Below are 57,671 nucleotides of genomic sequence, written 5' to 3'. Positions count from 1 at the left end.
GTTTTTCGATCGAAGCCGTTCCTTCTCCGTCCATCTCCACCACCAGATAGCCTTTATTGTGATGCTCCTCGGAGATTGAATATTTGAGCGGAGAACCCGCATAACGGATTTTTTCGCTTCCGACAAAATGCGCCTGATGCAGATGCCCCAGCGCCGTATAATGAAATGGCGCAAAATATTCCGCCCGAACATGCTCGGCTCCGCCAATGGATAAAGGGCGCTCCGAGTCGCTTGTGTTCGGCTCCGCCGCGCCTGTTGCCGTAACAAAAGCATGTCCGACAACAATATGCCTTGCGGACCGGTCCATCCGCGCGGCAATACGTCCCGTAATGGCCCGCATTGCCTCATCATGCGTCCGGATCGTTTCATCTTCGTACGTTAGCCGCACCTGGGCAGGATCGGCATAAGGCACCAGATGAACATGCACCTCGCCATGGGCATCCCGAAGCACAACGGGCTTCAGCTCCGCTCTTAGCCTTCCGGCAATATGAAGCCCCCGGCTCTCCATCATGGCCGTGCCAAAGTCAATCCGGTCCGGACTGTCATGGTTACCCGATATCGCGAGCACCGGCGTATCCAGCCCAACAACGATTCTTTCCAGCAATTCATCCAGCAGATCAACCGCTTCCGTTGGCGGAACCGCCCGGTCATACAAATCGCCTGCAATAATAACCGCATCCGGCCGCTCTTCCTCTACGGCCCTTACAAATTGCTCCAGCACATAACGCTGGTCTCCTGTCATATATACACCCTGCACAAGCTTGCCTAGATGCCAGTCTGCAGTATGAAAAAATTTCACTCTATGAACATCCCTTTCCGCTGCTCTAAGTACCTTAAATACCCGTAACCGTACATATATTCGCTTTTCGCCTTCGTTTTCCTTCCTGAAAATATTTCCGAAGGCCCGAACAATGGTACATTAGTAGACAGACTTCAGAGAGAGCATAGATAATAGGTGAACTCTTCAAGGATGGGGAGCGGATGAGGTATTTCTAGCGGGTATATCTTCATCATCGGGGCATGTGCTTGGTTATGCTCGGCTGTTTCGGTAATCCCGTATCGGCATCTGAAGCAGCGTAACGCTTTGCTGTAATGACAAGAGGCTGCGCCCGTCATCTTTTTCGGATGACAGGCGCAGCCTCTATTGTATTTATTCTTTCTCGGATGTCAGCGTGAAACGTTCCTTCACATGCTGCGCATTTTCAACCTCATCAACTACCGCAATCGCAAAGTCTTCATAGCTGACATAGCTCTTGCCTTTCGAGTTAACGAGCAAATGGTCTTTTCCTTCTGTATAGGTGCCCGTGCGTTTGCCTTCCGGATCAAAGAAAGCGGATGGGCTAATGAAGGTCCATTTCAGGCCAGTCGACTTCTGAAGATCCTCCAGGTTCTGCCCCTGATTCTTTGCTGTGGCAAGGAACATCTCCGGAAACTCCGGTGTCTCAAAAAGGCGAACCGTCTTCGCTTCATCCACATACAGGCTTCCTGCTCCGCCAATGACAATTAGGCGCGTGTCCGATCCCGATAGTGCATCGATCAAAGCCTTGCCGGCAGTCACGTGAAGATGCTCTTGGCCCATTGGCGCGCCAAAAGCGTTAACGACAACGTCAAAGCCTTGCAGATCAGCAGTCTTCAGATCAAAAACTTCTTTCTCAAGCACTTGCACGCCTTCCGTCGTTACTTTGGCGCGGTTCCGTACAACCGCCGTTACTTCATGCCCTCTGCTGAGCGCTTCTTTGACAACCAATTGACCTGCTTTACCTGTAGCACCTATAACTGCAATTTTCATGTTTTTGTTCCTCCTCAAAAGAATTGTGAAGCAATTCTTGCTTCGTAAGCATTCACTCAAAAGAATTGTGTTAGTGAAGTAAGCCTTATTCAGGCGTGGATGATGCTGCTTGGTTCCGGTTGTTCCTTATTAGATCCGCAACCAGATCCTCCAGCGTAATTTCCGAAAGGACGCCCTCCATCGCATGCTGTGCCTTCTTCAATACAAGCTCCAGTACAACCTGTATGCTCGCTCCTACCGGACATTCGGGATTTGGTTCCTCATGGATATGGAACAGCTGTCCCTCTTCAACCACATCTACGGCCCGGAAAATATCGAGCAGCGTAATCTCGCTCATTTCCTTCGTGAGATAAGCACCGCCGGTGCCGGCCCGCACCTGAACAAGTCCTGCTTTCTTGAGCTGACCTAATAGTCTGCGGATAATAACGGGGTTCGTATTTACGCTGCCGGCGATCCATTCGGAGGTGTTATGGGCATCCTTCGAAATCTCAAGCAGCGATAAAATATGGACCGCTATAGAGAAGCGGCTGCTGATTTTCATTTATTGTCACCCTTTCTTTGGCTCCGGTTGTTTCGGTTGCTTGCTCCTTGTAGTTTGTTCCTCGATTAGGTTTCTAGAGGCTGGAACAAACATACAATAGTCTCACTCAACTCGAAACAACCTTCGCTGTCCGTCGCGGTAGGAGGCTAGCCGCCTCCTCCATTACACTTCGGTTGATTGCTCCTTGTAGTTTGTTCCTCGATTAGGTTTTTTTGAGGTTGAAACAAACGTACAATAGTCTCACTCAACTCGAAACAACCTTCGCTGTCCGTCGCGGACGGAGGATCAACCTTCTCTTCCATCTAAAATAACATCGCTGTAACCATTGTAGTTACAACTGTGACAGAAGTCAATGCTCCGGTTTCTCGATCCCCAACCGAAACAACCTTTGCTAGCTAGTAAGGATGAATATCAATAAAATCCCGAACCCGTTGTAACTAGTTTAGTTACAACAAAAACAAAAGTCAAGGACAAAGAAAAACAAAATCATTATGCCCGATCTAACCAGAAATAGTATATTGACAAAAATATTTAATTGTGTTATAATAAAATATTTTACTGTTTACATGTTTGTGTGAAATCTTTACAATAGGCACATGACCTCGGCCGGGTCCATTCATTTTGTACGAGGAGCGTGACCTTTATGCAAGCGAATATCGCCATACTCTCCATCAGCGCACCAGTCATGGGACAGGTGGATACTGTACACCCGGTTCTTTTATGGGACGAACAACATCAAGTTTTGCTGGATACCGGTTATCCCGCCCAGCTCTCTCAGCTTCATACCGCAATAGAAGCTGCCGGCGGGAACCCAAATAAGCTTACTCATATAATCATTACCCATCAGGACATCGATCATATCGGCAATTTGCCGGAATTGACTTCGCCTACGGGAATTGGAGTATCGGCGCATCCTCTCGAGAAGCCTTATATTCAAGGCGATAAACGGCTTATTCGGTTCACCGACGAAGCGATTGCCAGTATCGGCAAGATGCCGGACTCGGTGCCCGAAGCCTTCCGCAACGGATTAAGACGAATGATGCTTAACCCGCCAAAAGCAAAAATCGACCGTGAGATTGTTGGCGGAGAATGGCTTCCGTTATGCGGAGGCATCACGGTTATCGATACCCCGGGCCATACGCCGGGACATATTAGTCTTTATCATGAACCCACCCGGACTCTTATCGCAGGTGATGCGCTGGTTGTAAGGGATGGCGAGCTCTGCGGGGCCGATCCTTCGACAACGCTGGATCCGGAAGCCGCGCAGGCCTCCATCGTTAAATTGCTTGACTTCGATATTCGGGCTATTGTCTGTTATCACGGGGGATTGTACAACAACCGGGTTATGGAAAGGCTGGCTGAACTCGCTTCCGTTAACTAAACTTCAAACAGGCTGTTATCCTGTCGCTTGGAGCGGCATGATGGCAGCCTGTTTTTTATAAGATAGAAGAGGAACTAAACGGATAAATGGAGAATATTCCCTTGTTGCATGGCCACACTTTGCAAAGGAGAAAGCTCTACATGAATCATCGGTTCCTTATCGGACAATACGGGCAATTCGATTACAGCAAATACGACAGAGATTACAGAGCTGACTTCTACGGGATTGAAGCCTGTCTTTTTCGGAATGAACAGGATATTTCGAATTTACTGAAAGAATCCCGCGATGCGGGCTTTAGGATCGGCATCCACTTCCCGCTTCGTTCCGGCATTTCCCCGCTCAGGGATGCATTGTTTCTCGCGAAGGATGCTGCCGTCAGGTCGGAGGCATACTCCCTTGTTCTGCAAGAGCTGGACTATATCCGCTCTTTCCTGAAGCCGGACTATATACTGTTCCATTATCCTAAGCCCGTCATTCTTGACGAGCGGGCGAATTGGACAAGCTGGCGGTTCGACGACCAAGCGGAGTATGACTTCGAAAGCGAGTACAGCTTCGAGGAGTTTAAGAAGCATAGCGATGCCTTATTCGAATGGCTTGCTCATAGGGGCGAAGAGTATGGGTTTACGCCCGTGTTAGAGTTTGACGCTCTAAACAGATACGTCTATGAGGATGATTATTTGCGGAGCAGACTGGAGAAATACAGCAGTATTAAGCTTTGTCTCGATACGGCGAGGCTGTACATCCAGGATCGTATCGACCCGCATTTCGACGCGGCGGCCATCCTCCGGCAATATGCGAGGTATGCCGCAACCGTTCATCTGTCCAATATTCTCATTACGGACGGCCTTATCGCGCAAAGCCGCATGCCCGTCTTGCCCGGCCAAAGTCCAAGCGAGGGCTGGGCACCGATCGAGCTATATTTGCGCATCATCCTGCGAGAGAATCCCGATGTAAAAATCATGTTCGAGCATCGCTCGGAAAAAGTAACCGATGATCAGCTGGAGCAGTGCTACCGCTGGGTTTCCCGGATTCTCGAAGATACGAATACTAATCTTTAGCTGGAGGCTGGATAATATGGAGAACCTGAAATTTCGTGATGACGGCACCTTTACGATCGTACAGTTTACCGATTTGCATTGGCAGAACGGAGTACCGGAGGATCTGCAAACGCATGCTTTAATCAAATCGATTCTTCGGGAAGAAGCTCCCGATCTCGTAATTTTCACGGGGGATGTGATCCAGGGCGAGTTCTGTAAGGATCCCGTAGCCTCGTACTCGAACGCCATAAGCGTGATGGAAGAGTACCCTATTCCCTGGGCTGCGGTATTCGGCAATCATGATGCGGAGAAGGACTGCACAAAGGAAGAATTGATTGCGGTGCAGCAAGCCAGCGGCCCTTATTGCCTGACCGAAAACGGCCCTTCACTTGGCGATGACCGCCTGGGCAATTTTGTTCTTGAGATTCACTCTTCACAAACGGCTGACCAGACGGCTGCCGCCTTGTACTTGCTTGATTCCGGCAGCAATCTTCAGCATCCGATTGGCGGTTATGAACGTATTACCCATAGCCAGATCGGCTGGTATAAGGAGCAATCCAAGCGGCTTGCCGAAGCCCATAACGGACGCCCTCTTCCCGCCTTGGCTTTTTTCCATATTCCCGTCCCGGAATTTAAAGAGGTGTGGGCCAACCATACCTGCTATGGTCATAAATACGAAGATGTATGCTGCTCCAAGCTGAACTCCGGCATGTTTGCAGCCTTTGCGGAGAACCGGGACGTACATGGAATTTTCGTCGGCCACGATCACGTGAATGATTTCCAAGGCGAGCTGCATGGCATAAAGCTCTGTTACGGCCGGGCAAGCGGCTATAATACTTACGGTAAAGACGGCTTTGCCCGCGGAGCTCGAGTCATTCAATTAACGGAAGGAGAGTCCGGATTCCGCACCTGGCTTCGGTTAGAGGACGGCTCCGTTATTGCCGATCAGCCGGAGCATTCACTGGAGCAAGAATGGCAGAGAATCTAATGATTAGGGCAAAGGGGAAAGAATTCCGTCCGGATTCTTTCCCCTTTGCAGGTTAACTATATTGGATTTGTTCGCCGTTCTTGCGCGCTTCGGCTTGGCCGGTCCCCGTAACGTTCAGCTCGAGAATATCCGGGTTGCTGATTCCCCTATAAGTCAGCCTGCCCGTTTGCCGCGTATCCGACTCCAGCACCAAGCTTGCCGACCGGAACCGTTCAACTAACGCAGACAAGCTGTTAATTCCAAGCTTGCTCGCTTCTTCCGGACCCAACACCTCCACCGCTGCTGCAGCAGGCTCTCCCAAGAGCCGGATTTCCTGGTAGCCTTCACGCGAATCCATCGTATAGCGGCCCTTTACGAGAATGGCAACGTAGCTGTTCTGCACCTGGCCAAACAAACCTAACTCCCCGGTTACCCATTCCGCGAGTGGCAGCACGCCGATCACTTCCTGATGCGGATTGTCAGCCGGAACGGGGAAGATGGTCAGGATCCGGTTCTTATCGTACAGCACCCCGGCGTATTCGCTCTGATGTCTGGGATCGCCCTTGCGGCACCCTTCTCCCGGATGGAAAAAGTACAGTTGATTGACGCTTGGTCCTGCCGTAACCGGGAATGAAACCATCCACCGGATTTGCTCATTATCAAACTCCTTGACCCGCTCCCAAATACCCCCTGCCGCGTAATCCTTTGTTACATACACGTAGGAATGAAGCGGTATTTCTTCGACGGTATCCGTCTTGATTATTTGCTTGCGAACTTCGGCAGGCATCTCCCGCTCCATCGCTCTTTGACGGGCATCCTCGGGAGCCGGATAACATAGGAGACCCGCATACTCCGTGCGAGGCATGACCTTCCCCAGCGGAAAATCCCCGAATTGCACATAATCATGCAGCACGTTGCGGTCAGCAGGCGCGTCGTGCGGCCAGCCGCGGGAATGAGCGCCGATCCAGGCGCCTTTTAGATAAAACAACGCTCTCTCCCGCCACAAGTCATCCAGCAGATCAGCGAGCTGCCGCTTGATCGCCGGTTCACTCGTCAGCTCCCATGCGGAGGTGAACGCCTGCACCCAATGCCAGAACCAAGGGAGGGCGCCGTACTCCGGCATTCCTTGTGTCGTTACCCGCTCCATTGTTAGCTTCAAGGAATAAATGCCGTCTTCGAGCAGCTTCCGATCCTCGTACCGCTGTCCAAAGATGATTTTGGCCGCCGTATATTTCGCTTCATGATGGTTAAACAGCTGCAACGGCTTCCGGTAAAAGCCTCCCCGGTAAATATGCCCTAGCGCTGACTCGAAACCTTCTTGCAGTCCCGGATTTAATTGACTTTCGTAACGCGAATAGAAATAGGCCATCAAGCTGCCCATCAGCTCCACCGGAAGCTCATGCGGATGAGCCTGATCGGGCGAGGGATTCAAGTTAAGCGGAAAATGGCCGTACAACGGCTGCTCCGGATCCGTTTGCTGAAGCTTCAATACTACGGCAAGCACGGCTTCCGCTCTCTTTTTCGCATCTGCCGGATGATCGAGAACCGCTTGCAGCTTAGCATCCGCCGCTGCCGCGAATAAATACGATGCGTAGTAGAAATTATCCCGGATATCGTTATGGAACCATAACCCGCTGGCAAGCAAAGGCAGATTCTGCGCTTGTAACGCGATGATTCTTATAATCTCCTCTTGGCGTTGTGGTTGCCCGTTCATTGTGACACTCCTCTCGTCTGGACTCCAAAAGTTCATTTATGTTTATTTTAGTTCATATATAGGGAATACGCATTAATTAATTTGGATATAAACCTATATAAACCTTGTTAGAGAGATAGACGAGACTAAACGCCTGACGTTACAATACGGGTAATACCCTACGAGAACGGATGAACAAGGACATGAATCACTTACGCCGATACGAGAGCATTATGGAGGTTCTGCTGACGCAGAAGGAAGTGACGGTTGCCGAGCTCAGCGAGAGACTGAACGTAACCGGCAAGACAATTCGCGAAGATCTGACCAAGCTGGAGGAGCAGGGGCTCGTGAAACGGGTGCATGGCGGAGCCGTGCTCGCCAATAGCGACCAATTCGGTATTCTACCCGTGAAGGAGCCGCTTGTTAAGCATGCGGGCGAGAAAACCGATATTGCGGAGACCGCGATGCGGTTTATCGCAAGCCATGACATCATTGCTTTGGACGGAGGCAGCACAACGCTCGAAATCGCAAAACGGCTTGACGACATTCCGGTAACCGTCATTACAAACGATGTGTACATTATCAGCGAGCTGGCCACGAAGGAAAATGTCCGGCTTGTCGTCCCCGGCGGCTACCGGGTCCGCAATGTGCTGGCTGGCCCGGAGGCGGTTGCGTATGTGCGAAGCCTGAATATTAATAAAGCGTTTATCTCCGCTACCGGCGTCCATCTCGAATACGGCTTGTCCGTCTACACCGGGGACCTGATTGACTTCAAGCAGGCGCTGATGGCCACCGCCCGGGAATGCTACGGCGTGGCCGATCATCATAAGTTCGGGCAGAGCGCGCTGCGCACATTCGCGAGGCTCTCCGAGCTGACGGCAATTCTGACGGATAAAGGACTCTCGGAAGAAACGGCTTCCGCGTTCCGCAAAGCGGGAGTACGGGTGGAACAGTAGAAAAAAAGATCGCCATACACCTGTTCTAACAGGCGCGGGCGATCTTTTTCATTAGTTAAATCCGCCGTTCACGCGAATCGTCTGGCCGGTAATCCAGCGGGCCTTGTCGCTTACAAGCAGCTCGACGGCATTGGCGATATCTTCAGGCTCTCCGAGGCGTCCAAACGCGTTCATCCGGCGGAACGAATCCACTAGCTCCTCGGATTTGCCGTTCAGGAATAATTCGGTCGATACCTGACCCGGCGCAATGCAATTGATTGTAATATCCTTTGGAGCGAATTCCTTGGCCAGCTGGCGGGTAAGCTGCTCAACCGCGCCTTTCGTTGCGGCATAAACGCTGTAGGTCGGAAGCATGGCGCCTGACACGGAAGTCGAGAAGTTGATGATCGTCCCTCCGCCCGCCATATGTCTCATCGCTTGCTGGCAAGCAAAGTAGGTTCCTTTGACATTAATGTTGAACTGCCGGTCAAACCTCTCCTCGGTCATTTCCGCAATAGGCAGCGTATCCATAATGCCTGCGTTATTCACCAGGATATCCACGCGTCCAAATTGTCCAATCGTCTCCGAGAACAACGCTTCTACCTCGCTTACCTTGCTGATGTCGCCGCGAATGGCAGCCGCGTCACCGCCTGCTTGCTCAATGATCTTCACTACCTCATTGGCTTTATCCTGATTGGAGGAATAGTTAATGACTACCTTTGCGCCGGCTTGCCCCAATTGAATGGCGATTTGACGACCAATTCCTCTCGAAGCTCCGGTGACGATCGCGACTTTTCCTTGTACACTCATCTTTCATTCTCTCCTTTTATGTTCAATATCATGTTCTTCCGGGTTATGCAAAGCGTTTGACTACAACACCGATTATATAAAGGATGGGATTACGACCGTTAGAACAGAACCGTTCGTTCCTTGCCTATTTCTCTTTCATCCCGCTACAATAACAATAACCACCTTTTCGGAAAGGAATTCATGAGCCATGGAAGAAACTTTGCGCATGGAGCAGGCTTTGCGGCAAATGGCGGATTTGATTCAACGCCACGCGCCAACAAGCGGCACGTTTCCCACCCCTGTTCCTAACTTGTCGCTGATGCATGCCACACAATTGTCGGAGCCGCTGGAATCCGTGTATAAGCCCTCCCTCTGCCTGGTGGCGCAAGGGGCGAAGACGGCAACATTAGGAGATGAAACGTACCGATACGACCCGATGACTTACGTAGTGATTGCTGCCGAATTGCCGATCATCAGCCATATTGTAGAGGCTTCGCCGGAAGTTCCGTATTTAAGCCTGAAGCTGAGCTTTGACCCCGACGTTATTCTCGATATTGTAAAAGAGAGCAGCCGCCCGGCTTCCGCGGAAGCTTCGCGCGGGATAACGATGAACCGGACATCGCCGGAATTGCTCGAAGCCTCCGTAAGGCTTCTGCAATTGCTGAACAAGCCGGATGACATTCCGGTGCTGGCACCCCTGATCATCCGCGAGATTTTGTACCGCGTGCTTCAAGGCGAGCATGGCGCCTTCATCCATCCGTTTGCGGTTATCGGCAGCCATTCGCATAGCATTGCTCAAGCGATACAGATGATTAACCGACAATACGACCATCCGCTCGCGGTTGAGCAGCTGGCAAAGTCAGTGAACCTTAGCACGTCGGCTTTTCACAAGCATTTCAAGCGCGTCACGGCCATGAGTCCGCTTCAATATCAGAAAACGCTGCGCCTGCAGGAAGCCAGACGCTTAATGCTGACCGAAACGGTTCAAGCCTCCGAAGCCGCCTTCCGCGTGGGCTATGAAAGCCCCTCCCAGTTCAGCCGGGAGTATACCCGGATGTATGGACGATCGCCAAAGCTGGATGTTCAGGAGCAGCGCGCAACAACGGCAACAGGGCCGTGACGACGAATCGTCAAGGCCCTGTTTTTGTTTCTGCTTTTAGGTTGGAATAACGGTAAAGCTCCAATTCTGATTCAGGGAGCCTGTTGCCGTCCACTGGATATTTACGCCGCCATCTGCCGTATTGCCTGCGCTAATCCCCAGCAATTTTCCGCTATTGCGATTTTTCAAGGTGTAATACCCCCCGCCCGCATCAACCAATTGCCACTGCTGGCTTGTGGAGCTGCCTGCCGTCGCAATGATGTTATTGGCGCCATCTGCCGTTGAAGCACCGGCAATATCCATATATTTGCCGCTGTTCACATTCTTGATCTTATAGTAGCCGCCCGCATATTCGAACTGCCAGGCTTGGCTGACTGCGCCTGAATACGTACGCTGCTCCACTTGCGTGCCGTCCGCCGAAGCGTCGCCTGCCGTGCCAAGGGATTTACTGCTGTTGCGGTTTGTGATCGAGTAGGTCTTGGTCAGATCAAGCTGGGCAACCGAGTCAAATCGCCAGGTTTGGTTGGTCGAGCCGCTCTCCGCCCATTGAATGACGGGTGCCCCGTTTGCCGTGGAGCCTTGACTCATGCAGAGCATTTTGCCGCTTTTCGCGTTTTTGATTTTGAAATATCCGCCACCGGCATCGATGAGCTGCCACAGCTGATTCGCTTCGCTGCTCGCCGTCCATTGAACGCCTGCCGCGCCGTCTGAAGTTGAGGCGCTCGCAACATCCAAATAGAATCCGCTGTTCGCGTTCTGAAGCTTGTAATTGCCCGAGCCCCCATTAACCAATTTCCAAGCTTGGCTGACAGCTCCGGTGTACGGCTGCTGCTCGAGCGTTGCGCCCGAGGACAGCGAATTACCCGCTACGCCTAATGCTTTGCCGGAGTTGCCGTTCACAACCGCATACATTTGCAACGTGCCCGCAAGCGGCGGTGCGCTCCAGGTGCCGGCCGACGCGTCCAGCTGCCATTGCGCATACCCGTTAATGGTTGGTTTGCCCGCGCTGTCGAAAGAAACCGGATAAAACTGATTGCGTCCTACCCCCGTACTGCCTCCAAAGTTAAGCCAACGGTCACCGATATAAATGTACGCCGTCCCTTCCGAGCCATGAAGCGGGAATACCTGGTCAACCTGCGTATCAAACGAATTCGCAGAGCTTGGGCTCGTTGCGCATGACTCGGAGGACCAGCTTCCCGTCAAGCTCGTTGACTTGAAGCAAAACGTCTGGCTGGATCCCCATCCGTTCGTTTGAGAAGCAAAGAGATAATAAGTAGAGCCGATCTTGATTAAGGACGTTGCTTCCTTCTCGTAATCATAGGCGATAAAGGTTTTGGTCGGGGCTCCGTCCAGATCCATATAATCCGACGTAAGCTTGCTGATTTGAAGGGCATGGTTGGTATCGTTATTATAATCCGTGGTGTATGTAATATAAGTGCTGCCGTCGCTGTCCGTGAAGATGGACCCCAGATCCCCCATGGTCCAGCCGCCAGGCGTCAGAATCACCTTCTCGAACGTGAATGGACCGTCAGCCGCGGCGCTTGTGAAGATGGCGAGCTTATTGCGAGTGTTATTGTTGTTCCATTCCGCAAGAAGCACGTACTTGCCCAGCTCGCTATTATACTGGACGAGAGGTCTTCCAACCCATTGCGAATGCGCAAATCGGACGGAAGGATCAAATTGGATCGAATCCAGCTTCGGATTAATGGTCGAGAAATCCACAATGTTGGCATGCTTCGTCCAATTCTTGAAATCCGTTGACGTGTACAGACTAACCTTCTTCACGCCTGCAGTCGAGAAATCCATCCCGTACCAATAAAACGTATTTCCTTCCTGCATCATCCAGCCGCCTTGCGCGTAGATCAGATTGCCGTCCGTGTCATACCCGTTCGAGTTATTCACGATCGATTGACTTGCGGCGCTTGCCGGTTGCACAAAAACCAAGGTCGAAGCAAACAAGAGGACGGCGAGCATAGCTGACAGAAATGTTCTCGGTAACAAGTTGGCCATATGAATTCCCACTCTCCTAAACGGTTTAATGAGGCTCGTGATGAAGCGCTTTCAAACTCATCATCACATAAGCGGGCCATTAATTAAACCGAGAGAAACAACGAACTCTAGTATATAATCAACGAAGTTCTTGCCAAAAAAAGATCGCCATGCCCCTATTAAACGGGTGCAGGCGATCTTTTTCTAAGTTATGGCGTAACCGGCAGCCCTTTGCTCTCGCGCATGAGCTGGAAGTATACATCCGGCCGGACAAACACCACGTCCTTGTTATCTTTATACAGATTCATGGCATTGACGAAATTCTGATAATTAACCTGCCAAGGGTTAGCCTGAATCGAGACGAAGGCCGGAGACTTGCCGTCCCATCGCTTGAGGCCGTCCGCGATCCCATTCGTCAGGTCGGACTCCGCGCTGCCGTAAGCCACGTTTAATTCCTGTCCGGGAAGCGAATTCCCGTAGACGCCGATTGAACCGGTACCAAACTGCGAAGTAAAACCAAGCAGCGAAGGCGCATGCTCCGCAAGCTTCTCGCCAACCTCCGGCTTAATCTCGCCCTTCACATAATTCCACACCGTCAGAACGTTCAAGCCGGAACGCTTCATATAATCGTCCGTGCGATCAATAAACCGCTCAAGGCCTTCCTCGTTCTCCCAGAAGTTCGGGTACGTATAACCAACGCCGGATGGTCCGGAGACGAACGCATCGTTAGGCGTGGCGTTCTTGTACAGATAGTTTAATATACCCGGCATGGTGTCGATCATGAGAGGCGAGACCGTCCAGCCAAGCGGCACTTCTCCCCGGTTCGGCGAATCCCAGACCTTCTTGAAGAAATGCTCCATGTATTGAAGGTTATCTCCGTCACTCAAGATAAAGGATACATACACCTTATTGTCCAGAGCCGGCTTCTCCGGAGCCTTCGGCATCTCAATCGTCCGAGAGGTGCCGCTGAACACGCTTAGGTTCGAGGAATAATCGCTCGCTACCGTAGCAAGACCGAAGTCCGATGTTTTCTTCACGCCCATGCCTTCATCCGGCCACCAGCCGAGATAAAGGCCCGTTCCATACGGCATATCCTTCAGGAACGTATCCAGCAGGGCATCCTCGTCGGGATTCGCCGGATTCAGCCAGACAACCGCGGCATCGATGCCAATCGCATAGTCCCGCAAATAGGACTGGAGCGCGGGATCTAGACCTATGATCGCTTTATGCGTCGTCTGCTCCCAGTATTGATCGTGAAGATAGCTGTAGACCTCCAGCTTGGATTGGAATTTGCCGCGCAAATCCTCCAGAACCGGCAGCTTGTACGGGGCGCCGGTCAGCCTATCCAGAAGCGACGGCGGAACAACAAGACCGCCTTTTAAGCCCGCAATCGTTGTTGCCAGATTAATCGTATCCGGCTGCTGATCGTCGTACACAATAAGCCCTTTAATCTCGGATTTGTATTTGCCGAGCAGCTCCCAGTTATCCTTGACTTCAGTATAGTTCAGCCCTACCGCGTCCAGCCAGGAGGTGCCCGTGGAGCCCCTCACATTGTCCGTATACGAATAAATGCGCGGCTGCTTCTGATTGACTACGCCTTTGAGCGAGGTGAACAACAGGTTCTCGTCCTTCCGCTGCGGCCAAATGACGCCAACATCAAACAGCTTCAGCGTGGATTTGCCCGTCCATACGACATTGAATGCCAGCTCATGTCCCTCGCCGGGTCCTTCGAAAGCAAGCTCGAAGGTCTGCAGCGCATTAGGCAGCGTAAAATCCCAGTTGCGGATCTCCATGGAAGCCAGCGCTTTGTCCGCCGTCTGATCTCGGATCTCCAGCTTGGCGACTACGCCATCCTCATCCGCAAAGCTGTCAACCTGCATATTAAATACGGCTTTGTTCTGTCCTGCCGGTATTTCCTTGCGGCCTTCCACCTTGAAGATCGCTTGATCTCCCTCATCTTCACCCGCTTTGGCTAACCAGCCGTCCCCGTCCGCTTTGCCCGTAGCATGGCCAAAGGCCGTATCTTCCGCCTGATAATAGTAGTAGTCCGTCGTGTAGATCAAATCAAGCGTATCCGCCGGTTTATTAAAGGAAGGCAAGGCCTGCTTTTCCGGCCAATTGACCCCTCCCGCCTCTTTTTCCGGCCATGCAAGATAAGAGGACACCGCTGCCACAAGGATAACGGCTAGCGAGATAAATACCATTTTGCGCTTCAAACGGACTTCCTCCCCTATTTCGTATTCAAGGCGTTACCAGATCACCCTCACCGTGACGCCCGAAGGATGATTGGCATATCGAAGGAGCACCGTTGAGCTCTCCACATCCCAATCGAATTCCAGCGGTATCCGGATCGAATCCCCTTCCTGGCCAATCGATACGGTCTTGGGCTTATGAGGACAGAGGAATCTTGCTGCCCCTTGAATCCCCTCCGGACCGGAAGCCGTAAAGACAAAGCCGCCCGCTCCCTCTTCTACTTGATCAATCCGGGATGCGGCTGCAATAAGCTGCACGCCTTCTCCTGCCCGGCTGAGATCATATAACAAGACTTGCTCCCCGCCTGCTACCGACACCTGATCAAGCACGGGCAGATTCGCGTCCAGCAAATCCACAAACTTGCCGCGGAGCTCGTAGGATTCTTCATTAATCGCTTCATCCAGCACGGCAGCAATAACGTAAGGCCCTCTGCGCAAAGACATGCCGTTCTTGCGCTCCCAGCTTCCTGCCACCTTCGCAAGAGCGGCATCGAGCGTTTCTCTTAACAGCTCGCCCGCTTCCGGACGGACAGCGCATTGCGCTGGATGCAAGGGCAGATAGGCTAGAGCGCCTTTGCCCACGGCGTAAGCGCCTGCTTCAAGGGCTGCCTCCAGGCCAAGGCTCTCGAATAAATGCTCCTTTGGCGAAGCATACTTCTTGATGCCTTGGTTCCACCATTCGCGCACCTTGTGAAAATCGTCGCTTCCGTCCCCGACATAGATCAAAGTGCCGCCTTCCTTCACCCATTCGGCAAGGACGTTATGCAGACCCGAAGATTCCGGCTTCATATATTCGTAGCTGAGCACCAGAACGCGGTAATCGTCCAAGTAGCCCGGGGATCTTCCCGCATTGTCCAGCTGCACCGGGCGAACGGCAGCGCCATGCTTCAGAAGCGGCAGAGCAAGACCATAGAACGGCGACCAGTCAAGCAGCTCCATGAACTCGCTGCCGAGCGCCGAAGCCACTTCCGTACCGTCATATTTGAACGCTGTAGCTTCTTCGCTCCAATCCGGATGATTGCGCTGATACATCGCGGAGTCAGCCAGCAAGAGACCCACCTGCAGACTATCCGTCAACCATTCGGCATCCAGTCCTTCCATCGTTCCCAGCACGTTTAATACGACCTGCAGCTCTGTTGCATAAGCCGCCGGAATTCTCTCTTTGCCATTGCCGCCTTCTCTCGGATATTCGCCCTGATAGATTCGTCTCGGCCAAGGACAGACCTCATATCGGCTGACATGCGGATGCAGCAGGGAAGCTACCAAGGTGCGGATATAATTCGTGCGGTAGTCCTTCCAGGTATGCTTCGGATCATCGGCAATCGGGTCATGCAGGAACCACATTCTGCGGTCGGTGCCGCGGACAAGCTCCTGCATAATGCCGTACTCCAGATACGCGGTTTCGAACGTGCGCTCCTTGCGGACGCCGTTATAGACATTTGGGGTTTGCGCCGTACCGGTCCATACCTGGGCGATGTAGCCGTCAATGCCCGGCAGCTCAAGGAGCTTCGATTCCGGACTGACAATTCTCCACTGCGTGTAGTTGATGAGACTATGCGTCGGCACGTAAAAGCGAATGCGGCGGCCGTACTTCTGCATCGCGTATTCCTTCAGCGTGCTGCAGATCCGGTCCAGCGTACGCGTATACAAATACGCCTTCAGCTTTGACGCGCGGTACTGGGCATCCGCTGAAGAATGAGGAGCCTGCCAAGGCTCGCGGTAGTAGATCTCCCATTCCCGCTTGAACGCATCCTCGTAACCGCCTTCTACCCAGAACTCCGGCTCTTCCAGATGAATGGCTTCAACTCCTGCATCAACAGCCGGGCGAATCCGTTCCGTCAAATAATCCGCGTAAGAGATAGTAGGAACCATATAAGGAATGTCTACTGACGTTCCATGGATGATGTTATCGTATCTGCGGTTCTTCTGCGCTTCATCCCAATGCGAGCGGCCGTCGATTTTTCCGTTCAAATAGTCTTGATAGCCGCCCCATGATACGCCGGTCATCAGATGAACCACGTAGCCCTTCTCCTTCCAGGCTCCGATCCGCTCTTCCAGATTCCCGTGAATGCCATACATCATAACGAAGTCCGTCTGCAAATCGTAGGACGGATGATATGGTCCGCCTTCTTGAAAGCCCGTCAGCTCTTCCTGCCGATTCCGTCTAATCATCGATGAAACCTCCCTCTCTTAATAGAGTCCATAAATTAAAAAAGGGGAAAGTCATCCTGCTCACTTCCCCCGCCTATCACAGCTTTTATCCTAATATGACGCGAAGCGTCTTAATTTCGAACGGCTGGAACACCAATCGGCCATCAAACGCTCCTATCGGGTTCTCCATCAAATCGACTTCCTCCAGCTTCATGTCCGCTATGCCGAAGGCAACCGACGTTTCCGCGAGCGTACCTGAAGTCTCGTACAATCGGATAATCAGATCATCCGAATCTTCCGCCTTCTTCACGGCCTCTACCATTACATGCGGGTTGTCAACGAGGACAAGAGAAGCAAATGCTGCCGCATGTCCAGCTCCTCCACCAGCGGAAGACGGCTCTGCAACCGTTAACGGCGTATTAAGCTCATAGCCTTTCCGGTATACCTGGGCTTGGATAAAATCCCCTCGGTGCGGATAGACCGCATACACAAATTGATGCTCGGCACGGTCTGCCACCGGATCCGGATAGCTTGGGCTGCGAAGCAGATTGATGTCCAGTACGTTTCGCTCCGCGCTATACCCGTATTTGCTGTCGCTCAGCAGCGCCACGCCGTAATCCGGCTGCGACAAATCGATATATTGATGAGCGCAGATCTCGTCTCTTACGAATTCAATCATCGTATTCCGGGTGGTAGGGCGCTTCAGATAACCGAATTGAATTTCGCAGTTCACATGGTCAGACATGACGTAGACCGGGAAGGAGACGCGAAGCATCTTCTCGGCTTCCTTCCAATCGGCTTTTGTCTCAAACCTTACGGCCGTTCCCGCTTCGTCCAGCACGATGCGCTGCACCAGCGTAGACTCTCCGAACCGGTACCGCTGCTCCGCAACGGCTTGCGGCCCGTCGATATAGAAGGAGCTTCCCTCCAGCTTCATGCGGCCGGCAACCGTATCCCGGTAGTCTCTCGGGAAATCCCAGGCATCGCCTTTGTCATGATAGATGGTAAATACATTCCCCTGCTTGCCCGGCACGATCGTTTCCCGGCCCGCCGTTTTATCGTAAATCGATTCGATACTGCCGTCCTGACCAAAGGCAACGCGCAAATAGGAGTTCTCGAGCAATCGCTCATCCGCGCGCAGAGCCGCTTCTTCTTGCCCTTGCCATTGCTTCGCTTCGGAGAGCGACGCAAACCCCATCGCTGGGACCTTCACGGCATAACGGTTACCCTTATGCTCGACAACCTCTTCACGTTCCCACGGCAATGAATTAAAGACTACAGCCTGGCCTTCGCCGGCTCCCGCGAGGCTTGCGGCTTTCGCATAGGTACCCGCAATCAATTCCTGCGTGCGGCCATGCATAACGGCATAACGCTCCAGCGATTCTTCGAACACGCGCGTAATCGAAGAGCCCGGCAAAATATCATGGAATTGATAGAGCAGCGTTTCCTTCCAAATCTCCTCCAGCTCATCGGACGGATATGCATTCTCACCGAGTGCCAATAACAGGGAAGCTGCAAATTCAAGCTCTCTCAGCGACTTTTCCATCTTGCGGTTATACCATTTGTTGCGAGCCTGCGTCGTTAGCGTGCCTTGATGCTTCTCCAAGTAAAGCTCGCCGCGGTACGTCTGGAAACGTTCCTTCTCCTGTTCGAGCTTATGGAAGAAGGATAAGGAGGATTCTTGGACAACCGGAGGCAATCCCAGCAGGTTATGCTCGCGCGATAACCGCTCCAGATGCTCCTCGCCCGGTCCGCCGCCGCCGTCGCCAATGCCAAACAGCATCAAGGCATGCTCGGATACGTTGCGGTCAAGGTAGCTGTTCTCGATCTTCGCAAGCGATCTTGGCGCTCCCGGACTGTTGTACGTATCTTCAGGCGGAAGATGAGCCAGCACTTTGCTGCCGTCAATGCCTTCCCACTCAAAGCTGTGATGAGGATGCGTATTGTACACGTTCCACGACAGCTTCTGCGTCATCATATAGTCCACGCCGGATTTCCGGAGGAGCTGAGGCAGGCTCGCGGAGTAGCCAAATACGTCAGGCAGCCAAAGCACCTTCATCTCCTGGCCAAATTCTTGCTGGAAGAACCGCTTGCCGTACAGGATCTGGCGGACGAGGGCCTCCCCGCCGGAAATATTCGTATCCGGCTCTACCCACATCGCGCCCTGCACTTCCCAGCGCCCTTCTTGAATTCTCTCCTTGATCCGGTCATACAGCTTCGGATAATACTCTTTCATCCATTGATATAATTGCGGCTGGCTTGCGCCAAACACATAATCGGGATATTTCTCCATGTTCTTCAGCACCGTGGAGAAGGTACGAGCGCCTTTCCGGATGGTCTCCCGGATGGGCCACAGCCAAGCAAGGTCGATATGGGCATGACCAATCGCGCTAACCGTAACAACCGGGTCTCCCCCGCGTTTGGCGAGCTCTTTGGACAGAATTTCTCTAGCCTTCCGGGCGGTCTCCTCATTTACGACTTCCAATAGAAAAGCCGCATCGTACAGGCTTTGAACAACGCGCTCTCTTCTTGCCGAGTTCTCGCTTAAATGCTCCGCCAGCTCCAGAAGCACTTCATAATCGTAGTACAGCTGACGAATTTCCTCGTAACAAATGGCAATGTCGGCTTCCTTGAGCGTGCCGCTGCGGTATTTGCCAAACAAATCGTTACAGCCGGCATCCGCCCACAGATCGATGTGCTGACCCGCTGAAGAATTTCCGAGGTCAACGACCCGTTTGCCCGGCAAGCCTAGGCTGAAATCAAACTCGGAGTTGATATTGGTCAGTCCTTGCATCGGGGAGCCTTCCTGATCCACCAGGCACAGCTCTCCATTGACATCAATAAGAAGTACCAGCTTGCTGCCGGCAACGGATTCCGGAACGGTTCCTTCGAACCGGAACCAGGCACAATCCCACAGGTTGCCCCATTTATCGCCAGGAGCGAGCTCAATCATAGAGCCGGCTGTCCGCTCGGAGTAAGGCACGGGCTCCTTCGTCACCCACGCCGTTACCTTCAGTGCGGAGACAGGTTCATAGATGGCGTGGCGTATTCTTGGGAGTATATTTTTGGCTTTCTGCAGCATAATTCGTTTCGATTCGTATGGCATCTATGTCACTCCTGTGTTTGAAAAAAAGAGGACTGATTAACAGTCCTGTTGGCTGAAGGTATTGTTGACTTGCTAGTTCTCTGCTGCGTTAACAATTACTGTCCAGACCACTAGGGACGTGTTAAGAAAGTCCTCTTCTTTTGTTGTATTTTATTTCGTTACTTGCTCCGCGCGTTTTTGAGCGTCGTCGAGAATGGCTTTTACATCGCCTTTGGTCATGAGAGATTTTACGACTGCGTCGCCCCAGATTTGCCATACCTTCGAATTGTCTTTCGCAAAGGTTGGCAGACCTTGAACGTTACCGGACATGGCTTGATAATGCAGATACATTTCCGGATGCTTTTCTTGGTATTCCGGCGACTCGCTGATTTCTTTCAGAATCGGGGAGCGTACGTTGGAGTCCGCAATCAGCTGCTGGATCTCTTTGCTGTACATCGCTTTGATGTATTCGAATGCCGCTTCCTTGTTCTTCGCGTCTTTAGGTACCGAGTGGAATGCCGCGCCGATGGTTACGTTGGCAGCCTCTCCGCTTGGAGACAACGGAATTGGTGCCATGCCGCATTCGAGTCCGATATTCTTACATTCCTGTACGCGCCATGGACCATCGATCAGATAAGCGATTTGCCCTTTGTTCCAGGCATCGAAATACGAGCCTTCGTTATTGTTAACCATCAGACCGGCAGGATGATCGGTGTTCAATTCGCGGAGCAATTGTACCGTTGCCACGTTTGCTTCCGAGTTGAACGTCGGCTGGCCATTCGCATCCGCGAAGGTACCGCCGTTGATTGCGACCAATGCCCCGTAGCGCAAGTATCCGCCAAAGTTTGGAGCGCCGTAAACGCCGCCGCCATAGAACTTGCCTTTGCCGGCTTCCGTTACTTTCTTCGCGTTGTCGGCCAGCTCTTGCCAGGTAGTGATCGGCTTCTCCGGGTCGATACCCGCTTCTTTAACCAGCTTCTTGTTCCAATACAAGCTGCTTACGCCAGGCTGGGATGCGAGGCCGTAGATTTTACCGTCATGCTCCATCGGCTTCCATGCTGCCGGGGAGACATTGGCGCGAATTTCATCGGCCATTGCATCCGGGAACGGCTCAAGCAGTCCTTGCTGGGCAAAACCGGGCATTTGCGTCTCGCCTACGATGATATCCGGAATATTTTTGGCCAGGAAGCCTGCGGTTTCCTTCTGAACCAGCGGCTCGCCCCAGCCCCAGTCTTCGGTTTTAACACTGATGTTTTTCTCTTTCAGTTTGTCGAAAATAATTCGTTGATAATGAAGCGGGAATGCCTCTACCGGATTGCCCGGTGTATAAGTAACGTCAACGCCGTTGCCCTTCAATTCCTTCTCTTTGGGTTCGAACAAATCTTCCAGCTTGCCTACGCCGATCCCAACCGCGCCTTCATTCAGTACCGTAATCGTTACCGGATCCTTCGCTCCCGCAGTATCGGTGCTTTCCGCCGGTGCCGGAGTCGCCGACTCGGAAGCCGCCGATTCCGACGGCTTAGGCTGATTGTTCGTTGTTGAGGAATTGTTATTTCCACCGCAAGCCGTCAAGGACATGGTTAATAGTGCAGTTACAACCAAGGATGTGATCTTTGTTCTTTTCACATGAACCCCTCCAAATTAGGATAACTGACCTTTCGCAATTAATATATCATGACTATTTGTTATATTCAATATGTTATAATAAAATTTTCTTAACCCTTGATACCGGTATTGGCAAGTCCCTGAACGATATATTTCTGGAAGAAGAAGAAGATCAGCAGCGCGGGAATGGTCATGCCAAGTCCAAGCGTGATGATAAGCGGCCAGTTCGGCACAGCGCCCGGGCTGGCAGCAGCCGAGGACAATCTTGTAATGGCAGCCGGCAATGTCTGCAGCGCATCCGATGACGTGTAGAAGAACGGCGTTGCAAAGTCGTTCCATGTGCCAAGAGCCGTCGTAATCGCAATAAACGCCATAATCGGCAGCTGCAGCGGGAGCAGAATTTGGAAAATAATCCGGATCGTACCCGCTCCGTCCACCTTCGCCGCTTCATCCAGCTCATACGGCACCTTTTCGATGGACTGCTTCACCAGAAAGGCGCCCATAATATTGATGCTTGGTCCGCCGATGAAGTAAACCCACCAGGTGTTCAGAATCCCCGTACCGCCTGTGAAAATATCGTTGCCTCCGGCAAACGGCCATCTGGCGAACTCCAAATACGTCGGAATCAGAGCAATCGTCCCCGGAATCATCTGCGTCCCGAGCAGGATAAGGAACAACTGATCCTTCCCTTTAAAACGCAGTCTGGCGAACACGTAACCGGCCAGCAAAGAGGTCAGCAGCGCCCAGAAGGTGTTGTAGAGCGTCCGGTATCCGGAGTTGACGAAGTATTTCTGAATCGCGGATTCCGCGGAGCCATAGAACAGAACCAGGAAATTGCGCATGGTCGGAGCTTCCGGGAATGGCAGCAAGCCAAGCACCGTCGTTGTGAACTCCGTCTTGGTGAAGAACCCGGCCAAGATCATAAAGACCAAAGGATATAACAAGACAAGTCCGATACCAAGCAATACAAGATGGGCAAGCAGATTACCCGGCTTCAATTGAAACGCTAGTTTTTTGGCGAATGACTCTCTCATGATTTAGGTCCTCCTTTGATCTTGATCGTGTTGCTTCTGTCGGAGTTCGTCGACCAGCGGTAGTAGAACACGGTTCCGACAAAAACAACGACAGCCATGATGAGCGAAGACGCGCCCGCCATACCCATGTTGAAATCCCAGAACGCATCGCGGTAAATACGGAACACGAGTACCTCTGTCTTGCCGTAAGGACCGCCGTTTGTCATAAACAATACTTGCTCGTAGATCTGAATCGCGCCGATCAGGCTCGTAATGACGATGTAGGTTGCAATAGGCTTAAGGCCCGGAAGCGTCACGTTCCAAAGCTTGCCCCAGCGCCCTGCGCCGTCGATTTCGGCTGCTTCATACAAGGAGACGTCTACGGATTGCAGACCTGCGAGCCAGATCAGCGCCGCGCCCCCTACACCCTTCCACACGGAGTAGACGACAATCCAGAACACGCCCCAAAAGACGGAATATTGCCAAACGATCGGCTCCTTGCCAATCGACTTCAGGAAGTTATTGATAACGCCATTATTTGTATCGAGCAAGAGATTGAAGATCTGCGTGGTTGCGACGGTTGAAGTAACCGCCGGAATATACCAGATGGACCGGTAGACGCCTTTGCCGAACAACGGCATATTCATCAGCAGGGCCGCGCCAAAGCCGGCGATTAGAGTAATGGAGGTTACAAGTCCACCTAACCAGATGGATCTCCACAGGGCTTCGTAGTATAACGGATCCTGGAAGAACCTTACATAGTTATCGAACCAAACAAATTTGGGGCTGTCCGCAATGCCGACCCACTCGAAAAATCCGAGAAAAAAACCAAACATGGTCGGGAACCCCGATAAAACCAGCCACCACAGGATCATCGGACTTAATATCGCCGCAGCGATTAATGCATCTTTGTGTCTGACCGCAAACTTCTTGAGAGAGGACTGTGTTGATGCGCTCTTGACCGGCAGATGCAACGGGGCTGTTTCTACTGCTTTCCTGTCATTCATGTTCATCTTCCTCCTTGCTTGTTTTAGACTTACTCAAATGCTATAAAATCCCTATACAATAGATTATATTTGTTATATCAAATTAGTCAATGAGAAAACCTCTACGAAGCCATTTGAAGATGAGCCGCCCGTTCTATACTGGTTAGAAAAAAAAAGAAAACCCGATGCCCTTGGTGAAGGGGATCGGGTTTTCTCGTCTATTTTAGCTTGTCTGATTCGGTTAGGCCTTTGCTTTGGCTGTGGTTTTGCGGACGACCAGGCTTGGCTTCAATATTTTCTTCTCGAATTTGATCGGCTGCTTGCCCTTATTCTCGATCACTTGAAGCAGCAGCTGAACAGCCTCTATGCCCATATTATATTCCGATTGGTCAATATGGGTAAGCGAGCTGAATTCCTCGAGCAGCGGCGTCGGGTTATCAAACGTTACAATGGAGATATCCTCCGGCACGCGGAGACCAACCTGCTTGGCAATCGATAAAATCTGAACGCCCAGCGAGCAGTTCAAAGCGATATAGGCGGTTGCCATCTGATTTTTCACAAAGCGGAAAAACGGATGCTCCGCATTCATGCCGCCGCCGTTAATATGAATGTCATTCAAGATAAGCGAAGGGTTAATCATAGCGCCCTTCTGCTTCAAGGCTTCGGAGTAGCCTTGAATACGCTCGTCTACCGACACCGTCATGAGCGGCGAGTCCGAGCAGATCGCGATATTCCGGTGCCCCAGCTCCCATAGATGGTCAACCGCCAGCATCGTTGCAAATGCGCTGTCTGACGCAACAACGTTAGTCTCCACGCCCGGCAGATACCGGTCAATCAGGACAAACGGATAGTTCTGCATCTTAAGCGCGATAATTTCCTCGTTATAGACCTCCGCATCAACCGGAAAAATAATAAGCCCGTCAACCGTGTTCTTCAGCTCCCGGATAACTTCCTTTTCCTGCTCCTTGGAGTTGTTGGTGAGCATAACAACAAGCGAATAGCCTTTGGCCTTCAGGCCGTCCGTTATCCCTGCTATCAAGCGAATGGCGAAGTAGTCGCCGAGCACGGGGAAGACAAGGCCAATCTTTACTTTTGGCTCCTTCTTCTCTCTGCGCGCCTCGCTGATCGTCGGGCTTGCCGCCATCTGGGTTTCCGGAATGCCTTTGACAAAGCTTCCTCTGCCCGGAATCCGGTAAATCCATCCGTCCTTCGCCAGCTCGGCCAGCGCGTTGACAACCGTAATCCGACTAACGTCGAAGTCGTCCATCAGATCCTTCTCTGTCGGGATTTTATCGTCTTCGACGAGCTCCCTGGAAATGATCAAATCCTTGAAATGGTTCTGTATCTTAATATACAGAGGTTCTCTATCTTGGCTCAAGCGTAATCCTCCTATCCGGACCGCAATTCATTGATTATAACAAATATACCATGTATAGGTTTGTTAACAAAGAAGTTATTATAAACAAATGTCTATTTTTTATAGTCTATAGATGAAAAAGAAGGGCGCACTTCACAGGCGCCCCCGTTCCTCACAGGTCTATAAATTTACTTGCCTTCGTTAATGGAAGAAACCGTTTGGAAGGCCTTCATGATTCCTTTATCCTTCAGCACCTTCATGAAGATGCCTCCGACAACCGTCCGGTGCTGGAAGCCGATCTGGCGGGCCGTAACCGTATCCGTCCAGTCCGAGAACTGCACGCGGTCAGCCGATTCGTTCAGCATATCCCAGATCGGGCTCACCAGCTCGTTGAAATCATTCTGATCATCCGACAAAGCGGCGGACCAAACGAGCCAGTCGTTTTTCGTGTACGCAGCACGGTTATCAAGCGGCGTACCGTAGTCATTTTTCATCTTCTTATACCAGCTGATCTCCTTGTTGATCATTTCCTTGGAGAACAGCTCTGTGCCAAACAGCACATCCCAGATCAGGTTATATTTGAGGCTCCAGGTGCCTTCCTCGCCAAAGGCCAGCTTCGTATGGTCGCCGTCTGCCGCAAGCACTTGCCATGCTTCCGCCATTTCCTTGGCTTTGGCCATATAGCGGGATGCGGTTTCTTCATCCCCTTGCAGCTTCTTCAGAATGGAATAGCTGGCTACGCCCATAACGGCCTTCACGGACAGGTTCGCGTTGCGTGCCAGATGCCCGGCGAAGTCGTCGGTGCACAGCTGGTTTTCCGGATCCAGACCAAACTCGGTCAAGTAGTCTGCCCACTCTCCGAGAATGCCGATATGGCTGAACAGATAATCGCGGTTGCCGCCCGCAAGAGCTACGGATGCGGCCATGACGAGCATATTGCCGCATTCTTCAACCGGCATTTGTCCTTCGCGTTGGTTCTCGCTATACACTTGGCCGTTGCCAATCGGATATTGACCGATATCATGCGGCGCAAATTCGAACGTCCAAGCATCGCTCTCCGCATATTTCAGGATCGGACGGATCATCCCTTCAACCAGCTCCGGAGCATACAGCAGGAACATCGGTACAGACGGATAGCTTACGTCAACCGTAGCCATGCAGCCGTTGCTGTAGCATTCCTTGGACAGGAAGAGCAGCCCGCCTTCCGTATCCGCTACAAGCTTGTGCGCGGCAATAGCCTGGCGGTAGGACAAGGCCAGCAGATCCGCATAACGGCTGCCGCCGGACTTCTCGCCTTCGGCTACGATCTGCTTATCAAAGGCAGCGCAGCGCGCGAGCAGGCTTTCATATTCCGTAAACGCGGCTGCAATCATCTCAGGCGTGGTTTGCCCGTTTCTTTTCCAATAAGCCTGCAGCTTGTCTCCGAAATATTCGATGGCAACGATATCGTCATAAGCGAGTACAGCGAGGCGTTTCTCCGTAACGGCACCAACGCTGCCAATGTTGTAGACTAACGCCATTACCGGCTGTACGTCCGCAACAACCTGAGCTTCGGTCTCTGTAACCGACTCGGCCAGCTTCTCGCCCCGTACGAAGTTTTTGCGGATGTGAGCAGGTGCTATGTATCCGTTCACCTGGTCGGATTGCTCCGCGTTCAGATAGAAATAGCCCCAGTCGATGCGGTGGTCGTCACCGGAACGGTTCACAACCTCCTGCTTCTCATGACCGATCTGCAGGGAGATCAGTCCGCCTTCTTCCTGCTTCTTGCTGATAACCGCCTGCTTCGATTGATCCACGCACCATTCGCCGGTGACGTCGAAGTAGATTTGAACGTCATGCTCCACGCCATCAATCGAACGCACTTCAAAAGCCACGTACGAAGCCGGTCTCGATAACACGTCGAGATCATTCAGAAGCAGCGGAGAAGTAAAGCGAACCGTCAATTCAACTCCTGCCGATTGGAACGTATAGACCGTGCTCAGCGGAGAGACGGATACGCTCAATTGCTCCATCGCTTGCGGCTCTGTATAGTAACGCTCGGCATTAGCTTCTACCAGGCCGGCAAACCGTTGTACAGTACCGTCAATGCAAATCAAGCCAGTCATGGCATGTCTTTGCCCCGTCCAGTGGCGGGTAAAATCATCAGTCAGCCGGTCAGCCTGCGACCATACACTGAAATAAGGATCTACGGTTACGAGAGGAACTGCAGGAGGACGAATTGCGGACATGAAAACATCTCCTTTATCATATATACATTTGTTATAATGGATATATTATAATGCTATATCAAAATTGATGTCAATGTGCATATTTATAAATAATGGGTAAAACTTTTTACGATAGTTATTCCGGCAGAAAGGGCGTTATTGAGCTTTTTCCGCTCCTGTGGTCGTACACACAAGCCATTTGCAAGCTTGGTTCATATTCTTACGTTAACACTAAGAATGCAAAGGACTGTGATTATGCGCAATATTACAGCAACTGAAATGTATTTGGAATTGTTGAAGAAAGCGATATTATTTGAAATCTGGCTGGAGCATGAGCCGGGCGCCACGAAGGAAAACCGCCTTCAAGGCCTGGATTGGCCCATTATTGCACATAGCATGATCGGGCGGATCCGTATGAATAATCTCCATATGCTGATGAATGACGTCATTACCAACAACGTGCAAGGCGACTTTATTGAGACCGGCGTATGGCGCGGCGGAGCGTGTATCTTTATGCGCGGTTTTCTGAAAGCACACGGCGTCAGGAACCGGAAGGTTCTTGTTGCCGATTCCTTTGAAGGACTGCCTAAGCCGGATCCTCTCTATCCGGTCGATGCAACCTCCAAATTCCACGAACAGGACTTTTTGCGCGTTTCCTTGCCCGAGGTACAAAGCAACTTCCGCAAATATGATTTGCTGGACGACAGCGTTGTTTTTCTGAAGGGCTGGTTCAAGGACACGCTGCCTACGGCGCCAACGGAGAAAATCGCCATTGCCCGCCTGGACGGCGACATGTATTCCTCCACAATGGATGCATTGACCAATCTGTATCCGAAGGTTTCCATCGGCGGCTATGTCATCATTGACGACTACTCCATCGGCTATTGTGCCGCGGCCGTACATGATTTCCGCGCCGCTCATAACATTACCGATCCGCTTGTTGTTATCGATATCACAGGCGTGTATTGGAAAAAGACGAAATAGGCGTTGGCCGATTCCGTCTTTTTCAGCTTGGCTGGACAGCTTAACGATGCCGCGCATCGTTAAGCTTGATGCAAATAGCCGGTAGCTTCCTTTTTCGTGGCTTGCTGGACTTCTTAACGATATGGCATATCGTTAAGGTACTAAATTCTGGCTGTACTTGTTGGCTTAACGATGCCGCGCATCGTTAAGCTTGATGCAAATAGCCGGTAGCACCCTTTTTCGCATCTGATTGGATGTCTTAACGATATGGCGTATCGTTAAGGTGTTAAATTCTGGCTGTACTTGGTGGCTTAACGATGCCGCGCATCGTCAAGCCACCGGCGAAGCAACTTCGGCAACCGAGCATATAGCTTTAAGGGGCTGCCCATCATGGGCAGCCCCTTAAATGATTCTAACCAGGATTAGTGTCCTCTTTCTCTTACAGCCAACAATGCGTCCCCTAGCTCCATGAGCTCTTGTCGCAGCAAGATCTTGTCCGAATATTTCGGCAAGATCCCGTCATATCCCCAATAGAGGCCTGCGAGTCCGCCGGCGATGGCGCCAATCGTATCCGAGTCGCCGCCTCCATTGGCCGCGCGCTGCACAACCTCCGCAAAGGATTCTGCAGTAAGAAGATGATGGATAACCCATTGCATCGTATGAACAACAAAGCCGTCAGGAAGAGATGCCGGTGCCCCGCCGTTCAGCAGCAGCTCTTCATAGCGGGTTCCGGATATTTCGGCGCGGATGGCCGGGGTCAGCTGATCGCCTTGGAGAAGCCTCTTGGCAATCCGGTTATAGATGAGGCAAGCTTCCGTTGCGAGCGGATCCTCATGCGTCATCTCCGACTGCCGCTTGGTCACCTCTTCCATTATTGCCGCCTCCTTATACGCAAGGGCAATCGGCAAGCAGCGCATCAGCGTTCCGTTTCCCGCTGTTTTCCCGCCCAGCAGCACGCCTGCCAGTCGCGCAGCTTTCGACCAGCTGCCGTCATAAAGGTCAAATACCGTCCGGATAATATTGCCGATATCCTTCGGATTGGTCGCCCTCCATCTCAGAAAATGCTCCCCGATCGCTTCGATCGGATCCCCGGGATTTTGCAGAATTCCTCTTGCAACCGCTATCGTCATCGCCGTATCGTCCGTGATTTCACCCGCCTCCAGCTCCCAGACGCCTCCGCCGATGATTTCCTCCAGCCATCCGTATTCGAGGCGGATTTCCGCTTCGCTCATAAACTCCGTTGTTCCGCCCAGCGCGTCGCCAACCGCAACGCCAAACAAACCGCCGAGAATCCGGTTCCTCATCCTCTTGCACCTCCCATCCATTCATAAGGATTGCTGTATTTCTCATAACGTTCAAGGACGGCTTTTACCTGCTCCACTCGCTCCTCCAAGCTGCCGCGAATCGATATAAAAGGAATCTTGCGTTCAATCAAGTCCGCCACAATCCGCTTCTGGAAAGTCTGCCTGTTCACCTCGCCGGACCGATCCGGCGTATCATCGTAAGGGATATCATCCTCGCATAGGAAGACAAGATCGTAACGGGAGGCGCACCGGCTCGCGAGCTCTACGAGCTTGGGATGAGCAATGCCATGATAATAGAGGGAGAACATATAGGTTGTCATGGCATTCGTATCGGTGAACAGCACATCCCTCGCGCCCAGCAGCAAGCGCTCCTCCCGTTCAAGATGGCCTTCCGCAATCTCTAGCAATTGCTCCAGCGTCAAGCGGCGCTCGATCTGATGCTCCTCCCAATACTCCCTGCCGTATTCGGGCATCCAGACCGAAGACAGCTCCTCTGCCATGCGGGCGGCAAGCGTTGTTTTGCCTGTGGAGGGGGCACCAAGGAATACCGCATTCGTAATGAGATCGCGATAGACAACCGAATCTACTAAATGTTTATTATCATATAAGGACTCTCTTACCTTGGTACCGGATACGGGGAACAACTCCCTCAGCGGATCCACTTGGCGGTTGACCGCTCCCAATGCCTCGCTCATATGCTCGCCATAAAACTCGCTGGAGTAGAAATGCGCAACCTTCCTGCCGCCAAGCAGTCCAAGAATATAATTCTCCTGCAAACGCTTGATCTCCGGCGTATCTCCGCTGTCCGAAGGACCATCCCAGGCTTCCAGCACTTCAACGGTTGGATACAACTCGCGGATCCAGCGGGCACGCACGGATAATGGAACCCGCGTGACTTCCGGGCTGTCATAAATAACGACGATGAGGTGACCGACCTCCTGAAGGGCTGTCTCAACCACATGCTGGTGACCACGGTGAAAAGGCGCAAATTTGCCTAGCGTCAATCCTATCTTTTTATCCGGCATACGTGTTCACCTCATCCCGCTGGGTCCGCGGATCTGAAGCGCGACGATTATATTCCCGCTTCCATTCAACCAATCCCATAATGGCAATGCCGAGGAAAATCACGTATAAGAACGAGGTCGTATACAGCCCCTTGTAGAAATACATGCCGATCGAGAGCACGTCAACAACGATCCAGAAATACCAGCTTTGCAGGATTTTATAGGAGAGCAGGAATTGGGCAACCAGACTGAGCGTAGCGATAAAAGCATCAAGATAAGGAATCGAAGCGTCGGTATGACGCTCAAGCAGATAGCCCCACGCCAACGTGAACACGATTAGAAATACGATAAGCAGTACAGCCATCCGCGGAGTCCAGACTCTTGTTGGCCGCACGGCCGCCCCGCCTCGCTTCGTCATCCATACCGCCCAGCCGTAGATGCTGAGCACGAAGAAGAACACCTGCAGCGTCATATCCGCGTACAGCTTAACGTCCAGGAACATATAGAAGAAGCACGCCACATTCACCAGACTGATCGGCCAAGTCCACAGCTTCTCCTTCGCCGTCAGCCATACGGCAGCCAGCCCGGTAGTTGTAGCCGCGATCTCGATTGCGCTGGACGAGGTGAAATAGACGACCGCCAGGATCGCCGCGAGCAGTCCCAGCATCGAACGATTTTGCTTCATAAACATACCTTCTTTCACATTCAAGTTAACTGTAAATCGATAGCTCCGGCACAAAGCCGGTAAAACGGTACAGCTGTGCCGCACGCTGCGAATACTGGTTGGATTGCTTTAGACTTCCGTCTGCTTGTCGCACCTCTTCTATAAGACCCTTGCGGCTTTGAGTGGAGGTGACTTTGCGAATAAAATTTTTCTCCTCAAACGTTGGCACAACGGTCTGAATGATCTGGTACAGCTCCCCGATCGTAAATTCCTCCGGCAAGAATTCCTTTGCAATCGGCATCGTCAACATTTGCTGCTGAATACGCTGATGGGCATCCCGGATAATGTCATGGTGGTCAAAAGCCAGCTCCATCTCAAGCGCTTCGCTTAGCGGAAACAGCTGCACATCTTCCGCATCATCCGATGCCCTGCGGTCGCGTAAGTACCGTTCATTCACCAAGGCGCAGAACGCATGAGAAATCATCCAGCCCCTCGGGTCCCGCCCCGGGTTGCTGTACACCTTAAGGAATTCCATGTGCACATGCTCGACGCCCGCTTCCTCCTTCAGCTCCCGAATGGCGCATTCCTCCACCGTTTCCGTGTCGCGGGTAAAGCCCCCGGGCAGCGCCCACTGCCCCTCAAATGGCCACACTTTGCGACGGATCAGCAGTACTTGGAGCTCCCTGGAAGGGAGAGCTTTCTTGGACGATTCTTTCTCTTGCGAGGTGATGGTGAAAATTACGATATCCGACGGCGCACCGTCCGGCGTACGGTAGTTGCTTGCGGAATAGTTGCGTTCGTTCTCATTCGGGTTCAAGAGTACGGGTGCCTCCTCCATAACTCATATTATCGTTTTGATAATATCAATATGACATAATTAAAAGAAATGTTCAAGTCCATTTTGGCAAAAAAAAGAAATGACCTTCATACGAGTCGTATGCGGTCATTTCTTTTTCCCCCTATTTCAAAACAATACGTTTCTGCTCATCGGATTGCACGTACTCCAGCTCGATCGCTTTCTGGACGCCGTTTCTGATAACACGGTCAAGGGCATTGCCTGATCTTGCGTAGCCTAGCAGTCTCAGGACCTGCTTAACCAGATCTTCTTGCGGCAGGCTGATTTGCGAAGCAAGAACGGCCTTAACCGCAGCCGCGATTTCTTCCGCCGGCAATTCCTCCGCCGTCCGCCTTGCCTCATCGGTCGCAACGCGGAATAGATCATAACGGGAAGGCTCCGAGCCTTCCGGCCAGTAGAATACGGCACCGTCCGAGACGCTCTCCAGCGGCTTCAGTCTGGCAATAAGATCGGTTAGACGCTGATCCAGCTTCGCGCCAAGCCGGGTAATGCCCCAAGCCTGCAACACCCGCTTCGCCAGCAAGCTGCGGCTGATCGGCCCTTCCTCGCGGACCACCTGCCTGATCTGTCCAAGAATCAGCTCCGTGGAGGCCGGGGAGTAGAACATCTCCGTTCCGAGCGAGACGGGTTCAAGCCGGCTAGGCAGGTAGGTTAAAACATCCGACTTGCCCGGCTGTTCTGCTACAGCTGCGATGGATTGCACTTGCACAACAGGCTCAGAATGAATCGCTGCCATTGGCACGGCAATAGGTTCGACCTTATGCGATCTTGCCTTGGCGTTCTGAATCGCATCAACAATCTGGCGGATCACATTGCCTTTGTTCTCCCACCATTCCGGGCTCCAGACACGAACGAGATTCCATCCAAGCTGCCCCAGCACCTGCTCCCGCAGGATGTCCCTGTCGCGAGCCGCTCCCGCATCCCGGTACATCGGTCCGTCGAGCAAGATGCCAAGCACATATTGCCCTTTGTTTACGGGATCAAGCACCCCAACATCAATACGGTAACCCGATGCGCCTACCTGCTGCTCCGTCTCATAGCCAAGCGCCTTCAGCTCGGCAGCCAAGCTCCGGTGAAGATTGGACGCCAGCGAGATTTGCTCAGACGAAGCGCCTGCCGGCAGCGCACGCTGCCCTTTTTCCGCGTAATCGAGGAAGGCCTTCAAGCCAAGCACGCCTTGCGCGCTGATTCGGCTGGCATTCAGGTGATGGGACATCAACGTCGAATAGACCAGCATCTCATGCCTTGCGCGGGATACCGCGACGTTCAGGCGGCGCCAGCCGCCTTGCCGGTTCAAAGGTCCAAAGTTCAGATTGATCTTGCCGGTTGCATCCGGTCCGTAACCCACGGAGAACAGGATGACATCGCGCTCATCCCCTTGCACGTTCTCCAGGTTCTTCACGAAGATCGGCTCCGGCAGCTGCGCGAATAACAGGTCCAGCTCTTGATCCTGCTTCATCGCCTCTTCCAGCAAATCTTCTATTAACGTTTGCTGAACGGAGCTGAAGGTTACGACCCCGATGCTGCGCTGGCGCAATACCGGATCCTTGACTCTGCGGATCATCTCCGCTACAACCGCTTCGCCTTCCGCCCGGTTCTGCTTCGAACGGCCGCGGTCGTAATAGCCTTCCACGGGTATCAAGGTCACGCTGGAGACAGGCTCATCCGGAGACGGGAAGGTCATCAGCTTATTCTCGTAATAATGCGCATTGCTGAAGGCAATTAGGCTCTCATGCCGGCTCCGGTAATGCCAGGTCAGATGCCGCTCCGGCATGCCTAACGCGAGGCAATCATCCAGAATGCTTTCCATATCCTGCAGCGCTTCTTCCTCATCCGTTTCAGTCGAATTCTTAGAGAAGAAGCTTGTTGGCGGCAGCTGCTTCGGATCGCCTACGATAACAGCCTGATGACCTCTCGCAAGCGCGCCAACCGCCTGTGCCGTAGGTACCTGGGACGCTTCGTCGAAGATAACGAGATCAAACTTGGCGCCATTCGGATCCAAATACTGCGCGGCCGAGATCGGGCTCATCAGCATGCAAGGCGTCAGCCTTGGCAGCAGATTCGGAATGGTCTCAAACAGCTTGCGGATGGAGAGATTTCTCCCCCCGCTTCGGATGGCCCGCTGGAGAATTCCGGCCTCCGAGCTTTGAGCGGCTTCCACCGACATTTGCGGGATTTTGGCCGATAAGCGCGCTGCAATCTCCTGCTGGGTTAAGGTCAAATACTGCTCATCCGCTGCCCGGAAGCGCGTTATCGTGTCTTCGAACAATTTGCCCGAGAACGCGAGCAGACTTTTATCTCTTGCAATGATATAGTTGGCAATTGATCTATACAGCCCTCTCTCAAATGCGGCGATAAGCTGAGCATTACCGAGCTGGCCTTCCTCATACGGGCTAATAAGTGACTGCAGATCCGCTTCTACCGCTTCCGCGCGGACTCTGCGCCATGTGCTCCATTCGCGCAGCCGGTCGATATGACTGGACCACAGCCTCGCCTTATCCGCGATAAATACCAGCCATTCGCCAGCCCTCTGTGTTGTCCGCAGCTTCTCGAAAGGAATGCTCAGCAGACGCGCAAGCTCGCTCTCATCCGCCTTGATCTGCTGATCAAGACTTCCAATACTCCGCAGTAAGGTCAGCTGCGCCTGATCATGACGACCGTCAAGGAGAACATCGGTCATTTGCTGCCTGGATGAATTCGCGGTGGTGCGGTTGCCGAACCATTGGACTAACAGAGCCTGAAGCTTCTCTGACCAATCGCAGGCGGATACAAGCTCCTCCCATTTGCCTTCCTCCGAGTCTGCCCACGTCTGACCCAGATAAGAGGCGGCTTTTCCCTTCATCTCCTTCAGCTTCGACTCTTCCTCCTGCCAAGCGGTTAGCTCAACCAAAGCCGGTTTAACCTGATCCTTCGACAGAGCCGATGCGCTTGCAGCAAGACCCTTCAGCTTTTTAAGAATGCGTTTTTGCCCGGACCATCTCGGCAGGAACCATTGCAGCTCTGCCCGATCCCATTCGGCTAGAACCGATTTCGCATCCAGTCTGGTTACTTCCGGCGTAAATCTCGCGATTACCTTCGCCCGAAGCTGATCTCTTCGTCTGCCCTGCTCGGCCGTTGCCCTCACTTGTGCCAAAGCTTCCTCCAGATCCGCTGCCTGCAGCAAGGCGGGCTTGATCTCCGGAGCACGGCTCGCTAGCTCGCAGAGCTGAACAAGTATCTGTTGCTGGAGATAGCCGAGATTAGCGGTGTCCAGCTTGAAGCGTCCGGCCGCTTGGCTAAGAGCATCACGCTGGTGAGCCAACAACGGAATATAACGCTTCAGCAGCTGATCCGCTTCTGATTTTAACGCCTGCGTATAAGTGGTGAGATCCGAATCGCTCCATGGATGCAGATGCGGCTCGCCAGACTCCGCTCCCGCGATTTGCAGACGCGCCGCGAGATCCTTCCAGACCATCAGCTTATCCGGAGTCAGTGCTTCTATTGTCGCATCATTGAAATGAACAACAACAGGAGCCTCGCCTGCCTGTTCGTACCCCGAGATCGCTTCAAATAAAGTCATGCCGAAGGGATGCTTATGATGAAGGGCAGACACATAGCCGTTCAGCTCGCTACGGAGCTGGAACAAGCGGTCCGCCTGACTGCTCCAGGCTTCGGATGCCGGAATTTTCTTCGCCTCAATGGCAGCCGCTAATTGATCCAGAACGGATTTCTTCGTGCTTTTATTGGAATGCAGCTCCAGGCAAAACGGACCAAGTCCAATCTGCTCTAGCCTGCGCTGTACGACGGATAAGGCCGCCATCTTCTCCGCGACGAACAAGACCCGCTTCCCTTGCGAGAGCGCATTGGCAATCATATTCGTAATCGTCTGGGATTTGCCCGTCCCCGGCGGACCATGAAGCACAAAGCTTTGACCGGCCCCTGCGGCACGAATCGCCGACAATTGGGAGGAATCGGCGCTGATCGGAATCGATAAGCGGGTCGGATGATCAAGATCAAGCGATGCTGTCTCCTCCGGCTGCTCCTGCCATTTCAGCTGGCCTTCCATCAGACTGGCAACGATTTTATTGTGGGCAAGCTTATCGGCATGCGTGCGGATATCATTCCACATGACAAATTGGCCGAAGGAGAACAAGCCCAGATAAGCTGTTTCTTCAATGTCCCACCTTGGCACCTGAATCAGGGCATGCCGGAAGACGTGGAACACCTGCTTGAGGGCAATTCCCTTCTCATCTCTCGGGAGAGGATCAAGCCCGTCAATGCCGATGCCGTAATCCTGCTTCAGCATCTCCAGCAGCGTAATATTCATCTGCGGCTCTTCGTCTCTTGCCCGGATCACATAGCCCTGACGGGAGGACTTCCGGATAATATCGACCGGAACGAGGGCAATTGGCGCATAACGAGGCAGCTCGCTGACGGGAGTCTCATACCATTTCAGGAGGCCAAGCGCGAGATACAGCGTGTTTGCACCATTTTCCTCTAGGGAGACTCTGGCCGAACGGTACAGATGCACCATTCTTCTCTCCAGCTCAAGGGCATCCAGATCGACGCGCAGACGCTTCCGGTTGAACTCTTCTCTTAAGAGCTGGGCAAAGGGATGATCATTATGGATGCTCTGGTACAAATCCGCATTCCGGCCGTTATTCTGCCAGTCATTTGGCTTGGCAAGCAGCTGGAACTCTTCGCCGTCGGCCAGCGCATCCTCCAGATCTCCTAATTGAGCCGTAATGACCGGAATACTGGATTTGGACAGGCGGAAGTTAAGCAGCGAATTTCGGAGCGTCAGATCAAGCAGCCTGCGTTCCCATAACTTCTGCCTCGGGGATTGCGCCAAGGCCTCTACTTCGAGCGGTTTTTCGAACACATCAACAAGCCCCGGTGCTGCTGCATCCTGTTCAGCTGGCGTACCTGCCGGCTGTTCAATGATCCAGCCTTCGGGCGTAGCCGTTCGAATCGGAAGCGGACGCACCGCCGCAGAGCGCGCTCTTCGGATATCCAGGGCGCAGTCGAATTGATCGGGGTCGAGCAGATGCTTTTCCGCAAGTACAACCGCCTGGTCAAAGCTTACCGTCTCGCCTTCAACGAAGGCCGTAGCCTCCACGACGCAGATTTGATTCATCCCCGCCGAGATTCGCTTGGTTATAACGGAGATATCATCCTGCACGCTTTCCGCAAAGGTCTCTTCCTCCAGCCATAAGCCGGCGAAGGCATGCCCTTTCGTAAAGACGAGCAGCGGATGCAGCCCAACTGCCTCCAGACAGGCCGCATAGAGGAGAGACAAATCCAGGCAATTGCCCATCCGATGCGCAAAGATCGTCTCCGGCAGACGGACGCGCTGACCAATCGCCTCAAAGCTTGGAGGAGCTACGCAGTAAGCGATCCTGCGGTTCTGCAGGGCCGCATAAATCGCCGCGGCTTGCGTCCGCACCTTGTTCGGATCCTTGCTCTGATAAGCGGTGAACGAGGAGCTTCCTGTCCATTTGGCCAAAATATCCGCCGCTTCCCGAACGACCTGCGCAATATGATGATGATTCGGCATGACAAAAGCAGCCGTCAGCTCCGGCAGCACGGCAAGGCCGCTCCACTCGTCGAAGGCTAATACCGAGATGCTTCCCCGCTCGCGGTAAATCTCCGAATCTCCCTGGAGAACCTGTAAAGTGAGGGTTCCGGTTAAACGCTCGGACTGATTAGCCAGGAAGGTCGCCGACATCTGCAGGTTAATCGTTCCCAGATTCAGCGATTGACCGGCGGGCAGATGGCCGTAGGTTTTGCTACACTCATAGGCAAAATCCGGCTCGGAAGTGATGCGGACCGTAAAGTCGCGCAGCTCCTCTTCCGATTGATTATGTATCTCTATCGATCTGACGACCGGCACATGATTCTGCTGAATGCCATAATTGACAATCTCGCTGTAGGACCAGTCGCAGGATATGCGTTTATTATCCAAAGGCTTCGTACCTCCTAACATGAACGATCACAAGAATAGCCAAGTTTGAGCTATAGGCGATGATTCATCCTTCGTAAGAATGTGGCTTTACGTTTCTATCAATCTGTCAATAGATTTATCATAGCACTAAAGGATTATTAATTCTGCTAAATTCGACACCGATTCAAGCATAAAAAAGAGAGAGTCTCCTCTCTCCCTCATAACCAATATTCTCTTATATTATACGGGATGCCCTGCACATTCATGTCTATATACAAAAACATGGCCATTACAGCGTCATCGCATGCCCGTGCCGCGCCAGATACGCTTCCTTGTCTTTGTAGTCAGGCATGATGCTTCCGAGAAGACGCCAGAAGGAACGGTCGTGATTCATATGCGTAAGATGGCAGAGCTCATGGATGATGACATAATCGATCACTTCCAGCGGCGCCATCGCCAGACGGTAGTTGAAGGTGAGCTTTTTGCTGGAGCTGCAGCTTCCCCACTTGGTCGCTGACTCAACGATATCAATCGATTTGGGCTTCGCCTTCAGCATCGCCTGATACGGCTTGATCCGTTCGGCAATAACCTTCTTGCAGCTGGCAAAATAGAACTTTCGGAGATTAAGCTTCAGCTCCTCCTCCGTCAGACCTTCCGTCTCAATCAGCTCCTGAAGAGCATAATACTTCCCAAGATGAAGGAACTTGCCCTCTTCCTGGTACTCTCTTACCTTTGGCGCGTTCTGCGCTTTCGCTATGGCCTGCAGCCTGCGCAGAATTTCCCTCTCATGCTGCTTCACCGCTCGCTCAATGACCTCATCACTTGTATGATTGGGCGCGCTGACCGTGATATGCCCCATGGAATCCATCTGGATAGCAAGCTTCTTCCGCACGCCGTAGAGGACGTTAATGTCTATCGTTTCATTGTCTAGTTGTACCTTCATAGTCACCATCATTCCTAGTCATCGACATCGATTAAATAGACTTTATCTTGAAAGCCGCCTCGCGCTTCAGCCTTCTTCGCTCTTATCGCTTCAAGCTGCTCCCAAGAGGCACCATGCGTTGCAGCCAGCGCGCGAATAACCTCGAGCAAATCCGCCAGCTCTTCAAGCGATTCCCGCTGATTCTGTGCGGAGAGGTATTCTTCAGCCTCTTCCTTGAGCTTCATCCTTAAGGCATCCGCATACTCGCTCTCTTCCAGAATGCGGGTACGGCATTCTTTCCCCGTAGCTTCTATTACCTGAGGAACCAGATCGCGAACCAATTTATTGTAGACCGGCATCGAGGAACCATCTCCTTCTTCACTATTTCTAGTGTAACAAAATCCGTCCGATTAACAACCTAAAGCACATCGCATAAGACGCCGGTTCTTCTCGAACCGCGCTCCCGATGCGATGTGCTTTTTCGATTGTACCTGTATATGTGGTTGCCACCAGCTTACTCCCCGCGAACTAGACGAAAGCCTTGATCCGGTCCAAAGCCGTTTGGCTCGAACTTACCCCGGTAAGCAGACTCGGCGCTGCCAACGTCGCCAATCCAGCCGCCGCCTTTGACCACTCTTAGAGCGCCTTGCGGCACATCCTCGCCTACGTACCAGTCCCAGCACCATTCCCGCACATTGCCTGTCATATCATAAAGACCCAGCTCGTTCGGCTTCTTGATGCCGATTAATTTCGTCGTATCATGGTTATTCTCGATCGCGGGCCAGGTCCAGTCTCCGTCCAAATACTTCTCCCCGGCATTTCTCCAGTACCACGCAATTTCATTAATATTATTGCTCCCGCTATAGGTGAAGCTTTGGCTTAGCTGTCCCCCGCTTGCGGCGTACTCCCATTCCGCATCCGTTGGCAGCCGGTAACCGTTTGCTCCTTCGTTGATGGTCACGCTCCATTTGAGCTGATCATTCTCGCTCTTGTTATTCGGGTCTTTCGTAATCTTGTCTATGCTATAAAAAGGCTTTAAGCCTTCTCGCATGCTTCTCGCATTGCAGTACTCGATGACATCATACCAGCTCACCATCTCCACCGGCAGCTTGGGACCTTGGAATTGGGAAGGGTTGCTCCCCATGACGTCGACCCATTCTTGCTGCGTGACCTCATATTTGCCGATATAGAAGTCGGGCAGCGTCAGAGCTTTGCCATAGTAGCTGGATTTGGTATTTACGAAAGCGCCGCCTTTCACCAACACAAAGCCATCCTTGCTGCCGACCTCGGCAGGTTGTTTTGCAGCAGTCTGTTTAACGGCGGCAGCTGCTTCCGTCTGTTGCTTCGGCTCACCTTGCGAACAAGCGCCGATAACAACCATGGCTGCTAATAGAGAGCAGGTAACGAGCTTTCTCATAACGTTATCTCCTTTAAACGATGGAAATAGGGAAGGCCGCCGTCTGGGAGACCGGCCGGCCTTTACAATAGCTAAATGAAATTTTCAATAATGGGCAACTTGAATTACCACACCGTTACGTTCGAGCTGCCGCTGCTTTGGTAGCCTTCAGTTGCGAGCACCTGGTAGGACCAGCTGCTGCCCAGGTTCATGCCTTTGCTCTTCCAAGCGTTAACGTGGTTGCTGAAGGTGATGGCGACGTTGCTGCCGGTTGCTCTCTTCGATTGACGTACGCTCCAGTACTGCGTGAAGGTAGCCGTTCCATCAATGGAAGGGGCGTTGACGCGTTGCGTGGTGTAGATGTCGTAGGTGCCGCCGTCGCTGCTCACTGTTCCTTTATAAGTACCGGTAGGCCGGTAAGTACCCCAGCTGTCTACCACGTAATATTCGATCAGAGAGTTTCTTGTCCATCCATAAAGGGTCAGATAGCCGTTACCGCTTGGCGCCCATACACCCGCGTTATAGTTGATTACCCGGGATGCGGAGCCGGTATTCCAGCCTTTGCCTACTACGAAGTTGCCGGTATTCGACCAATTCACGCTGTAGTTGCCGCCGGAACCGTTAACCGCGTTCACCGTTCCGCCGCCGTCCGTCCAGTTCTGCCAGTAGTCTGTTGCCGCATTTGCCGTTGCCGCGAATAAACCGATACTCATGGATGCTGCCAGTACTGCTGTCATAACCTTCTTTTTCAACTTAAACATAATCTACCTCCTGGGATTTTGATATGGCTTGTCACAACATTGTACCTACGACTTAACGTGAATCATCTCTGCGCGCTGATTCTCTATGAAGTAGATTGTTATTGTGTCTGACCCTCTCTGCTAAGCCTCGGCTGCCACCTCCTTCTGAACAAGATTATAGAGAGAAAACGCTTTCATAATAAGGATCAAATTAAAGGGTTATCCCCCTTGGATTTAACTTGTATGTAAGTATTTTTATTTTTTGGGGCACTTCTGCAAGAGGTAAAGATAGTTTCATTACATGTAAAATTAATTGGATGAATACGCTTCCAAACTTTTCTATAATAAAGCGGCGTAATCGAATACGGAAGGGGGAACATCAGCGAGCCATTGCTTGGCATACGCATTCACCATCACATCTTAGACGAGACACCTTACAGCATGACCATCGTCCATTAAGGAGTGAGCAGGTAATGAAGATAAGCAATCCGCTTCAAAAAAGCCTTTCATTTGTTCTAGCGCTTGTTCTCGCTATACCACTGATCTCCGCTGCCCCGTCTGCTGCCGCCGAATCGGCGCCAACCGTGGTTACCATTGACGGCGAAGCCGCCGATACCAACCCTGCCAATACGTTCAAAGGCTACGGCCTTGTGTCCGCCAACAATACCTCCCGCCTGCTGCTGGATTATAAGGAAGAGCATCCCGACCAGTATTGGGAAATGATGAATCTCTTATTCAATCCAGACTCCGGCGCTGGCATCAACGATATTAAGATTGAGATGGGCAACGACTCCAATACCTCCTCCGGTACCGAGCCCGCTACCAAGCGGTCGGCTGATGAAGAAGCCAATGTTCGCCGAGGAGCCGGCTACCTATTCGCAGCCGATGCCAAGACGATCAATCCCGACATCAAAGTCAGCATCCTCCGCTGGACGCAGCCAGGCTGGGTACAGCCCTGGAGCGACGGCAATACCGACCCTTCCCAGCCCGCTACACTAACCGCTTACGAGAGAATGTACAAGTGGTACAAGGATACCGCTATCGCCATTCATAACACCTACGGCTACGACCTCGACTACATTAACCCGGACCGCAACGAGACCGGCACTCCTAACGTGAACTTCATCAAGTGGTTCGCCAACCGCATGCGCAGCGATGCGGAGTTCCCTAACTATGACAAGATCAAGATTATCGCTTCCGACGAAAATGCTTCCCTCAACATCCCAACCCGCATGCTCGCGGACCCGGATCTGATGAATGCCGTGGACGTAATGGCTTATCACTATAACATGGCAACCAGCGCCGACTACTTGAAGGTCAACGAGCAGAACCAGAAGGAAGTCTGGTACAGTGAAGGCGTAGCGCCTCAGACATTCGCCAAGTACCGTGCCAATTCGGATGAAAAATTCGGCGGCGTCGCCAGCGCGCTGGACGTGGCAGGCCGCTTTATCGGCATGTACACGCAGGGCAAACGAACGCATTACATGTTCCAGCCCGCGATTGGCGCGTTCTACAGCGGTGCTCCGTATAGCAGCAAAGAGCTGATCGGAGCAAGAGATCCATGGTCCGGCTACTATGTTCCAGACGTGGGTATCCAGACGGTGATGCAGTTTACGCAATTCGCCGCCAATGACTGGATGTATATTCCGAACGCAAGCCTTGGCGTCATTGGCAGCCGCGGCAACAGCGAGATGGAAGGCAATGCGGCCGGAGCGGAATATAACCGCCTTGCTTTTGTCAGTCCGGATAAGAAGGACTTCTCCGTCGTGATGGTTAATGACAGCGATCGGGTAGCCGAGTACCAATTCGACGTGAAGAAAAATATCGCCAATGCCGGAAACCCGCTTCAGGTATGGGAAACACGCGGAGCCGACGCCGGTCAGGCTTATGACGCCAACTGGTACAAGCAGCTTACTAACCTTGCTTCAACCGATAATGGAGACGTGTATTCGTATACCCTTACGGTCAAACCGCATTCCATGGTCAGCGTGACAAGCACGACGGTAAACCCGAATACGGGCAATCCGCGCACGCCATACACACGCAATAACGATATTCCGAAGCAATCCGTGCTGGATGTTGACGGAAGCAATCCGGCCGTCCTGTACGAGGATGATTTCGAATACGCCGATTATCCGGCGGACAGCAATGGTCTCAGCTATATCGAGCGCCGCGGCGGCACGCCTCGTTATACCGCCGACCAAGGCGGTGCCTTCGAGGTCTATCCGGGCATCGGCCAGGACGGTTCCAACGGCATGAAGCAGATGATCTACTCCGGCAACAAGCCGGGCACTTGGGCGACAACGCCATTCTCGTATACGGTGCTTGGCGATGAACGCTGGGCGAACTATGAGACCTCCATCGACTTCAAGATGGATCAGGACCCAACCCATACTGGTGATAACTATGTCGCGATCGGCATGCGCCATAAGTTGAACGGCACCACCTCCGATTCGGAGTCCGGTTATAAATTCCGAGTTTACACCGATGGAACATGGCGCCTGATCCGCTTAACCGCAACGGTTGCAAGCGGCACTTTAACAGGGTTCGATGCTTCCAAATGGCACCGTATTTCGATTAAAGGGACCAGCCAATTTATCACCGCATCCCTTGACGGCAAGGTTGTAACCACCTACAACGACACGGCCAGCGGGGCTCCGCTCTCCGGTCAGGTGATGATTCAAACGAGCCTGAAGCAATCCGTTTTCGACAACCTGAAGGTTGAAGCCGTTAACGGTTATGTGCCTTACGCAACGGAGCGGGTCGATGATCTGGATTCCCGCGTGACTTATCACGAGGGCAGCTTCCCGTGGGCGCATAGCTTATCCGGCGGCGCAGGCCGGTTGAACCGGACGATCTCCACCAGCGGAACAAGCATTATGTTCAGCAGCACCTCCAAGATAGAAGGTACGTTGAACCGTTGGTATATGGTGAAGAACGAAGGCAATACCGCAGCCTGGAGCTCGAACAGCACCAATGCATGGGCCGGCGAGACGGGCAGCTATGCCTCCCTCACCTTTAACGGGACCGGCGTTTCCGTATACGGCCAAGGGCAAGGCACCAACGCGGTTGTCCGGATGGACGTGTACTTGGACGATTTTGGAACGGGCTATAATCATGACGCTTCGAAGAGAGTTGTTACGAGCAAAGCCTACGACAATAACAGCAGCAGCCAGCTTATCTATCAGATCAGCGGCCTTGCGCCTGGCGTGCATAATGTCAAAATCGTCAAAACCGCCGCGGCATCCGGCAGCGGCAACTTCCTATCCATTGAGAAAGCCGTCGTAACCGCGGGTGCAGCGGATCCGACTTCTTTTGAACTGCCGTTTACGGGTACCGGATTCCGTCTCGTAGGCGATACCGGAGCAGCAACGATTGATGTTGCTGTGGACGATAAGCTTGTAGGAACTAACGCTGCGATTCCTGCCGCTACGGTCAATCGGACGGACTCGTATTCCTATGAAGGCTTAAGCTACGGCCCTCATACGCTGAGAGTCGCCGTGAAGGACGGCAGCTTCTCCATCGATGCGATCGATATTTTGGGAGAGGTATACGGAACGGTATCCAAGGCTGCTCTCGCCGACTTCATCACTGAAGTCAGCGGATATTCAGAAGCGGATTACATGCCAACGGAATGGGAAGCTTTTACGGCGGCATTGGAAGCTGCGCAAGCGGTTCTGGCCGACGAAGCGGCTACGCAATATAAAGTAGACCTTGCCTTGAACAATTTGAAGGATGTATCCGGCGCACTTAAGCTGCGGACACAACCGGTGGCCGTCACGGGTACGTACCCAACGATGGTAGCAACTCGAGCCGGCCAAGCCGTTACGGGACTTCCGGATACCGTAAAAGTCACGCTGGCGGACGGAACAACGGATGCGGACGCAGCGGTTCATTGGCTGAACAACACGCCGGAGCGCTTCAATACGCCATACTCCAGCGTACAAGTGACCGGTGAAATTGTCGGCGGCATCCATCTGTCCATTAACGTGCAGGTCGAAGTTGTTCCTGACAACCTAATCTATTTCCTTGATCCTGGAGTATCGGAGAGCACAACAACGCCACCGTATAATGTCATCAAAGCTTTAGTGGGAGATGCTCTGCTTAATAATGCAGCCGATCAGCCTTCCACTGGCGATACCGTCTGGGGCCATACGCCTACCGATGCGAACTACAAGTATAAGACTCTTACAGGTGCAGTCGTTGCAACCGATAAAAGCCAGACCGGGGTTTACGGCTCCGACACCATGAACAACCCGCTCGGCTACGTCCTTCCATTAGCCGCAGGCGACTATACCATTACTTCCTTCCATCGCGACTGGTGGAATAACACAAACAGGACGATGGATATGACCTTGAGCTACAAGGATGAAGACAACAATAATGTCACATTGCCTGTACGTACCGGTCTTATCCCTGGAGCTGACGGCACAACGGTGACCTATGATTTCACCCTGCCTGTCGACAGCACGGTCACTTATTCGATTAACAACACGTATACCGGCAACCAAGCAGCATTAATTAGCTATCTTGGTGTTGCGAAACGGATTGCGGACCCTGCGGATGTGCAGGCTCTCGAGACTGTGAAGAGCATTATTGAAGCGGGTAATTATACAGTCAAGAAAGTGACGGCAAACTCGGAGGATGAAGTGAAGGCATGGCTTGAGGATGCGATCCAGGGCTTGGATGGGTTAAGTGCAACCGGCGCTTCCGTTGATAGCATTACGCTGGATGCCTTCCAGGCCGCAACCGAAGATAACAACGGCAGCTTCAGCTTTACCATTCAATTGTCGAAGGGACTTGCGAAAGATACTGCGGCTTCTGAGGGAGTTATTGCAGCAAAAGATACCATTAAACCGGTTATCTCCTTGAACGGAGATGCCGTCGTTAACCTGCCAATCGGCGCCGAATATACCGATGCGGGCGCTACAGCACAGGATGATTGGGATGGCGACCTTACTGGAAGTATCGTTACGACGATTACGAACGACGTGAATGACGAAGCTACACTAGATACTTCCGTGGCCGGTACTTACACCTTCCACTACAACGTGAGTGATGCTGCGGGCAATGCAGCGGATGAAGTGACTAGAACTGTTGTTGTGAGCGAGGATCCGGATATAGTTAAGCCAGTTATCACGTTACTTGGCGATGCCACTGTTAATCTGGCGAATGGAGCTAGCTACACAGATGCTGGGGCTACCGCATCTGACGATCGCGATGGAGATATTACCGACCAGATTGTGACGACCATTACGAACAACGTCAATGACGGCACAACGCTGGATACTTCCGTCGCTGGCACTTACACCTTTCACTACAACGTATCTGATGCTGCCGGTAATGCTGCCGATGAAGTAACTAGAACGGTTATTGTAGCGGAGCGGGTACAGCCGCCAGTCGTAACCAATCCAACGCCATCTGAACCAACAGTTCCTGCAACTACACAGGTTCTGACGAGTGCAGATCTGCAAAATGCGGTTTCGGGTACGATTACTGTCACTGTAGCTAATGGTAAGAATACGGTTCAGTTCCCTAGCAATGTCGTTCAGCTTGTGGGCAACAACACCTTGAAGCTTGTTATGGATGGCATGACTATTTCGTTTACGAAGGATGATCTGGCCGGGATCATTGGTGTTGTAACAGGTGTGCAAGCATCTGGAGCAAAAATCAGCTTCACTGCCGTTAAGGTGCCGAACAGTGAAATGAATAATTTTATTAACAACAAAGCTGTTAATGGTACAGTAAAGCTGACAATAGCAAGCACGGTCTATGATTTAAGCTTGTCGGTTATCGGAGCAGATGGTGCAGTCGTGCCGGTATCAGCATTCGAGAAGCCATTGAAGCTTACATTCACCGTTGATCCAAATGCGAAAACTGATCTGCTTGGCGTGTACTACATCGCAGCGAACGGAGCTTTGCGATATGTTGGCGGCACATTATCAGATGGAGTGATGACAACTTATGTTAAGCACTTCTCGCGATATGCCGTGCTGGAATACGACAAGTCGTTCACCGACCTCAGCCCAGCCTTCTGGGCACATGATGTCATTCAGCAAATGGCTGCCAAGCACATTGTCACTGGTGTCAGCGACACTCTGTTTAATCCAGAAGGCATTGTCACTCGTGCCGAATTTGCCGCTATGATTGCTCGGGCACTAGGGCTCGAAGTAGTCGATGGATCCGCTACCTTCCTCGATGTGAAAGCCGATGCTTGGTACGCCGGCTACATTGGGGCAGTTAGCAAAGCTAGTATCGTAATGGGTCGTAGCTCCAATATGTTCGCACCTAACGATGCCATTACCCGTGAAGAAATGGCCATCATGGCCGTTCGGGCTTATGAGTATGTGAAGGGTAAACAGGCGGATGTTGCGAATGGTGCTGCAACATTTGCGGATGGTAGCAGAATCAGTGCTTGGGCACAAAATGCTGCCGGACTTGCGCAGGAGCTTGGCTTGATTAAAGGCCGCAACAGTAATTTGTTTGCTCCGCAAGACCTTATGACCCGCGCTGAAGGCGCGCAGGTGATGAAGAATTTGATTAAGCTATTGTAGAAATAAATTGGATGCCACTTCATCAGGAAGTGGCATCCAATTTATTCTGAAGTGATAGCCATCTGCTATTACATAAAAATAGTAATTGCCGAACAAAACGTATACATGTTCCGTATGCGGGAACATTGCTTATTTGATTGCCATCCATCGTGGTATGCTAAATCCTTGATTTATAAGTATTTTCTCAACTCTAGTGTTGCTGCGTTTGGTTGCTGTTCTATCGAAAATGATAGCTTTCGTCCCCATTTCGTCCCCAATCACAGAAGCCACTAAATTAGTTCGTAAATTGAGGATACCTTAATCTCCACCAAGCTATGAATGGTTCAATCTCCTTAAGCATTATGCGCCGGGAACTATTGAATGAACTTTTGAGGGAAGCCAATAACACATTAAATGTTCCACTTCTCGCTTTTTTCGGTTAGTTCCTCGATGGTAAGTATTGGGTCGTACTTTGCGGTGTGAACCTCATTGCCCAAAAAGTCTTTTTGGACACGAACCACGAAGTCGCGAAAATCGGGATTCTTGCTACACATAACATTCACTGTTTCCCAATCGATTTCCTGTTTCATCCGAGCGGGAAAAAGCATTTCAGAGTTGTCCGGATCTTTTGGATTGAGCCGCAAAATACCAATTCCAAAGGCATTGGACAGACGCTTGAGATCGCTTTGGAACTCGTCATCATTTTCGATAACAGCCGCAACCAGGTAACCTTCATTAGCCCAGGAAGAATTAGATACCGCCTGAAAGAACGATTCGCGAAGATTCAGCCGGTTTAATTCACGCTTCAATTCAAAGGACACGAGGCGCAGCGATCTTGTGCCGATCGCCTTTGACAAGTCCTTTACCTCGTCCCGCCATTCTGGGTACACGACACCTACCATGTCAGGATGCAGCCATTCACCACTGCCGGATTTCTTCGTTGACTTTTCGTGATAAACCGTCTCTGTAATCGTCTTCAGGTGTGTAAATGCATAATAGGCGAGAAATAGATGCAGTTCTCGCTCGATGAAGTTGAATTTCGGCGTAACCAGTACCGGCTCATCTGGTTCCTGATAATGGAGAGCTGGCTCGGCAAACGTTTTAAGCGCAAACCGAACAGGGCCTGAACCTACTTTTGTAAATATAGTATTCTGATGGTTCACCATGTTCACGTGAATTTGGGATTCGATCGTCTTCCATGGGGTTTTCCCTTGAGTCTGAAGTGATTGTTCATAACCACGAGTTAGAATAGCTTGCCAAATCTCCTTAGCTGTTAGTGGCTTTTGCTCTTCCGTCAAGACTTTTTCGCTTGCCGTCAAAAATGTTAGTTTCATGATTTCCTCCATGAGTCAGTAATGCCCGCCTGCGTCCTTCAATAGATCCATCAACAGTTCTAGTAGCCCAACCCTATATTGGAAACGTTTCCTTTAGACCTGCGAGGGGTGAGCCTTGCCTAGCGTATCAGTTTCTGCGCCGACCTCGTTCGACAACATAGGAAACTCAAGTTTAGACCTTACTGGAATTGGACTCGCCTACATAAGTCATTAAGTCATTTTCCATAATTCAATAAAAGAGTTCGAAATCCTCTCAAAACCCAACAGATAACTATATATCCATTCTGAGATACTTCGTAAGAATATAGCTTCCCTGAAATTCGCAGCAAAATTTTCCACCAAATTTAAATGTTTTTCCTTTATGCCCATTAAATAAATTTAAGCATGCTCAATCTGCAGCCAGAATATACGTTCTTATTTTTGTTGATATGTCTCTTTCTTCGTGCTATATTACATACATAACATATGTAACATAGGAGGGGTATAATATGGCTAGGGGAAAATCTGGAAGGGTAGTATTAGAAATTGATACTGCCCTAAAAAGAAATTTATATTTAGTATTAGAAAAAAATGAAACCACACTAAAAGAATGGTTCGTAAATATGGCTTCATCTTATGTTACAAAAAACCTTCACTCTCTAAATGAACATTTTTTAATTGCTGAGAAAAACGAAAACAGCTATTTATCACAAGAAAATATATAATAAGAAAATCTAGTTTTAATTACTTCTTGTGTATTCATTCTAATAAATAAGGTGGTTTATTTTGAGGTATATAGGATCAAAAGAGAGGCTGATAGGATTTATTTCTGCTGAAATAGAAAGTAAAACAAACAAAGATAATTGTAATACCTTCGCAGATCTATTTTGCGGAACTGCTGTTGTTTCTAAACACTTCAACGAAAAAAACTATGAGATTATTGCAAATGACAATTTATCTTATTGTACTATATGGGCTAAAGCAGGCTTATTAAGTCCTGATAGACCCCTCTTTGAAAAGTTGTTGCAATCTAACAGGATACTTGTAAAGCCAGTTAATTTATTCGCCGATAACTATGACATTATTCTAGATCACCTAAATCATTCTGAACCTTTGCAGGGGTTCATATATCGAGAATATTCTGATGAAGGTACAAGAGAACAACTCAATCACAGACTATTCTTTACTGGTATTAATGCCGCAAAAATCGATGGCATCCGTTCATTAATAAGCGAGTGGAAGAATACAATGCTGATTGACGAGTATGAAGAGTGTTTGCTACTTGCGTCCCTTTTAAGTGCTACGAACAAAATTGCAAATATAGCGGGGACCTATGGTGCATTCCTAAAAGAATGGGACAAGCGTGCGTTAAATGATATTAAATTGGAAAGGGTCCAATTGAATTCACAGCAAATAAAGAATAAAAACAAGATATTCAAAGAAGACGCTCTAGAATTAGCAAAACGTATTCAGTCCGACATCGTATACCTAGATCCACCGTACACGTGGAGACACTACGGCGCTTATTACCATATTCTCGAAACCATTGCAGTAGGCGATGAGCCTGATGTTAAAGGAAAGACAGGCTTAAGGCCTTGGGGGGCCACAAGTTCCCCCTTTTGTTATCGTGACAAAGCAGCCCCAGCTTTGCTTGAATTAGTAAATAACATACGCTGCCGTCATTTGTTTCTAAGTTATAATGCAGATGGACTAATTAGTCATGAGGAGATTATCAAGATTCTTTCAACAAAAGGTTCGGTTGAATTCAAGGATATCCAATTTAGACGTTATAAAAGTAATAATGGGAACTCAAAAGGTCCTGATGTTAAGGAGAGATTATATTATGTTAAATACCAATAGTATTACAAAAACAATAGAAAATGACCAACTTGATTGCGAGAATATTGAATCTATTATTGAAACTACCGGAGAGGCGGATGGAACTACCGTTGAAGCACCATTCTGGAGAACAGAAAAGAGCAAAGGAAGGAACAAGAGTAAAGCCCCCGGAAAAAATGGTATAGATTTAGGGGAACGTGGAATATTCGACAAAAGAAACAATTTAAATGACTTAACGGGTAGGGAGTGGACCTTCTTTTTAAATAGTGTATTAATTCAAGCCTACCCTCCAACTATACGAGATGGGAAGAGCTTTGACCTTAGAAAAATTCATCCTTCTCCAAAGCCACCACAGTTAATGAGAGATATCATTTCCTTCTTCACCAAAGGTGATCAATGGATACTCGATCCATTTGTAGGTGTTGGTGGGAGCTTAATCGGTGGATCTATTTGTGAAACACCCCGGCACGGAGTAGGAATCGATCTAAATGGTGTGTATTTAGACGCATACCAACAAGCATGCGTAGCAGAAAATTTACCAATAGAGAGTACGATTCAGGGTGACTCCTTGGAGGTCCTAGCCTCTAATAATGAACTATTGAATAGAGAGTTCAGTATGATTATTACCGATCCTCCTTATGCAGATATGATGAAAAAAAAGAAAACTGGACAAAAAATGAAGTTTTACGGTAAATCTGATCCATCCCCATATACTGATGATCAAAGAGATCTTGGAAACCTAGAGTATAACGATTTTCTTATTAGATTCAGAGACATCATGCAACTAGCTGTTAATCGACTTGCTGTTGGAAAATATGCCGTTGTTTTTTGCAAAGACCTTCAGCCCAAACCAGGGTCCCCAAACATTTTACATGCCGATATAATTAATACACTGTCTACAATACCTGGGCTTGTATACCGCGGTGTTAAAATCTGGTATGATCAAGCAAATGATTTGTTTCCTTTCGGATATCCTTATGCTTACGTGATGCATCAAATGCATCAGTATATACTGATATTTAGAAAAGAAACTTAGGATACCTGATTTAAGGCCTTTGTTATTGTTATCAGAATTAATAATAATGCAGAAGAACCGCTCTCATAGCCTATGAAATGGCTTGAACGGCTCTTCTGTATTTTTTTAATAAATTACTTCGTTATCTTTCAAAAAAATGTTCATCCTTTATTTGTTAAGGTTTCTTTTTGTATATTAATGCTCTTCTTCTTGCTTTTCTATTTTTTAATACATCGATAATCTCTAATAGATGAGCTTTTATCTCATTTCGCTGCGTATCTCTAACGGAAGTAGATAGTGAAAATGGATATAAGGGTAACGCACCAACCGAAGGCAATACCTCCCCTTGTTTTTCAAACCATCTAGTCCCATTAAGTTCTTGACTAGGGAGTAGCACATATGCTCCAGAAACTTCTCTAATCGAATCTTTATAGGCATGCATCATTAACAAATCAATTCGTTTTACTTTACGGATTGAGGAGACGTTATCTCCTTCCCCTTCTTCTTCCAAAAGTTCTCTATTCATAATCTCGTTTACTGATTTGAATTTGTACTTAGCGTCAAGAACAATCCCCCCTAGTAATTTTGAACCATCGAACACCGTTAATCTAAAATCTGGGTCCATTCTAAGAGAAAAAGAAGTTAGCGGTTTATTTGATATTTCAGGTTCAATAACTGTTTGATAGTTCAATTCCAACATAAGAGAGTGGAACGGTATTTTTACTGCAGTAATTGGTGCTTTGCCTTTGCCATAACTATATTGAACAGTTCCTGTTGCAATTGATTTTAGAATTTCGATCAATTCAAATAACACCCATAATTCGTAAATCTCATATACCGGTTTTATTTGTCGATGGAATAATAAGTTCACCAGGTCATCTAAATCCAGATCGGACATCTCAGAAAACTTCTCGTACAATTCGAACATCTCAGCATAGCCCGCTCGTCTTCTTAGCGACAAACTACTAGTCTCTGGGTATTGTACATTAGAAACTTCATTAAACATCGGGTGAGCCAACAAATGCCTAATTTCTGCATTAATCAGTTTAGAATCAAAGCCAATAAATGTATCGTCATCATAAAATTTCTCAATTTCATCCAATCGATTGCTGATTTCAATCATCCAATACTTTACGAATTGGTTTTCTGGCGTATCAAAGGTCAATCGATTAAACTTTTCTTCAACATCGGTTGGTAAACGGTTAAGTAGACCAGGTATGGTAGGTATCGCTGTGTTGGCATGCGTAATAAGAAAATCTGGGTTTGAAGCAATCGATATCAAGCTTCTATAATCTAGATTACTTACTTCACCTATTGATTTAACTCTTCGTTCGTATAGCAAATCTGTTACAGGGGAAGACTCAATTATTTGCAAATAAGACGGAATTCGGTCAGGCATCATCGCCGCTTTAATAAAGAAAAAGTCCTCAAGTTGAGATCTCTTAGATTTTGCATTCTTTTTCGCAGCGTTTAAACTGGTCATCGACTTCTCATTCCAAATTATATTCGAAATTGAAGCTGTTATTTCTTCAACCATTGTTTTGTAATCAGCAAAGTAATCTACCTTACTTGCTCTAACTTCGATAGGAATTTGCCAACTGGAAAAAGTGTCCCATGTAACTCTTAAATATTCCTTACCAACATACGATCTCCAATTAACAAAATTAGCTGTCACATTTGGATTGACATAGATCTCTTTACGCAATGATGTTGGTGATTCATTATGCAACTTTGACATTACCTTCAGATTCTGAACCCCAGGATGTGCAATTTCCAGGCGATATGATTCGTTTTCTAAAGCTTGAAGCTCATTTATGAATTGTGAATCTTTATAAATTAAAGGATAATGGGCAGCTTCGGTCTGTTTATCAGTATAAGATCCGTATAACTTAATTATATATCCGTGATAATACATTTCTAATGTTTCCTGAATGACTACCGGATTATTTTGTACAAAAAACTTTATTTTCACTTGGCCTACGTTTGATTCCAAATGATTAACTTGAAACCAATCCGTCATTAGATAAAACTCCCATAATTATTATTCAATGAATGTAAAACTTTATGTGTGGCTTTGGCGGTTCTAGGGAACCTATAATCGGTAGATGTAAACAACGGATTTGTAATAGTTGAATGAAGTCTTGGAATAGTTTTAGCATTAATAATTTCATCATAATCTGTTGTCGAAAATGTCGCATTGCAAAAATATAAAAGGTTGGTTAATAACGTTTCAATTTGGCGTCTCTGTCCATGAATCCTTGGCAAAATCTTTAGTGTGAAGCTACTATCCAAACAATCTACTACATCGTCATATGTAGGAGCTAATCCACTATTGCTAATCAAATCAATCCCATTTCCAACGAATTGTAGAACCCTATTAATGGTTCTGTAACTAAAACGAAATGGCGTATTATTTAGAATACCCCATATTTGACTCATTGAGACTTCAACTATGTTCTCCCCACCACGAAAGTTTAGTGGATCGAACAAAATGGAGGCCTCTGTTCTCGGTGATTGGTAATTTCTGTTATGTGATAGATCTTCGACCGTGAAATGAATACTACTATAATTTGAAATAAGAACTGGAGCAGCGGCTGGAGCAGCGGCTGGAGCAGCAGCTGGAGCAGCAGCTGGAGCAGCAGCTGGAGCAGCAGCTGGAGCAGCAGCTGGAGCAGCAGCTGGAGCAGCAGCTGGAGCAGCAGCTGGAGCAGCAGCTGGAGCGGCTACTGGTCTCAGGCTATGAAAGTAGTTGATTATTTCTGCACCATTCATCTCAATTACATGTGCCCTATCTATGATTTTTGGGCTAAACCTGTAAGTTGTTTCATCGATATTAACAGTACCAATCACATAAACATTCGGTGGGATCTGTATTTTTTCAGGTACAAAATACTCCCTTTCACCAGAAGGAGTAACCAAAACAAACTCATCATCATTGACCGGCATTCTTCCTACTGCCGCAATTCGAAATGCATCGCTTGTATAAATTTTCGCCAGTACTCTTTGACCAGCTCTGTGAAGATCGATCTCCTCAGACTCCCACTGCCCTGTAACTGCAGAAAATCTTCTACTCTCTAGTACACTTAAGAAATCAGCGAAATAATATTCAGCTTTCGCCAAATTCATCTCATCTAGAACTATGAAAAAAGGTTCTGTTGGTTCATGATGGGCATCCATTAGCAATTCTAATATAGGGGTGCTGTAATAAACGCCAGTCAAGGGGTTATAGTAGCCCAATAATCCTTTATTATCTAGCCAATCCGGTCTAACTGATACGAATTTATATCTGTGATTTTCGACACTTACGTGAGGTGTGATACCAGTTGGAGCTGCAACAGCTGTAGGAATGCAGAAATACTCCACTAAACTTTGGGCCAATTTAGTTTTACCACTGCCTGAAACGCCTGTAAAAATCACTAAAGGAGAAGTTTTTAAAGATATGAATAGGTCCAAAACGTTTTGAGGGTCGAAGAGAAGCTGGGTACCGGTTAAATGTGTCTGAAGTGACAAACCAAAACCTCCTAATAAATGGTGTATCCTAGCGATTGTAATTGGATATTAACTTCTTGAACATTGAAGAATTTATTAAAAGGATAAACCACATTCGAAGGGGAATATCCTCTTGCATTTATACGCTCGATAATAGGAATCAGCATGATTGAAGTAATTGCTATCCTTCTTCTGCTCTCTTCTCTATTGTATGTTTTTATTCGTGTCAACAAGCTTATCAATAGATTATCATGGGTTGGGTGTAACCGTGAAATAAGTGAATCAATATTAGTATCTGATCGGTTTGTCAAAGAAACAATTTGTGCCCAGGATAAATGAAATAACCTAGTTATACTTTTTGGAAATGGAATTAGATGTTCAGCAAACGCAAGAGCCTTATCGCTTTCATAGGATCCGTCAAACAGTTTTCTAGAATACTGACCAGAAATATGTTTTAGAAATATATGCAAATTATTGTTTCTTCTCACGAATGTACTTTTCAGGGTATCCGATGTTGCTCGGGAATGCTCTCGATATATCCATAACTCCTTGGAGAAACTATTAGGAGCTGTAGCTGCAAAAGCTAAAAAATCATGACCTAATGCGTTAATACTACCCACACCGTCTGCGAAACCATAAACCCCCTGTAAATCTACCCAAACTTGATTTCTAGTATAGGTCCCCCCTCCAAGAAGATGTATCATTTTCTGCTCAACTAAATCCACCGTACGTAAACTAGACTCATGAATATGAATGCTATATTGCTTCCAAGGAGGAACATGCAGATCCGCTAAATTATAGTCTGAGAATATATATCTTAATTCAGTAATAGGCAACCCGAATAACCTCCGAGAGTTTTATTTCCATATATTGTACCGTCAAATCACAAAAAAAACTACATGTCAAATTTTTAATAAACACCTCTTTTCACACTTTTAGTAATTTTCCTGTCAAAACCGTATTGCATGCACTGATTGTTTATCTCTCGATGCATACTTAGAAAGTTGATATATCTTTCTATCGTAAAACTAAAATGGTCATTTCTATATTATACCCATGATACTTAATAAGAATGGAGATGATACGATGCCAGCAAATGTCGAATCAATGTTTTACGTAAGAGAAGCACCATGGCATGGGCTCGGAATTCGAGTAGAACACGCACTTACTGCAAATGATGCTCTAAGCGCAGCCGGACTAGATTGGACAGTCATTCAGAAATCAATTCAAACTGAAGATCTTGTTGAAATCCCAGGTTATAAAGCAAATATCCGAGCAGCCGATCATCGGCTGCTCGGTGTAGTTTCGGACAGATATAAAATTGTCCAGAACCATGAAGCGTTTGCTTTCGCAGATGAGTTGCTTGGCAAAGGTGTACGGTTCGAAACAGCGGGTAGCTTACAAAACGGCAAAAAGATATGGCTTCTCGCCAAATTGCCTGAGAGCTACGTCATTGCCGGGGACCACATATCTCCGTATATGGTGTTCTCAAATAGTCATGACGGAAGCGGTAGCATTAAAGTCGCAATGACTCCTGTTCGCATCGTATGTCAGAATACTTTAAATCTGGCCCTTAGCAGTGCCAAAAGGATTTGGACGACGATTCATACAGGTAACATTCAATCCAAATTAGATGAAGCCAAAAAGACTTTGCTCTACGCAGAATTGTATATGGACAAGCTCGGAGTCGAATTCGAACGACTTCATACGATTAGAACCCCAGATCACAAAGTTCAGGAGTACATTGAGACACTTCTTCCTATACCCGACAAAGCAACGAATCTTCAATTGAGGAATGTTAAACAATTGCGAAATGATCTGACTGAACGGTATTTTGAAGCACCTGATTTAACTCAGGTCGATAAGAATGGTTATCGATTTATTAATGCTGTGTCGGACTTTGCCATTCACGCCAAGCCACTACGGGAAACAACTTCCTATCAGGAGAACTTGTTCTTACGCACTATGGAGGGAAATCCGATTATCGACAAGGCTTATGAGTTGATATTGGCTTCAGCCTGATTCATTACTTATTCAAATAAAATCAATAAAGGAGTCTGTTTTCTTTATGAAAGGTACACCCCACGAATTAAAATATTGGTTAGCAAATTCAATTCGCGAAAACCCTACCAGCTACATTATTGAAGAAATCTTCACTCGGTTTCCTACTCCTGAGGAGCTGATCGATGTAACAGAACAAGAGCTTATTTCAATAAATGGGATTGGAAAAACAAAGGCACGCCAGATCCTTGCAGCTTTAAAATTTGCACAAACACTATCGATATCCCCTCCTCCCGTTTATAAGATCCAGTGTCCTGAAGATGTCTTTAAACTAGCCGAACCTGAGATGCGTTATTTGAAAGTAGAGCACTTTGTTATATTAATGCTTGATTCAAAGAATAGAGTCATTGCAAAAGAACTCATATCAATTGGATGCCTCAACGCTTGTATCGTTCATCCAAGAGAAGTGTTTCGTCCAGCCATTAAACGCAATTGTGCATCGATAATATGTATTCACAACCATCCTAGCGGAAATCCCGATCCAAGTCCGGAGGATGGTGCAATTACAAAACGTTTGACAGATGCCGGAACGATTATTGGAATCGAAGTGCTGGATCATATTGTAATCGGCCATCATAAGTATGTCAGTTTAAAAGAACGGGGGTGTCCCATAAGTCATGTAGATGACGATGGGACACCCCCTTTTTTTGTATTTGGGCTAAACAGCAGCCTGCGCATGAAATGTTCTTCCGATCGCCATTGCTCAGGGATTCCTTCGAATCAACGAGGTATGGTTGGCATCCCTTCACAAAAGCGAACGCTGACGCTTCTCC

At 49.8% G+C, this 57,671-nt stretch carries 39 protein-coding genes (1 of these 39 running past the window's edge); 12 read left to right on the top strand and 27 right to left on the bottom strand.

Annotation, left to right across the window (positions count from 1 at the left end; all coding sequences use genetic code 11):
* The 3 genes from M3194_RS28095 to M3194_RS28085 form a co-directional block, all read right to left on the bottom strand.
* A protein-coding gene (locus M3194_RS28095) for an exonuclease SbcCD subunit D (RefSeq protein WP_251657443.1) crosses the window boundary here: on the bottom strand, window positions 1-799 show its 5' portion. It extends 371 nt beyond the left edge of the window; only the first 799 of its 1,170 coding nucleotides appear in the window; it begins with the start codon at window positions 797-799; its stop codon lies off the left edge, out of view.
* A gap of 351 nt (window positions 800-1,150) precedes the next feature.
* Window positions 1,151-1,789, bottom strand: coding sequence for an NAD(P)-dependent oxidoreductase (locus M3194_RS28090; protein ID WP_251657441.1), 639 nt, complete (start codon window positions 1,787-1,789; stop codon window positions 1,151-1,153).
* 85 nt (window positions 1,790-1,874) lie between these two features.
* Window positions 1,875-2,330, bottom strand: coding sequence for an Rrf2 family transcriptional regulator (locus M3194_RS28085; RefSeq protein ID WP_251657440.1), 456 nt, complete (start codon window positions 2,328-2,330; stop codon window positions 1,875-1,877).
* Between the two features lie 643 nt (window positions 2,331-2,973).
* Between M3194_RS28085 and M3194_RS28080 the strand changes: the two genes are divergently transcribed.
* From M3194_RS28080 to M3194_RS28070, 3 genes are all read left to right on the top strand, one after another.
* A complete protein-coding gene (locus tag M3194_RS28080; RefSeq protein WP_251657439.1) occupies window positions 2,974-3,711 on the top strand; it encodes an MBL fold metallo-hydrolase in 738 nt (245 codons plus the stop codon).
* Window positions 3,712-3,851: 140 nt separating this feature from the next.
* Window positions 3,852-4,769 (top strand): sugar phosphate isomerase/epimerase, encoded by a 918-nt coding sequence (locus M3194_RS28075; protein WP_251657438.1) that lies wholly within the window; start codon window positions 3,852-3,854, stop codon window positions 4,767-4,769.
* 16 nt (window positions 4,770-4,785) lie between these two features.
* The gene (locus M3194_RS28070; RefSeq protein WP_251657437.1) at window positions 4,786-5,736 is read left to right on the top strand and encodes a metallophosphoesterase family protein; all 951 of its coding nucleotides are present in this window, start codon (window positions 4,786-4,788) and stop codon (window positions 5,734-5,736) included.
* A gap of 52 nt (window positions 5,737-5,788) precedes the next feature.
* Here the strand turns inward: M3194_RS28070 and M3194_RS28065 are convergent, their stop codons facing one another.
* Window positions 5,789-7,429 (bottom strand): hypothetical protein, encoded by a 1,641-nt coding sequence (locus M3194_RS28065; protein ID WP_251657436.1) that lies wholly within the window; start codon window positions 7,427-7,429, stop codon window positions 5,789-5,791.
* 182 nt (window positions 7,430-7,611) lie between these two features.
* On the opposite strand from M3194_RS28065, the gene M3194_RS28060 reads away from it, so the two are divergent.
* Window positions 7,612-8,364 (top strand): DeoR/GlpR family DNA-binding transcription regulator, encoded by a 753-nt coding sequence (locus M3194_RS28060; protein WP_251657435.1) that lies wholly within the window; start codon window positions 7,612-7,614, stop codon window positions 8,362-8,364.
* A gap of 51 nt (window positions 8,365-8,415) precedes the next feature.
* Here M3194_RS28060 and M3194_RS28055 read toward each other — a convergent pair whose 3' ends face one another.
* Window positions 8,416-9,153, bottom strand: a complete 738-nt coding sequence (locus tag M3194_RS28055; RefSeq protein ID WP_251657434.1) for an SDR family oxidoreductase — start codon at window positions 9,151-9,153, stop codon at window positions 8,416-8,418.
* 187 nt (window positions 9,154-9,340) lie between these two features.
* Here M3194_RS28055 and M3194_RS28050 point away from each other — a divergent pair, with 187 nt between their 5' ends.
* Window positions 9,341-10,252, top strand: coding sequence for an AraC family transcriptional regulator (locus M3194_RS28050; protein WP_251657432.1), 912 nt, complete (start codon window positions 9,341-9,343; stop codon window positions 10,250-10,252).
* A 36-nt stretch (window positions 10,253-10,288) separates the two neighbouring features.
* Here M3194_RS28050 and M3194_RS28045 read toward each other — a convergent pair whose 3' ends face one another.
* From M3194_RS28045 to M3194_RS28005, 9 genes are all read right to left on the bottom strand, one after another.
* A complete protein-coding gene (locus M3194_RS28045; protein ID WP_251657431.1) occupies window positions 10,289-12,241 on the bottom strand; it encodes an RICIN domain-containing protein in 1,953 nt (650 codons plus the stop codon).
* A 188-nt stretch (window positions 12,242-12,429) separates the two neighbouring features.
* Complete coding sequence (locus M3194_RS28040; RefSeq protein WP_251657430.1) at window positions 12,430-14,436, bottom strand: GxGYxYP domain-containing protein; 2,007 nt, start codon at window positions 14,434-14,436, stop codon at window positions 12,430-12,432.
* Window positions 14,437-14,469: 33 nt separating this feature from the next.
* Window positions 14,470-16,644: a hypothetical protein gene (locus M3194_RS28035; RefSeq protein ID WP_251657428.1), complete on the bottom strand. Its 2,175-nt coding sequence runs from the start codon at window positions 16,642-16,644 to the stop codon at window positions 14,470-14,472.
* An 85-nt stretch (window positions 16,645-16,729) separates the two neighbouring features.
* Window positions 16,730-19,729, bottom strand: a complete 3,000-nt coding sequence (locus M3194_RS28030) for an alpha-mannosidase (protein WP_251657427.1) — start codon at window positions 19,727-19,729, stop codon at window positions 16,730-16,732.
* Between the two features lie 150 nt (window positions 19,730-19,879).
* Window positions 19,880-21,334: an extracellular solute-binding protein gene (locus tag M3194_RS28025; protein WP_251657426.1), complete on the bottom strand. Its 1,455-nt coding sequence runs from the start codon at window positions 21,332-21,334 to the stop codon at window positions 19,880-19,882.
* Window positions 21,335-21,423: 89 nt separating this feature from the next.
* Window positions 21,424-22,347, bottom strand: a complete 924-nt coding sequence (locus M3194_RS28020) for a carbohydrate ABC transporter permease (RefSeq protein WP_251657425.1) — start codon at window positions 22,345-22,347, stop codon at window positions 21,424-21,426.
* Window positions 22,344-23,333, bottom strand: a complete 990-nt coding sequence (locus tag M3194_RS28015) for a carbohydrate ABC transporter permease (RefSeq protein ID WP_251657424.1) — start codon at window positions 23,331-23,333, stop codon at window positions 22,344-22,346. The genes M3194_RS28020 and M3194_RS28015 overlap by 4 nt, the downstream gene beginning before the upstream one ends.
* A gap of 220 nt (window positions 23,334-23,553) precedes the next feature.
* The gene (locus M3194_RS28010) at window positions 23,554-24,690 is read right to left on the bottom strand and encodes a GntR family transcriptional regulator (RefSeq protein ID WP_251657423.1); all 1,137 of its coding nucleotides are present in this window, start codon (window positions 24,688-24,690) and stop codon (window positions 23,554-23,556) included.
* Between the two features lie 167 nt (window positions 24,691-24,857).
* Complete coding sequence (locus M3194_RS28005) at window positions 24,858-26,897, bottom strand: glutaminase family protein (RefSeq protein ID WP_251657422.1); 2,040 nt, start codon at window positions 26,895-26,897, stop codon at window positions 24,858-24,860.
* Window positions 26,898-27,131: 234 nt separating this feature from the next.
* Here M3194_RS28005 and M3194_RS28000 point away from each other — a divergent pair, with 234 nt between their 5' ends.
* A complete protein-coding gene (locus tag M3194_RS28000) occupies window positions 27,132-27,860 on the top strand; it encodes a TylF/MycF family methyltransferase (RefSeq protein ID WP_251657421.1) in 729 nt (242 codons plus the stop codon).
* Between the two features lie 401 nt (window positions 27,861-28,261).
* Here M3194_RS28000 and M3194_RS27995 read toward each other — a convergent pair whose 3' ends face one another.
* The 9 genes from M3194_RS27995 to M3194_RS27955 form a co-directional block, all read right to left on the bottom strand.
* Entirely contained in the window at window positions 28,262-29,143 is an 882-nt protein-coding gene (locus tag M3194_RS27995; RefSeq protein WP_251657420.1) for an ADP-ribosylglycohydrolase family protein, read from the bottom strand.
* Window positions 29,140-30,168, bottom strand: coding sequence for an AAA family ATPase (locus M3194_RS27990; RefSeq protein ID WP_251657419.1), 1,029 nt, complete (start codon window positions 30,166-30,168; stop codon window positions 29,140-29,142). The genes M3194_RS27995 and M3194_RS27990 overlap by 4 nt, the downstream gene beginning before the upstream one ends.
* A complete protein-coding gene (gene pnuC, locus M3194_RS27985) occupies window positions 30,158-30,832 on the bottom strand; it encodes a nicotinamide riboside transporter PnuC (RefSeq protein ID WP_251657418.1) in 675 nt (224 codons plus the stop codon). The genes M3194_RS27990 and pnuC overlap by 11 nt, the downstream gene beginning before the upstream one ends.
* 25 nt (window positions 30,833-30,857) lie before the next feature.
* The gene (locus M3194_RS27980) at window positions 30,858-31,628 is read right to left on the bottom strand and encodes an NUDIX domain-containing protein (protein WP_251657417.1); all 771 of its coding nucleotides are present in this window, start codon (window positions 31,626-31,628) and stop codon (window positions 30,858-30,860) included.
* 142 nt (window positions 31,629-31,770) lie between these two features.
* The gene (locus M3194_RS27975; RefSeq protein ID WP_251657416.1) at window positions 31,771-37,611 is read right to left on the bottom strand and encodes a DUF3320 domain-containing protein; all 5,841 of its coding nucleotides are present in this window, start codon (window positions 37,609-37,611) and stop codon (window positions 31,771-31,773) included.
* A 268-nt stretch (window positions 37,612-37,879) separates the two neighbouring features.
* Window positions 37,880-38,533, bottom strand: a complete 654-nt coding sequence (locus M3194_RS27970) for a M48 family metallopeptidase (protein WP_251657414.1) — start codon at window positions 38,531-38,533, stop codon at window positions 37,880-37,882.
* Window positions 38,534-38,547: 14 nt separating this feature from the next.
* The gene (locus M3194_RS27965) at window positions 38,548-38,871 is read right to left on the bottom strand and encodes a nucleoside triphosphate pyrophosphohydrolase (RefSeq protein WP_251657413.1); all 324 of its coding nucleotides are present in this window, start codon (window positions 38,869-38,871) and stop codon (window positions 38,548-38,550) included.
* 155 nt (window positions 38,872-39,026) lie between these two features.
* Window positions 39,027-39,929 carry a formylglycine-generating enzyme family protein gene (locus M3194_RS27960; RefSeq protein ID WP_251657412.1) on the bottom strand — a complete coding sequence of 301 codons (903 nt, stop codon included), beginning with the start codon at window positions 39,927-39,929 and terminating at the stop codon, window positions 39,027-39,029.
* Window positions 39,930-40,033: 104 nt separating this feature from the next.
* Entirely contained in the window at window positions 40,034-40,669 is a 636-nt protein-coding gene (locus M3194_RS27955) for a glycoside hydrolase family 11 protein (protein WP_251657411.1), read from the bottom strand.
* Between the two features lie 452 nt (window positions 40,670-41,121).
* Between M3194_RS27955 and M3194_RS27950 the strand changes: the two genes are divergently transcribed.
* Complete coding sequence (locus M3194_RS27950) at window positions 41,122-47,202, top strand: S-layer homology domain-containing protein (protein ID WP_251657410.1); 6,081 nt, start codon at window positions 41,122-41,124, stop codon at window positions 47,200-47,202.
* 389 nt (window positions 47,203-47,591) lie between these two features.
* Here M3194_RS27950 and M3194_RS27945 read toward each other — a convergent pair whose 3' ends face one another.
* Window positions 47,592-48,515, bottom strand: coding sequence for an HTH domain-containing protein (locus M3194_RS27945; protein WP_251657409.1), 924 nt, complete (start codon window positions 48,513-48,515; stop codon window positions 47,592-47,594).
* A 488-nt stretch (window positions 48,516-49,003) separates the two neighbouring features.
* On the opposite strand from M3194_RS27945, the gene M3194_RS27940 reads away from it, so the two are divergent.
* From M3194_RS27940 to M3194_RS27930, 3 genes are all read left to right on the top strand, one after another.
* On the top strand, window positions 49,004-49,219 hold the full coding sequence (locus M3194_RS27940; protein WP_251657408.1) for a hypothetical protein: 216 nt from the start codon (window positions 49,004-49,006) through the stop codon (window positions 49,217-49,219).
* Window positions 49,220-49,280: 61 nt separating this feature from the next.
* Window positions 49,281-50,354 carry a DNA adenine methylase gene (locus tag M3194_RS27935; RefSeq protein WP_251657407.1) on the top strand — a complete coding sequence of 358 codons (1,074 nt, stop codon included), beginning with the start codon at window positions 49,281-49,283 and terminating at the stop codon, window positions 50,352-50,354.
* Entirely contained in the window at window positions 50,338-51,369 is a 1,032-nt protein-coding gene (locus tag M3194_RS27930; protein ID WP_251657406.1) for a DNA methyltransferase, read from the top strand. The genes M3194_RS27935 and M3194_RS27930 overlap by 17 nt, the downstream gene beginning before the upstream one ends.
* Before the next feature lie 154 nt (window positions 51,370-51,523).
* Here M3194_RS27930 and M3194_RS27925 read toward each other — a convergent pair whose 3' ends face one another.
* The 3 genes from M3194_RS27925 to M3194_RS27915 are packed head-to-tail and all read right to left on the bottom strand — an operon-like array spanning window position 51,524 to window position 55,673.
* Window positions 51,524-53,368, bottom strand: a complete 1,845-nt coding sequence (locus M3194_RS27925) for a DUF2357 domain-containing protein (protein WP_251657405.1) — start codon at window positions 53,366-53,368, stop codon at window positions 51,524-51,526.
* Window positions 53,368-54,858 (bottom strand): McrB family protein, encoded by a 1,491-nt coding sequence (locus M3194_RS27920; RefSeq protein WP_251657404.1) that lies wholly within the window; start codon window positions 54,856-54,858, stop codon window positions 53,368-53,370. Before M3194_RS27920 ends, M3194_RS27925 begins: the two co-directional genes overlap by 1 nt.
* An 11-nt stretch (window positions 54,859-54,869) precedes the next feature.
* On the bottom strand, window positions 54,870-55,673 hold the full coding sequence (locus tag M3194_RS27915) for a hypothetical protein (protein WP_251657403.1): 804 nt from the start codon (window positions 55,671-55,673) through the stop codon (window positions 54,870-54,872).
* A 250-nt stretch (window positions 55,674-55,923) separates the two neighbouring features.
* On the opposite strand from M3194_RS27915, the gene M3194_RS27910 reads away from it, so the two are divergent.
* Entirely contained in the window at window positions 55,924-56,859 is a 936-nt protein-coding gene (locus M3194_RS27910) for a DUF932 domain-containing protein (RefSeq protein WP_251657402.1), read from the top strand.
* A gap of 46 nt (window positions 56,860-56,905) precedes the next feature.
* Window positions 56,906-57,671, top strand: a 766-nt coding sequence (gene radC / locus M3194_RS27905; protein WP_251657401.1) for a RadC family protein, incomplete at its 3' end; no start/stop codon positions are given.

The sequence above is a fragment of the Paenibacillus glycanilyticus genome (genome assembly GCF_023715145.1).
GTDB classification, from domain to species: Bacteria; Bacillota; Bacilli; order Paenibacillales; family Paenibacillaceae; genus Pristimantibacillus; species Pristimantibacillus glycanilyticus_A.
This window is presented reverse-complemented; position numbering and strand designations above follow the sequence as displayed.

Excerpts from the sequence above, each read along its gene's own strand:
- M3194_RS27970 (WP_251657414.1), bottom strand. The coding sequence starts at position 38,533 with ATGAAGGTACAACTAGACAATGAAACGATAGACATTAACGTCCTCTAC.
- M3194_RS27995 (WP_251657420.1), bottom strand. The coding sequence starts at position 29,143 with ATGAGGAACCGGATTCTCGGCGGTTTGTTTGGCGTTGCGGTTGGCGAC.
- M3194_RS27940 (WP_251657408.1), top strand. The coding sequence starts at position 49,004 with ATGGCTAGGGGAAAATCTGGAAGGGTAGTATTAGAAATTGATACTGCC.
- M3194_RS27930 (WP_251657406.1), top strand. The coding sequence starts at position 50,338 with ATGTTAAATACCAATAGTATTACAAAAACAATAGAAAATGACCAACTT.
- M3194_RS27950 (WP_251657410.1), top strand. The coding sequence starts at position 41,122 with ATGAAGATAAGCAATCCGCTTCAAAAAAGCCTTTCATTTGTTCTAGCG.
- M3194_RS28030 (WP_251657427.1), bottom strand. The coding sequence starts at position 19,729 with ATGCCATACGAATCGAAACGAATTATGCTGCAGAAAGCCAAAAATATA.
- M3194_RS27910 (WP_251657402.1), top strand. The coding sequence starts at position 55,924 with ATGCCAGCAAATGTCGAATCAATGTTTTACGTAAGAGAAGCACCATGG.
- M3194_RS28065 (WP_251657436.1), bottom strand. The coding sequence starts at position 7,429 with ATGAACGGGCAACCACAACGCCAAGAGGAGATTATAAGAATCATCGCG.
- M3194_RS28015 (WP_251657424.1), bottom strand. The coding sequence starts at position 23,333 with ATGAATGACAGGAAAGCAGTAGAAACAGCCCCGTTGCATCTGCCGGTC.
- M3194_RS28080 (WP_251657439.1), top strand. The coding sequence starts at position 2,974 with ATGCAAGCGAATATCGCCATACTCTCCATCAGCGCACCAGTCATGGGA.
- M3194_RS28060 (WP_251657435.1), top strand. The coding sequence starts at position 7,612 with ATGAATCACTTACGCCGATACGAGAGCATTATGGAGGTTCTGCTGACG.
- M3194_RS27925 (WP_251657405.1), bottom strand. The coding sequence starts at position 53,368 with ATGACGGATTGGTTTCAAGTTAATCATTTGGAATCAAACGTAGGCCAA.
- M3194_RS28090 (WP_251657441.1), bottom strand. The coding sequence starts at position 1,789 with ATGAAAATTGCAGTTATAGGTGCTACAGGTAAAGCAGGTCAATTGGTT.
- M3194_RS28085 (WP_251657440.1), bottom strand. The coding sequence starts at position 2,330 with ATGAAAATCAGCAGCCGCTTCTCTATAGCGGTCCATATTTTATCGCTG.
- M3194_RS28035 (WP_251657428.1), bottom strand. The coding sequence starts at position 16,644 with ATGATTAGACGGAATCGGCAGGAAGAGCTGACGGGCTTTCAAGAAGGC.
- pnuC (WP_251657418.1), bottom strand. The coding sequence starts at position 30,832 with ATGAAGCAAAATCGTTCGATGCTGGGACTGCTCGCGGCGATCCTGGCG.
- M3194_RS28070 (WP_251657437.1), top strand. The coding sequence starts at position 4,786 with ATGGAGAACCTGAAATTTCGTGATGACGGCACCTTTACGATCGTACAG.
- M3194_RS28075 (WP_251657438.1), top strand. The coding sequence starts at position 3,852 with ATGAATCATCGGTTCCTTATCGGACAATACGGGCAATTCGATTACAGC.
- M3194_RS28050 (WP_251657432.1), top strand. The coding sequence starts at position 9,341 with ATGGAAGAAACTTTGCGCATGGAGCAGGCTTTGCGGCAAATGGCGGAT.
- M3194_RS28020 (WP_251657425.1), bottom strand. The coding sequence starts at position 22,347 with ATGAGAGAGTCATTCGCCAAAAAACTAGCGTTTCAATTGAAGCCGGGT.
- M3194_RS27990 (WP_251657419.1), bottom strand. The coding sequence starts at position 30,168 with ATGCCGGATAAAAAGATAGGATTGACGCTAGGCAAATTTGCGCCTTTT.
- M3194_RS27955 (WP_251657411.1), bottom strand. The coding sequence starts at position 40,669 with ATGTTTAAGTTGAAAAAGAAGGTTATGACAGCAGTACTGGCAGCATCC.
- M3194_RS27965 (WP_251657413.1), bottom strand. The coding sequence starts at position 38,871 with ATGCCGGTCTACAATAAATTGGTTCGCGATCTGGTTCCTCAGGTAATA.
- M3194_RS28055 (WP_251657434.1), bottom strand. The coding sequence starts at position 9,153 with ATGAGTGTACAAGGAAAAGTCGCGATCGTCACCGGAGCTTCGAGAGGA.
- M3194_RS28000 (WP_251657421.1), top strand. The coding sequence starts at position 27,132 with ATGCGCAATATTACAGCAACTGAAATGTATTTGGAATTGTTGAAGAAA.
- M3194_RS28045 (WP_251657431.1), bottom strand. The coding sequence starts at position 12,241 with ATGGCCAACTTGTTACCGAGAACATTTCTGTCAGCTATGCTCGCCGTC.
- M3194_RS28005 (WP_251657422.1), bottom strand. The coding sequence starts at position 26,897 with ATGTCCGCAATTCGTCCTCCTGCAGTTCCTCTCGTAACCGTAGATCCT.
- M3194_RS27945 (WP_251657409.1), bottom strand. The coding sequence starts at position 48,515 with ATGAAACTAACATTTTTGACGGCAAGCGAAAAAGTCTTGACGGAAGAG.
- M3194_RS27960 (WP_251657412.1), bottom strand. The coding sequence starts at position 39,929 with ATGAGAAAGCTCGTTACCTGCTCTCTATTAGCAGCCATGGTTGTTATC.